The following is a 56,295-nucleotide window of genomic DNA, read 5'->3' as shown; positions in this document are numbered from 1 at the left end:
CCGCCTGCTCAAGCTGCGTTTCGCCCGCCAGGTTGCGGCAGTAATGTCGCGCTTCCGCAGGCAGCGCCGCGATAATCTCGTCACCGCAGGCCCGGTCTTTTGCCGAACCGAACAGTACCACCTGCTTGCCTTCGGCAATCAGCTGCTGCGCCAGCGCGGCGTAGTGATAGTGCGGCCAGCGCTTCGCCGGGCCAAATTCTGCTCCGGGACAAAAACCGATCAGCGGCCGCTCCGCCGACAGCTCAAACTGGGCGGCGGTCTCGATTTTTTCCTGATCCTCTACCTGAAGCCGCGGCCAGAGCAGCGGTTGCGGCAACTGCTGCGCCGAGGTGACCGGCGTGTCGCAGGCTAACGCAATATAACGCTCCACCATCAGAGGAAACGCCGCTTTGTCCAGCACGCGTACATCGTTCAGCAGGCCGTAGCGCATCTCGCCGCGCCAGCCGATACGGCGTTTAATTCCGGCGAAGAAAGGCACCAGCGCAGATTTGAAGGAGTTAGGCAGCACATAGGCGCGATCGTAGCCGCTGGCGCGCAGCCTTTTGCCAATGCGGCGCCGCTCGCCGAGCGCCAGCGCGCCGTGCCCCAGCGGCATCGCCAGCGCCTGGTTGACTTCCGGCATGCGCGACAACAGCGGACGGCACCATGCAGGTGCCATCACATCAATCACGGCGTCCGGATGTTGAGCCTTGAGGGTGCGATAGAGGCTTTGCGACATCATCATATCGCCGACCCACGACGGGCCAATAACCAGAATTTTCATCGCCGGTACGCGTTCCTTATGCGTTGCGGTTCAGCCAGGCCATATATTCGGCCACGCCCTGCGCCACGGTTTTGAACGGCTTGTCATATCCGGCCGCACGCAGGTGGGTGAGATCCGCCTGAGTATAGGCCTGATAATGGCCTTTCAGCTTATCCGGGAAGGGAATGTATTCGATTTGCCCTTTCTGGTGGAATTTCAGCACCGCGTCCGCCACTTCCTGGAACGATTCGGCGCGGCCGGTACCGCAGTTGTAGATGCCGGAAATGTTATTTTCCCAGCACCACAGATTGACCGCGACCACATCATCAACGTGGATAAAGTCGCGTCTGAAGTTATCGCTGCCTTCAAACAGCTTGGGATTTTCGCCGCTGGCGATTTGCGTATTGAGGTGGAACGCCACGCTCGCCATGCTGCCTTTGTGGCCTTCGCGCGGGCCGTAAACGTTGAAATAGCGGAAGCCGCATACCGGCGATTCCGCTTCCGGCAGGATCTGACGCACGTAGTGGTCGAACAGCATTTTCGAATAGCCATAAACGTTCAGCGGCTGCTCATATTCGCGCTTCTCGATAAAATTGTCGTTACGGCCGCCGTAGGTCGCGGCAGAAGAGGCGTAGAGGAAAGGAATTTCACGCTCCAGGCAGTAGTGCAGCAGATCTTTGGAGTACTGATAGTTATTGTCCATCATGTACTTGCCGTCCCACTCCGTCGTCGCAGAACAGGCGCCTTCATGAAAAACGGCCTCAATCGGACCCAGATCCTCGCCCGCGGCGATATAGGTCAGAAATTCCTCTTTATCCATGTAATCGCTGATATCCAGATCGGCCAGATTGACAAATTTGGTGCCGTCTTTGAGGTTGTCGACGACCAGAATATCGCGAATACCACGATCGTTGAGCGCCTTGACGATATTGCTGCCAATCATTCCCGCGCCGCCAGTGACGATAATCATGTGCTCTACCTTAAAAGTTGGGGGCATGAAACAGGCGGTTTCACGCGCTAATGTCTCATATCATAACATTTCATCACGGAGCAGACAGCCAGATGACTCCGACACGCTGTCGCCGCTCCGCCCTCTGACGTGAACTATGCTGCAAAATTAACATTCTCTTGGTCGATTTATCGTTAGCATCCTTCTTATTCAGTAAGATGTGCCGAATTTATGCCATCTGAGGAGAACAATGATGCCAGCGCAATTTTATCAGCAGATCCGCCAGCAGCTGGATGTGGCGCACCGGGAAGGATTGTTTAAGCAGGAGCGCATCATTACCTCCGCTCAGCAAACCGATATTGAAGTCGGCGACGATCAGGTTATTAACTTTTGCGCCAACAATTACTTAGGACTGGCTAATCATCCAGCGTTAATTCAGGCGGCAAAAGAGGGCATGGAATCGCATGGCTTTGGTATGGCCTCGGTACGCTTTATCTGCGGCACGCAGGATACCCATAAGCAGCTGGAGAAAAAGCTGGCGGCGTTTCTCGGCATGGACGATGCCATCCTTTATTCATCCTGTTTTGATGCCAACGGCGGGTTGTTTGAAACCCTGCTGGACGCGGAAGACGCGATCATCTCCGACGCGCTAAACCATGCCTCGATTATCGACGGCGTGCGGCTCTGCAAGGCGCAGCGCTATCGCTACGCCAACAACGATATGCAGGCGCTGCGGGCCTGTCTGGTTGAAGCGCGGGAAAAAGGCGCACGCCATATCCTTATCGCTACCGATGGCGTCTTCTCTATGGACGGCGTGATCGCTAACCTGCGCGCCATCTGCGATCTCGCTGACGAGTTTGATGCGCTGGTGATGGTGGATGACTCCCATGCGGTAGGCTTTGTCGGCGCGGCCGGCCGCGGCACGCATGAATATTGCGACGTTATGGGACGCATCGACATCATTACCGGCACGCTGGGCAAAGCGCTGGGCGGCGCCTCCGGCGGCTATACCGCCGCCCGCGCAGACGTGGTTGAATGGCTGCGACAGCGCTCGCGCCCCTACCTGTTCTCCAATTCGCTGGCGCCTGCGATCGTTGCCGCCTCAATTCGCGTACTCGACCTGCTGAGCGAAGGCGATGGCCTGCGACAGCGTTTGTGGGACAACGCGCGCTTCTTCCGCGAGAAGATGACGGCAGCCGGTTTTACCCTGGCGGGCGCCGATCACGCCATTATTCCCGTGATGCTGGGCGAAGCCAGCGTGGCGCAGGAGTTCGCCCGCCTGCTTCAGCAGGAGGGGATTTACGTTACCGGCTTTTTCTTTCCTGTGGTGCCGCGCGGTCAGGCGCGCATCCGCACGCAGATTTCGGCGGCGCATACCCAGCAGCAGCTGGAGCGCGCAGTAGACGCCTTTACCCGTATTGGACAACAGCTTGGCGTGATCGCCTGAGGAGCTCTGAATGAAAGCGGTAGCCAAACTTCATGCGCAGGAAGGTATCTGGATGGTTACCGATGCGCCGATACCGGAGCCGGGCCATAACGATTTGCTGATCAAGATCCGTAAAACCGCTATCTGCGGCACCGATATCCATATCTATAACTGGGATGACTGGTCGCGGAAAACGATCCCTGTGCCGATGATCGTCGGGCATGAATATGTTGGCGAAGTGGTGGCAATCGGCCAGGAGGTACGCGGCTTCAGCATCGGCGATCGCGTCTCTGGCGAAGGGCATATTACCTGTGGACACTGCCGCAACTGTCGTGCCGGACGCACCCATTTGTGTCGCAATACCATCGGCGTGGGCGTAAACCGTCAGGGCTGTTTTGCCGAGTATCTGGTGATCCCGGCTTTCAACGCCTTCCGCATCCCTGACAATATTTCCGACGAGCTCGCCGCGATTTTCGACCCCTTCGGCAATGCGGTGCACACCGCGCTGTCGTTCGATCTGGTAGGCGAAGATGTGCTTATTTCCGGTGCTGGCCCTATCGGCATTATGGCGGCGGCGGTCTGTAAACATGTCGGCGCGCGCAACGTAGTGATCACCGATATCAACGACTATCGCCTTGAACTGGCGCGTAAGATGGGCGTGACGCGCGCGGTTAACGTGGCGCATGAGGATCTGCGCGTCGTGATGCGCGAGCTGGGGATGACGGAAGGTTTCGACGTCGGGCTGGAGATGTCCGGCGCGCCGCCTGCGTTCCGTACGCTGCTGGAGGTGATGAATCACGGCGGACGCATTGCGCTGCTCGGCATCCCGCCGGGAGAAATGGCTATCGACTGGAATCAGGTAATATTCAAAGGACTGTTTATTAAAGGCATTTATGGCCGTGAAATGTTCGAGACCTGGTATAAGATGGCAGCGCTGATTCAGTCTGGGCTCGATCTCACGCCGGTGATCACCCACCGCTACTCTATCGACGACTTTCAGCAAGGCTTCGACGAAATGCGTTCCGGGCGTTCAGGAAAAGTGGTGCTGAGCTGGGATTAAAAAGCCGCGCAGGCGGCTTTATGGCTATTGCTGTTGCTTCTCCGCATCCGTCAGGTAGCGCACTTTTCGGGTGTAATCCTGACCCTTAAAGGTCAGCGGCTGGCGGGGATCATCCAGATATTTCTGCCATTCAGAAAGGGGAAAGCCGCCGTGTGCGCCCACCACTTCAGGCGGTATAAGCCCCGGCTTGCCGCCGATGCGTTTAGAGACCGGCCAGTTCGCCCATTCGCCCAGATTAACGGTGCGGAGGTCCAGCAGATCCAGCAGGCACGCCAGCGGCAGCTGATCGGTTGGCGGCTGGCTATCGTTCATTAATTTCCATGTGTCATCAAATAATGTCAGCCAGAGCGGGCAGATGCGTTGCCAGGTCTGGCGCGTAGCCGCCAGATAAGCACCGTTAACATGGTCCACAAGGTAAGGACGAACGCTGAGTTTATAATAAGCGGGGATGGTTTCCTGCGCCGCGCCAGCCAGTTTGGCAATCATCTTTCCCTGACGGAAGCTGGAATAAAAATGCCCGGTTTTCATGCTGATTTCAGGCATTTTGAGCAAATTGAGATCGGAATCGATCATCAGGATCCCTTCGCCCTGCGCGTGTAATGGCGCCTGTATTTTAATCAGCCGGCTGCGATAAATTTGCTTGTAGGGATAGGGCTCTTCGCGCTGCGGCACTTCCAGCGTGACAATCCGCGTTTTGCCCGGCAGCGTGCCAAATGCAGCGGCAGGCTGGTCGCTAACGATAACGATCTCCTGGGCTGCAGTTGCAAAACGTTCAGCAAACAGCGCGCTGAGCTTCGCTTCTTCAATATAATCTTCCCCGGTACAAGGGATAACGATCGATGTAACGGGAGTCTCGCCCTGCACGTCAGATTGAGAATAGGGCAAGTTATGGCGTGCGCGCACGTGACGAAAGCGCGGGTTAAGAAAATTAAGCATGCTTCTTCCTTGTGACGCTTTTCAGGATGGCTTCTACGCCTTTAACGTAGTTTTCGATAGCGTATTGGGCCCGAACGCGCGTCGATGCGGCATGGGTTAATCGTTGACGCAAGGCCTGATCCTGCCAGAGCGTGATGAGATGTTGTGTTAACTGTGCGACATCGCCATATTCAAACAGCAGGCCAGTGTCGTTATGGCTGATTAATTCTTCAGTGCCAACCACGCGGGAACCTGCCACGGCGGTGTTTACCAGCATCGCCTCCAGCACGACGCGCGGCAGACCTTCGCTACGGGACGCCAGGATAAAGACGTCAAAAGCGGCGAGGTAATCCAGCGCGTTATTCTGAAAACCGGTAAAGATTACCCGGTCGAGAATATTTTCTCTCTCGGCCTGCTGGCGTAGCGGGCCTGCTTCCGGTCCATCGCCAACCACAATGATTTTCCAGTTCGCATCGGGACAGGCCTGTTTGAAATGGCTTAACGCTTGCAGAACATGATGGTTCGATTTGCGCAGGATCAGCGAGCCGATAGTCCCGAAAATAAAGGCCTCTGCCGGCAGGTTTAAGCGCTGGCGCACCGTCGCGCGGTCGGGTAAAGGCTGGTGGATATCAATCGCGTTGGAGACGGTAAAACAGCGTGAGGCATCAACTCCGCTGGCGCGTAATGTCTGGTTTACGCCATGCGAAACGGCAATCACCGCATCGCACCCATCGTTAACCATTTTTACCAGACGGCTGTTCATCAGCGGTTCAATGCGGCAGTGCTGAACAACGGAAATATCAAGATCGCGTGCAGCGACGTAGCCTTCAACATTCGTGCTGGGCTGATTATTCATATAGAGCGTATCGTAGCGCCCCTGTTGCAAAAGCGCGCGAAGCTTGCTGGCGTTGGGCAGCACGCGCCAGCGTGCGTCAATAGCGTCGACCGCCTCTTTTTTCAGACGACGACTGAAGAAAAGCAGGGCGCGTGCAGCTTCCTTAGCGAGTTTCGCCCAGACCGGCTGCTTTCTCTGCGGAATAAAGATCACCGGTATATTGATGGCGTTCAGAACCGATTCGATCGTTTCGCCATTGCCGCGCGTGTAATTGTGATAAAAGCAGCAGGTGATATCAAAAGCGTCACGGTCGATGCGTTTAAGCAGCTCCAGCATGCTGTTCGTGCCGCCGCCCCATTCTCTGCCGTTATCCAGCAGCATAATTCTTTGTTTCGCCGTCCCCATCCTGACAGAAATCCTTATAACCGGTCTGCGTAGCTCGCTCCGGATTATAGTGATTTCTGTTCAGAAAAGAATGTTAAGGCTACGTGGCCGAATGAAATCGCTTTTTAGAAAAGCGATTTTAGCCTTTGTGCGATAACGCTCTGGCTAACGCTCTCCCACACAACACCAAGCGCTTTTGTTGCCGGAACCGGCTGCGGCTGCACCTGACATACGCCAGGCGGCTGGAAGCCCGGTTTCTGCGGACGCGGTCGCGGCTGCGGCTTAGCCGGGGACGACCCGCCGTGCAGCGGCTCATTCAGCAGCTGGCTCGGACGCACCAGCGTGATATCCGCAGGCAGCGTCGGCAGCATCTGCTGCAGCACACGCACGGTATTAGGATGGGGATGGCCAATAGCGATAGCGTAGCCGTCGCGCTGCGCCAGCTTTACCGCTCGCGCAAACTGCTGGCGAATCGCGTCAATATCCTGGCTGTCGTCCAGAAAGACGCGGCGCTTCAGCACCCTCACACGCGTGCCTTGCGCGGCGGGCACCGACTGGCTGTTGCCGATAGTCATGCTGTCGAGGAAGTAAAAATTGTACTGATTAAGGGCCTGCATCATCTTCACCATGCCGGGCAGGCTGGATGTCATTTTGCTGCCCATATGGTTATTCAGCCCAACGGCGTAAGGCACGTTATTGACCGCATTGCGCAGGATACGCGCGATCTCTTCGCTGCTCATCTCCGGCGTCAACGTATCTTTTTCCAGCGGCTGCTTGCTGAGCGGCGCCATGGGAAGATGGATTAATACTTCATGTCCGCCCTGATGGGCCTTAATCGCCATCGAACGCGCGCCGGGCGCGTCAGGCAGCACCGCGACGGAGATCGCGGCGGGCATCTGCAGCACTTTATTCTCTTCAGAAGGCCGATAGCCGAAATCGTCGATAACAATGGCGAGCTTGCCCGCATGGGCGGCGCAGCTCAGTAACAGTCCGCCGATAACGGCGGCGAGATGGGGACGTTGAAAAAACACTTACCTTCCTAACCACGGGAGTGGATTGACGGCCTGTCCCTGACGTCGGATTTCAAAATAGAGCGATGGCGTACCGCGTCCGCCGCTGGTGCCCACCAGGGCGATAGGCTGTCCGGCCTTCACCTGGGCTCCAACGCTCACCAGCGCGCTCTGGTTATAGCCGTAGAGGCTCATATCGCCTTTGCCGTGCTCCAGCACGACCACCAGTCCGTAACCCTGCAACCAGTCAGCCATCAGCACGCGGCCATCGGCTATCGCTTTGACTTCGGAACCTTCCGGCGCATCGATCACCAGTCCCTTCCAGCGCAGCTCGCCCTGCAGCTGCTCGCCGAAGCGGTGTTCGATACGTCCGCGCACCGGCCACATCGCCTGTCCGCCTGCGCGGCCAAGGCCCCCGGTACGCGCCACCAGTTCGCGTTCGCTCTGTGTCGGCTGATAGGTGGAGCCTTTGGCTTTCGCCTGCGCCTGACGCTGCCGCACTTTTTCCGCCTCACGCGCTTCTCGTGCAGCACGCTCGCGCGCCTCGCGTTCGGCACGGGCGATTTTGTCCTGCAGGCGGCTTTCGTTCTGCCGCATCTCCACCAGATCGGCCTGATCTTTTTCCAGCGCATTTTCCAGCGCGCTCAGCGTCTTCTTACGGGCCGCGCTCGCCTGTTGCAGCTTCTCCTGCTGGCCTTGCTGCTGGGCCAGCAGCGTTTTTTGCTGCTGCTGTTTCTGCTCCAGCGACGTTTTTTGCTCGCCCAGCGTCTGGCGGGTTTTTTGCAGCGCGTCGATGCTCTGCTGACGCGCGTCGTTGAGATAGCCAAAATAGGCCAGAATACGTTCGCTGCGCTGGCTCTCTTCGCCGCCAAGCAATAGCTGTACGCCGTTATGCTTGCCCTGACGGAACGCCGCATCGAGCTGCTGAGCCAGCAGGCTTTCCTGATGCGACTGCTGCTTTTCCAGCCGCGCTATCGAGGCGGTGAGCTGGCTGATTTCGCTGTTAAGCGCGTTCAGGCTGTTGCGGGTTTCACGCAGCTGGCGGCTCGCCTGCGCAATCACCTTTTCCTCGCTTTGCAGCTGATCGAGCAGCTTGCTGCGCGCAATTTTTTGCGCCTTAACGCTTTTCTCTTTTTCGGCGATATTTTGCTGGATGGATTTTAGCTGCGATTTGCTGTCGTCGGCGCTATGCGCAGCCGCAGGCAATAACAGTACGCCCGCGCAAAGCAGGCTGAAGGAGAGAGTGGACAGGTGTGCAGGCAACGGGCGTTTCTTTCCGCTGTGACGAGTCCTTGTGGCTAAAACAGTCGCTTTTCCCTTCATAGGCCAGTGATTATTCCACGATGAACAGCCGCTTACCAGCGTAACGCCACTGGATTTCCTTTTCCAAAGATGTCGGTATTTCTCCCGATCTCGCATAAGGGTTACGTCATTTTTGCTATACGGCAATTTTTTTTAGAAAATGACGCACAAATCGTAACTCTGGCTGCTTAGCGTCTGTACATGAGAAGTGGCGCAGGTATACTCAGAACCCTTGTTTTTAGCTTAATTAGCCCGGTCTGGAGTCTTTACCCCTCATGCAAGATATTATGCAGTTTGCAAGCAATCACACCATCCTCAGTCTGGCATGGGTCGTTTTACTGGTTCTGGTGATTGTGACCACCTTTAAAGGTATGTTTTCAAAGGTGAAAGTTATCAGCCGCGGCGAAGCGACCCGCCTGATTAACAAAGAAGAGGCGGTAGTAGTAGACGTGCGGTCGCGTGACGATTACCGCAAAGGACATATTTCGGGCGCGCTGAACGTGGCGGCGGCAGATATCAAAAAAGGCAGCTTCGGCGAACTGGAAAAGCATAAAGCCCAGCCCATAATTGTGGTGTGCGCGACTGGCCAGAGCGCGAGCGAACCGGCTGAAAAACTGAGCGCTGCCGGCTTTAGCCAGGTGACCGTACTGAAAGACGGCATCAGCGGCTGGAGCGGAGACAACCTTCCGCTGGTACGCGGAAAATAACATCTACTGAGGTACGCAACATGGCGAATGTCGAGATTTACACCAAAGCGACCTGTCCTTTCTGCCACCGGGCGAAGGCGCTGTTGAGTCAAAAAGGTGTGTCGTTTCAAGAGATCCCTATCGACGGGAACGCCGCGAAACGCGAAGAGATGATTAAACGCAGCGGCCGCACCACCGTGCCTCAGATTTTCATTGATGCGCAGCACATTGGCGGCTGCGACGACCTTTACGCGCTGGACAGTCGTGAAGGATTAGATCCGCTACTGCAGGCGTAAGCGGCGCAGGATTTTTCAACTCACAGGACTTAGTCAGATGTCAGAACAAAACACCAACGAAATGCAATTCCAGATTCAACGCGTTTACACCAAAGACGTTTCTTTCGAAGCGCCGAACGCGCCGCAGGTTTTCCAGAAAGAGTGGGAACCGGAAGTGAAGCTGGATCTGGATACTGCGTCATCACAGCTGGCTGACGAAGTTTATGAAGTGGTGCTGCGCGTGACTGTGACCGCCAGCGTTGGCGAAGAAACCGCATTCCTGTGTGAAGTTCAGCAGGCAGGTATTTTCACCATCAGCGGCATCGAAGGCACGCAGATGGCGCACTGCCTGGGCGCTTATTGCCCGAACATCCTGTTCCCGTACGCGCGCGAATGCATCACCAGCCTGGTGTCTCGCGGCACCTTCCCGCAGCTTAACCTGGCGCCGGTCAACTTTGATGCGCTGTTCATGAACTATCTGCAGCAGCAAGGCGAAGGTGCCGAACCACATCAGGATGCCTGATGACTACACACGCTTCGATTAGCGTCATCGGTGCCGGCTCGTACGGCACCGCTCTGGCCATTACTTTAGCCCGCAACGGCCATCCCGTGCTGCTGTGGGGACATAATCCCGCGCATCTGGCGCAGCTGCAGGCCGAACGCTGCAACAGCGCTTTTCTCCCCGACGTGCCTTTTCCCGATAATCTCGAGCTTGAGCCCGATTTAGCCAGTGCCATTGCGGCCAGCCGCGATCTGCTGGTCGTCGTGCCAAGCCATGTATTTGGTGACGTGCTGAGGCAGATTAAACCGCATCTGCGCCCCGAATCGCGCATCGTCTGGGCGACCAAAGGGCTGGAAAGAGAGACCGGAAGACTGCTGCAGGATGTGGCGCGTGAGATCCTGGGCGATGATACGCCGCTTGCGGTGATCTCGGGGCCGACCTTCGCCAAAGAGCTGGCTGCAGGGCTGCCGACCGCGATTGCGCTGGCGGCGACCGATGTCACCTTTGCCGAGGATCTGCAGCAAAAGCTGCACTGCGGCAAGAGTTTCCGCGTCTATAACAATCCTGATTTTATCGGCGTACAGCTTGGCGGTGCAGTCAAAAACGTTATCGCCATCGGCGCAGGCATCTCTGACGGCATCGGTTTCGGCGCGAATGCGCGTACCGCCCTGATCACGCGCGGCCTGGCGGAAATGAGCCGACTCGGCGCCGCGCTGGGTGCCGATCCCACCACCTTTATGGGCATGGCTGGCTTAGGCGATCTGGTGCTGACCTGTACCGATAATCAGTCGCGTAACCGCCGTTTCGGCCTGATGCTGGGACAGGGCGAAGAGGTCGAGAACGCGCAGCGCATTATCGGACAAGTTGTAGAAGGTTTTAAAAACACCAAAGAAGTCAGAGCCTTGGCTGCACGTGTCGGCGTTGAAATGCCGATTACCGAGCAAATCTACCAGGTGCTCTATTGCGGAAAACCGGCGCGAGAGGCAGCATTAAGCCTGTTAGGCCGTACAAGGAAGGACGAAAACAGTACAAGCTGACGCAGGATGCGCAGCATTGTTACCTGTAGCGCCATTCAGGCGCTTTTTTTATCGGGAGAAAACCGCAATGTCGTCTGATGAATTAGAACTGGTCTGGAACAACATCAAAGCGGAAGCGCGCGCGCTGGCCGATTGCGAGCCGATGCTGGCCAGCTTTTTTCATGCGACCTTGTTGAAGCACGAGAACCTCGGCAGCGCCCTGAGCTATATGCTGGCGAACAAGCTCTCCAATCCCATCATGCCCGCTATCGCCATTCGCGAAATCGTTGAGGAGGCCTATCGTCAGGATCCCTCGATGATCGCCTCAGCCGCGCACGATATCCAGGCGGTACGCCAGCGCGACCCGGCGGTAGATAAATACTCTACGCCGCTGCTCTATCTCAAAGGCTTCCATGCGTTGCAGGCGTATCGTATCGGCCACTGGCTCTGGAACGAAGGGCGTCGTGCGTTAGCGGTCTACCTGCAAAACCAAATCTCCGTCTCCTTTGCCGTAGATATCCATCCGGCGGCGCACATTGGTCATGGCATTATGCTTGACCATGCGACCGGCATCGTTATCGGCGAAACGGCGGTGGTGGAGAACGACGTTTCTATTCTCCAGTCGGTCACGCTTGGCGGTACCGGTAAAACCAGCGGCGATCGCCATCCGAAAATCCGCGAAGGCGTGATGATTGGCGCAGGCGCGAAAATCCTCGGCAATATCGAAGTAGGGCGCGGCGCAAAGATCGGCGCGGGCTCAGTGGTATTGCAGCCGGTGCCTCCGCATACTACCGCGGCAGGCGTACCGGCGCGCATTGTCGGCAAACCGGCGAGCGATAAACCTTCGATGGATATGGATCAACACTTCAACGGCACCGTGCCGGGCTTTGAGTTTGGCGACGGGATCTAACTGAGCCGCGCGCCTGCGTAATCAAGCTGGCGCCAGGCTTCATACACCACTACCGATACCGCGTTCGACAGATTCATGCTGCGACTCTCTGCGCGCATAGGGATGCGGATTTTATGCTCTGTCGGCAGCGCGTTAAGGATCTCGGCTGGCAAGCCGCGACTTTCCGGGCCAAACAGCAGATAGTCGCCCGCCTGATAGCTAACCGCGCTGTGCGCTGGCGTACCCTTGGTAGTCAGCGCAAACAGCCGCTCCGGCTGTTCTACGCGCAGAAACGTGTCGTAGTTCTCATGCTTCTTAATCGCGGTAAATTCGTGATAGTCGAGACCGGCGCGGCGCAGTCGTTTGTCATCCCAGGCGAAACCGAGCGGCTCAATCAGATGCAGCTGAAAGCCGGTATTCGCGCAGAGGCGGATAATATTGCCGGTATTAGGTGGGATTTCTGGTTCAAATAAGACGATGTTAAGCATAAGGCCCCCGATAACGAGGGCCGAAGCATAGCAAATTATTATCGGCTGGAGGAGTAGAGCGGCAGCCAGAGCGTCAGGCGCAGGCCGCCAAGCGGGCTGTCGTCAGCCTTTACCCAGCCGCGATGCTGTTGAATCGCGGTCTCGACAATCGCCAGGCCGAGCCCCGTTCCGCCTGACTCGCGATCCCGCGCCTCATCGGTACGGTAGAACGGACGGAATATCTGTTCGCGATCCTCAGGGCTGACGCCCGGACCGTCATCGTCAACGTGTACCGTCAGGCCGCTGATATCCACCGAGAAGCTGACGCTGATATGCGAATGCGAATAGCGCAGCGCGTTTCGCACGATGTTTTCCAGCGCGCTTTCCAGCGCATGCGGGTTGCCGTAAAGCGGCCAGGGACCTGGCGGGTAGGGCACGTCGAGCTGTTTACCCATCTGCTCGGCTTCGAATTTCGCGTCTTCCAGTACGTCGTTCCAGAGCTGATTCGCTTTTATCGCCTCGCTGACCAGCGCGTTCTTGTGCTGGGTACGCGACAGCACCAGCAGATCGTTAATCATGCCGTCCAGACGCTGCGCTTCTACCTCGATGCGCTCCAGTTCTTTGCCTTCGCCGTGACGGCGGCGCAGCAGCGCTGTGGCGAGCTGCAGACGCGTCAGCGGCGTGCGCAGTTCATGGCTGATATCTGACAGCAGGCGCTGTTGCGACGTCATCATACGTTCGAGCGCGCTCACCATCTGGTTAAAGCTGGAGCCGGCGGCGAGGAATTCCTGCGGGCCCGATTCCAGTTCCGGATGCTGGCGCAAATTGCCGCTGGCGACTTCATCCGCCGCATATTTAAGCTTGCGCGCCGGACGCGCCAGGCTCCACGCCAGCCACAGCAGCAGCGGCGAGCTGATCAGCATGGTGACAATCAGCAGCAGCAACGGGCGGTCAAACAGCAGATTAATAAAATCGAGCTGCGAGCTGGTCGCCGGTCGAATCAGGTAAAGCTGATAGTTATCTTCGCCGTCGCGCACGGCAAAAGGGCCGACCATTTCGATACGGCCATATTTCTTTTTCTGAGGATGATCGGCGTTGTCGGACTGCCCGATAAAGTTGCGGATCACCTGCATTTCATTATGCTGCGCGCCAATCACGCGGCCTTCGCTGGTAACCAGCAGCAGACGCTGTCCCGGCGGCGCCCATTTATCGATGGCGCGCGAGAGTCGCCGCCACCACATCAAATCGTTGGGCGGATCCTGCGCCAGCTCTACTTCCACATGCTGCTCAATCATTGTGCCCTGTCGCTGCTCGCTATCGAGCAGCGAAGCCATCTGACGGGAATCCAGCTTGGGCACCATCAACACCAGCATCAACACCAGCGCCAGGGTTAACCAGAAAATGGCGAAGATGCGGGTGGTAAGACTGCCAATCATGAAGCCGAAACCATCAGATAGCCGCGTCCGCGCAGGGTTTTAAACCAGGGGTGGCCGTCACGGCGCTCGGGCAGTTTACGGCGCAGGTTGGAAATATGCATATCAATGGCGCGATCGAACGGCGTCAGACGCTTGCCAAGCACTTCCTGACTCAGGTGTTCGCGCGAGACGACCTGGCCGAGATGCTGCGCCAGCAGATAGAGCAAGGTGAACTCCGTGCCGGTAAGATCCAGCGTCTGGCTGTCGAAGCTGGCTTCCTGACGGCCCGGATTAAGGCGCAGGCAGTCCACTTCCAGCGTCGGCGAGCTGCTGTCGTGCTGCTGTTGCTGCTCGCTCCAGTTAGAACGGCGCAGGATGGCGCGGATACGCGCCACCAGCTCGCGATCGTTAAAGGGCTTAGGAAGATAGTCATCCGCACCCAGTTCAAGCCCCAGCACGCGATCCAGCTCGCTACCGCGCGCGGTTAACATAATGACGGGCGTCTGATGTTGCTGGCGTAGCTCTTTCAGCGTGTCGATGCCGTTCTTTTTCGGCATCATCACATCGAGCAAAAGCAGATCGATGGAGTTGTCCAGCAGGCTCAACGCCTGTTCGCCGTCGCTGGCGACTACCACTTCAAACCCTTCCATTTCTAACAATTCTTTAAGCAGCGAAGTCAATTCGCGATCATCGTCAACCAACAGGATTTTATTCATTTTTTATTGCCCTCCGCAGGCAAAATACCGTGTTCCTGACTCGTCAATCCAACGCTTTACGTAGTTTTACACCCCCTGACGGATGTTTGCAGCTGTCGCCGTACACTGGTTCTCGTTGAATCGTAAAACGGAACGAACTGGAGTAAACGATGCGCACAGTAACCGCCGTCGTCATTGCCTCAGCGATGGTTCTCAATCACGCCAGCGCAGGAGCAGCAGACACGACGACGATTGACGAAATGCATCACGGCGGATTGACGACAGGCAGTATGACGCAAAATCCGCAAAGCCACATGTTCGACGGCATTGATCTGACAGAAGAACAACGTCAGCAGATGCGAGACCTGATGCAGCAGGCGCGGTACGAACGTTCCCCTGTCAGCATTGGCGATATCGAAAACATGCATGGCCTGATTACGGCAGACAATTTTAACGAAGCGGCTATCCGCGCTCAGGCTGAGAAAATCGCTCAGGCGCAGGTCGAACAGCATGTCGAGATGGCGCGCATTCGTAACCAGATGTACCACTTGCTAACGCCGGCGCAGCAGGCCGTATTGCAGAAGAATTACGAGCGGCGCCTCACCGAGTTACGCAAGCTCTCGAATTTGCAGTCAGCTTCATCGCTGCAAGCAGTGAGTAGTACCAGCAGTAACCAGTAACATAGTATCCCTGTTTTCCTTGCCATAGACACCATCCCTGTCTTCCCCGCCATGATGGCGGGGTTTTTTTTGCCTTTTTGCGCGTTTCTGGCCGCTGTGTCAACCTGCGGTGAATGTTGCTATACAGCTATTAACACTCTATTTAAGAAAGGGACTAACCCCTTAAATATTCAGCTAATTATCAGAATAATATTTCCCCGCGTCTCGTTTGTTTTTTAGAGTGAGTGAGTTATGCCGGGTAAATATATGGATAAGCGAGACGCATTAAATAAATAAAGCGAGGCGGTGAAGTATTTAAATATATGATAATAAGCAAATAAGTTTTGCGTATATATAAGGAATGCCATTTAGATCAGTAGTTTATCATTTTTTGCCGTTTCTTGAATTATCTCAGGTTACCTCTACACTTAATCCTGTCGCAGCAAGGAAAGCGCACATCCCGGGAATTTAAATGGAGTGCATTAACCACATTACGTAAATCAATCTGAATATATTAACGGAGTAAGTTATGGCAGAACATCGTGGTGGTTCAGGCAATTTCGCAGATAACCCGCAGAAAGCCTCTGAAGCTGGTAAAAAAGGCGGACAAAACAGCGGCGGTAACTTCAAAAATGACCGTGAAAAAGCCTCTGAAGCGGGCAAAAAAGGCGGTCAGAACAGCCACGGCGGCGGCCGCAGCTCTTCCTGATTTTTAACGAGCTCAGCTGTACTCGTGCATTTCCCGAGCGGGAAATGATGCCCCGTCCTCCCTGAGGACGGGGTTTGTTTTTTTATGGCGCTTTGACAGCTTTCCTCTTTGTGGTGACAGAGGATTTATGCGCAGCGACAGTCTGGATGTTAGACTTTAGCCATTCCTTTGTTTCGGGTGCATGCCTGTAATGGCTCAGGGAGCAAACTATGCAACCCACCTATGCCCGTCTGGTAAAACGCGCAGCGCTGGCGGCGACTATTCTGGCGTCCTGCCTGCTTATCGTAAAAATTTTCGCCTGGTGGTATACCGGTTCCGTCAGTCTGCTGGCCGGCCTGGTGGATTCGCTGGTGGATATCGCCGCCTCGCTGACAAACCTTCTGGTAGTGCGCTATGCGCTGCAGCCTGCTGACGCCGACCATACCTTTGGTCATGGCAAAGCGGAGTCGCTGGCGGCGCTGGCGCAGAGCATGTTTATCTCCGGCTCGGCTCTGTTCCTGTTTTTAACCGGTCTTCAGCATCTGGCTTCGCCAGGTACGCTGCGCGCGCCGCTGGTCGGGGTAGTCGTCACCGTTGTGGCGCTCTGTTCAACCCTGCTGCTGGTGGCGTTTCAACGCTGGGTAGTCCGCCACACGCTCAGTCAGGCGATCCGTGCCGATATGCTGCATTACCAGTCCGACGTCATCATGAACGGCGCTATCCTGATCGCCCTTGCCCTGAGCAGCTATGGCTTTACGCGCGCGGATGCGCTATTTGCGCTGGGCATCGGCATTTTTATCCTGTACAGCGCGCTGCGTATGGGCTACGACGCCGTACAGGCGCTGCTGGACCGCGCGCTTCCTGAAGAAGAGCACAACATCATTCTGAATCTCGCACTGAACTGGCCTGGCGTAGAGGGGGTGCACGATGTGCGCACGCGCCAGTCAGGACCGACTAAATTTATACAGCTGCATCTGGAACTGGATGACAATTTGCCGCTGGTTCAGGCGCATCGCGTAGCGGATCAGGTTGAAAAGGCGCTGCGTAAAAGATTCCCCGGATCGGACGTGATTATTCACCAGGATCCCTGTTCGGTAGTCGCGATCGAACAGCAAGATTCACCCGGCTTTTAACCTGATTAAATCAGTTTCAATTATTTAAAATGACGAAGCGCTAACATATATGCAAAAAATTTAGTGAAAACTTGTCTGACCTGAATCAATTCAGCAGCAAGCCTTTGATATACTATCTGCCATCACGGGTCGCGCATAACGATATGCCGCTTAGCGGCGCACGACAGGCAGGATTAACTTTTCGTTTTAACAATCCAGAGGTTGTCATGATCAAAAAAATTGGTGTATTGACCAGCGGCGGCGACGCCCCCGGCATGAACGCAGCCATTCGCGGCGTTGTGCGATCAGCGCTGAGCGAAGGACTGGAAGTTTTTGGTATCTATGACGGCTATCTGGGATTGTATGAAGACCGTATGATTAATCTCGACCGCTATAGCGTGTCTGACATGATTAACCGTGGCGGCACCTTTCTGGGATCGGCGCGCTTTCCGGAATTCCGTAACGACGAAGTCCGCCAGGTCGCGATTGAGAATATGAAAAAGCGCGGCATCGATGCGCTGGTCGTCATCGGCGGCGACGGTTCCTATATGGGCGCGAAGCGCCTGACTGAAATGGGCTTCCCCTGTATCGGCCTGCCTGGCACCATTGATAACGATGTAGCGGGTACTGACTACACCATCGGCTACTTCACCGCGCTGGAAACCGTGGTCGAGGCGATCGACCGCCTGCGTGACACCTCTTCTTCGCATCAGCGTATCTCTATTGTCGAAGTGATGGGACGCTACTGTGGCGACCTGACGCTGGCTGCGGCAATTGCGGGCGGCTGCGAATTTATCGTGCTGCCGGAAATTCCTTACACCCGCGAAGAGCTGGTGATGGAGATTAAAGCGGGCATCGCGAAAGGCAAAAAACATGCGATCGTGGCGATCACAGAGCATATCTGCGATATCGACGATCTGGCGAAGTACATCGAAGCGGAAACCAAACGCGAAACGCGCGCTACCGTGCTCGGCCATATTCAGCGCGGCGGCGCGCCTTGCGCTTACGACCGTATCCTGGCATCGCGTATGGGCGCCTATGCGATTGAACTGCTGCTGCAGGGCTACGGCGGCCGCTGCGTCGGTATCCAGAACGAGAAGATGGTCCATCACGACATTATCGACGCTATCGAAAATATGAAGCGTCCGTTTAAGCGCGACTGGCTCGAGACGGCGAAGAAGCTTTACTGATTTACAGCCAGGTTCAGGCGTGCGTTACAGGCACGCCTTTATTTTAGCTGTCTATATTCCAGCCGGTTATAACTGCTTATTTTTAATTCTTTTAGCTCTAAAATGGTTTATGTCACGCTACCGGCCAGATGACATCGGGAGCGTGCATAATGAAAAAGTGGAGTATTGGAATTACCCTTCTGCTGGCCTCTGCCAGCGTTCTGGCAAAGGATTACCAGCTGCTAAACGTCTCTTACGATCCGACGCGCGAGCTGTACGAGCAGTACAATAAAGCCTTCGCCGCGCACTATAAGCAAGAAACCGGCGATAACGTCGTGATCCGCCAGTCCCACGGTGGCTCAGGCAAACAGGCGACTTCCGTAATTAACGGCATTCGCGCTGATGTCGTTACGCTGGCGCTGCAGTCCGACGTCGATGCCATCGCCGAACGCGGCCGTATCGATAAGAACTGGATCAAACGTCTGCCAGACAACTCCGCACCTTACACCTCCACCATTGTCTTCCTGGTGCGTAAAGGCAATCCGAAAGGCATCCATGACTGGCCGGATTTGATCAAACCAGGCGTTTCAGTCATCACACCGAACCCGAAAACCTCAGGCGGCGCGCGCTGGAACTATCTGGCTGCATGGGGCTGGGCGCTGGATCAAAACAACGGCGATCAGGCGAAAGCGCTGGCTTACGTAAAAGCGCTGTTTAAAAACGTCGAGGTTCAGGACTCCGGTGCGCGCGGCGCGACTAACACCTTCGTGGAACGCGGCATCGGCGACGTGCTGATCGCCTGGGAAAACGAAGCTTACCTGGCGGTCGATAAGCTGGGTAAAGACAAATTTGAAATCGTCACGCCGAGCGAATCTATTCTGGCCGAGCCGACCGTTTCCGTAGTCGATAAGGTGGTAGACGGGCAGGGCACGCGCAAAGTTGCAGAGGCCTACCTGAAGTATCTCTACTCGCCGGAAGGCCAGACCATTGCGGCGCAGAACTTCTATCGTCCGCGCGATGCGGAAGTCGCGAAAAAATTCGCCAGCACCTTCGCGCCGGTGAAGCTGTTCACCATCGACAATAAGTTCGGCGGCTGGACGCAGGCGCAGAAAACGCACTTCGCCGATGGCGGCACCTACGATCAGGTGATGAAGCCTTAATCGTACAAATGCAGGGAAAAGGGCCAGCCAGCAAGCTGGCCCTTTTTATTTGTGCGTGACATTCGGCGGCGGCCAGGCGAGGATTCGGGCAAAAGCTGAAAGAGGAACCTTGCTATGCGGGAACGTCGCCGTGCGCTGGGCCTGATTGCACTGCTGCTGTTGATCCTTATAAGCGGTTTAGCGATCGCCGCTCTCCACCTGCATAAAAACAGCGATGCGCTGTGGCAGATCGTCAGCGAAAAATGCGAGCCGAATCAGCGCGCAACGGGCAGCCCCGCGCCCTGCCAGCGCGTCGCGCTCGATCAGGGCTATGCGCTGCTAAAAGATCTGAACGGCCCGCTGCAGTATCTGCTGATCCCGCTGGCGAAAATCACCGGCATGGAGAGCCCGGCGCTGCTGGATCCCGCCACGCCCAACTTTTTCGCTTTCGCCTGGCAGTCGCGCGCGCAGCTGGCGGCGCGGCGCGGCGCGCCCATCCCGGACAGCGCGCTGTCGCTGGCGATTAACGCTCAGTATGGCCGCACCCAGAATCAGCTGCATATTCATATTTCCTGCCTGCGTCCCGATGTGCGCCGCACGCTGAACAGCCTTGCGCCCGTGCTATCCAGTCGCTGGCAAACGGAAAGGCTGCTCCAGCATGATTACCGGATACGCGCGCTAACGCTGCCGGAGCTGACGCAGCAGAGCCTGTTTATCCGCGTGGCGAATGAAATCTCTGACGCGCGCAGCGAAATGGGAAAATATGGTCTGGCGCTGGCGGCGCTGCCTGACGGGCGTCTGGCGCTGATGGCGCTTGAGCGCAACTGGCTGTTGCTAAACCGGGGATCGGCGGAGGAGTTGCAGGACCATAGCTGCGAGATTTTACGGCAATAAAAAAGCGGCCTGCAGGCCGCCTTTTTTACTTAGCTGACATTACGCTTTTTTCGCTTCTGCCGCAGCTTTAACGATAACAGCGAAGGCATCAGCCTTCAGCGAGGCGCCGCCTACCAGCGCGCCGTCGATATCCGGCTGGGTAAAGAGTTCAGCCGCGTTCTTGTCGTTAACGGAACCGCCGTACTGAATGATAACCTGCTCGGCGACCGCAGCGTCTTTCTTCGCGATGTGCTGGCGGATAAATTTGTGTACTGCCTGCGCCTGCGCCGGGGTGGCTGATTTGCCTGTGCCGATAGCCCAGACCGGCTCGTAGGCGATGACAACGCCGTTAAAGGCTTCAGCGCCCTGCGTTTCCAGTACCGCGTCGATCTGACGTGCGCACACTTCTTCAGTCTGGCCCGCTTCGTTTTCCGCTTCGGTTTCACCAATGCACAGCACCGGCACCAGGCCAGCCGCCTTCAGCACGGCGAATTTCTTCGCGATGAACTCGTCGCTCTCTTTGTGGTAAGTACGACGCTCAGAGTGACCGATAATGATATATTTCGCGCCGATGTCTTTCAGCATTTCCGCGGAGGTTTCGCCGGTAAAAGCGCCGGACAGGTTCACGTCGACGTTCTGCGCGCCCAGGGCAATATGGCTGCCGGAGATGGCATGTTTCGCCTGGTCGAGATAGATAGCCGGCGGTGCGATCGCGACGCCGCAGCCGTCAACGCCGGAAAGCGCTTTGCGCAGGCCTTCGATCAGCTCGCCCGTCATCTGCTTGCTGCCATTCAGTTTCCAGTTACCCATAACCAATGGATGTCGCATTCTATCCTCCGCGTTACGCGATTCATTAAATTGCACTGCCGTCAGGCAGCGTAGACTGCCAGACAGTATAGAGATCTCTCAGGTCAATGGCTTTGCTTTTCGTCATTTTTGCCGCCCTGATCGGCAGGCGGCAGCGTGAGTTTTATCGGCTCAATGGCGAAGGTCAGCCCCTTGTCGCCATTGTCCGCTACGACGAAACGCAGCGCGCCTTCGGTGCGGGAAAAATAGCGTGCGCCTTTGCCCTCGCTCAGTAGCGCGTTCAGCTTTTGTCGCGCCTCATCGGGTGACAGACCGGAAACAAAAAAGCGCAGCAACGCGGTCATATAAGCCATCGCTTTCTCCTGCGAGGCTTTCTGATCCGGTCCTGGCACCGGCAGCCAGGTCAGCTGGAGCGTTTTCACTTTCCCGGTACCCTGTTCCAGCGCAGTGGAGGCGTAAAGCGTTTCGCTGATTTTACTCGCCGCGCGCGTCAGATGGCTGCTGTCGTTTTTATTGTCGATGGCGCGATACTCCATCAGCGGCAGATCGGCGTTGGCGGCGTTATACCTTTCGCGGAACTGGCCGATGGTCATATCAAAGGTAGGCGCGCCCGCCAGCAAATAGGGTGCGGCAGGCACGGATTCGCTACGCTCGCGCAGCGGGAGATCGGCAGCGAATGCCGAGGCCGTAAGCGCAAGACTCAGCAACAATGCGCCAGGCAAATTCTTCATTTCATAGGCTCTACCAGTAAACTTAGTGCCAAATTAGAACGGTTTTTAGCTGCGAAAGTCAAAAGCACGACGGGCAAAATTTGCCCTGAGATAAGATTTACCGCATCGCAGCACAGCTTACCAGTAGTGCTCACTGGTGATATGACCCGGTTTACGCTTCAGATGCTTGCGCATGTCGCGCGTCTCTTTCAGCAACTGCTGGGTATCGCGCACCATCTGTGGGTTGCCGCACAGCATAATATGACCCGATTCCGGCTCTATCGTCAGACCCACCGCGCGCTCCAGTTCGCCGCTCTCTATCAGCGCCGGCACGCGGCCGGTCAGCGAGCCGGTGGCGTTTTCACGGCTTACCACCGTCTGAATACGCAGCTTGCCGTTATAGATCTGCTGCAGCGACTGCATCAGCGGCAGGTAGCTGAGATCTGCGGCGTAGCGCACCGCGTGCACCAGCACGATATGGTCGAAGCGATCCAGACCTTCGCCCTGTTGCAGTATAGAGAGATAGGGGCCAATCGCCGTACCGGTAGCCAGCATCCATAAGGTTTTGCACGGCGGGATCTCATCCAGTACAAAAAAGCCGGCGGCCTCCTTTGTCACCATCACATTGTCGCCTGGCTTAAGCGCCTGCAGACGCGGGCTCAGTTTGCCCTCCGGCACGGTAACCAGATAGAACTCCAGCAGCGGATCGCTGGGCGCGTTAACGTAAGAGTAAGCGCGCTGCACGCGTTCGCCGTCTATCTCCAGCGCCAGCTTAGCGAACTGTCCGGCGGTGAAAGTATCGATCGGTGCATGCACCCGCAGACTGAACAGCGCATCTGTCCAGTTTTTCACTTCCTTTACTTGCGCATTGACCCATTCGGCCATCATTACTCTCCTGGTCGTTGATTTTTCAGGCACAGTGATATCATCGCGGCTGCACGGCGGATTTTCCACCCGCGCGCCGGTTTTTAGGCTCTAATCGACAAATGCACCGCACGCCTCAACACGCCGTTGCCCCGGGTTGACAGGGTGGTACGAAAACTTGACGCACCTTCTTCGGCCGCTTTATGCCCGCCTCTCGATTTGTCACGTAATCCTGATATTTTGCCCGTCATTATCTCAATGCAGCGCGTTTTGCTGCTGAATTAACCTTATTTCCCAGACCGAGATGTCGATGAAGAAGATGGAAAATCGGCCGCTGCTGCTGATGTTGATTTTAATGCTGGCGGTTGGGCAGATGGCGCAAACTATCTATGTACCGGCGATGGCTGACATGGCGGACGCGCTTAACGTGCATAACGGCACAATGCAGCGCGTCATGGCGGCCTATCTGATGACCTATGGCGGATCGCAGCTGATCTATGGCCCGCTTTCCGACAGCATCGGGCGCCGTCCGGTGATCCTCGCTGGAATGACGATCTTTATGATCGGTGCCGTGACATCTATGCTGGCGCCGTCGCTGAACGTGCTGGTACTGGGCAGCGCCATCCAGGGACTGGGCACCGGCGTGGCGGGCGTTATGGCGCGCACCATGCCGCGCGACCTCTATGCGGGCGTTGCGCTGCGTCAGGCTAACAGCCTGCTCAATATGGGGCTGCTGGTCAGCCCGCTGCTCGCGCCGGTCATCGGCGCGCTGCTGACGAAGCTGTTCGGCTGGCACGCCTGTTTCGCCTTTTTACTGCTGCTCTGCGTCACGGTAACGGGCGCGATGGCGCGCTGGCTGCCGGAAACGCGGCCGCAAGGCGGCGACGTAACGCCCTTTTTCCGCCGCTACCAGCGTCTGCTGAGCGACGCCAGCTTCGTGCGCTTTATTCTGCTGCTCATCGGCGCGCTGGCGGGGATTGCGGTATTCGAAGCGAGCTGTGGCGTGCTGCTGGGCGGGGTGCTTGGACTGGATGCGTTCACCGTCAGTATTCTGTTTATTCTGCCTATTCCCGCCGCCTTTTTCGGCGCGTGGTTTGCCGGACGCGAGGCGCGCTCATGGCACAGCCTGATGTGGATCGGCGTCAACAGCTGTCTGCTGGCCGGAGCGCTGATGTGGATCCCGGCGTGGTTCGGCGTAATGAATATCTGGACGCTGCTGGTGCCCGCTGCGCTCTTCTTCTTCGGCGCGGGCATGCTGTTTCCGCTGGCGACCTCAGGCGCGATGGAGCCCTACGCATGGCTGGCTGGCAGCGCTGGCGCGCTGATTGGCGGTTTGCAGAATCTGGGCTCGGGCGTGGTGGCGTGGGCGTCCGCGCTGCTGCCGCAGCGCGACCAGTTCAGCCTGGGTATGCTGATGTTCGCTACCGCGCTGGTGATGCTGCTCTGCTGGCTGCCGCTGTCGCGGCAGCCGGAGAGTCAAAGCGGCACGGTTACAGGATAAAAGGGTGCAGCGCCGCGTCTTTGCGATCCAGATAGTGGATCGACTGGATGCGGCGGATAGTACGCGATTTACCGCGAATCAGCAGCGTTTCGCTGGTGGCGATATTGCCCTGACGCGTAATACCTTTCAGCAGGTCGCCGCTGGTAATGCCAGTGGCGGCGAAGATAACGTTATCGTTGCGCGCCATACGCGCCAGCGGTAACACCTCGCCCGCCTTAATTCCCATCTCGTCGCAGCGCGCCAGCTCCTGCTCGCCGATGCGGCGATTCTCTTCGCTCTCGCCTTTGACCTGATGACGTGGCAGCAGGCGGCCCTGCATATCGCCATCCAGCGCGCGTATCACCGCCGCTGATACCACGCCCTCCGGCGCGCCGCCGATGCCGTAGAGCACGTCGACTTCGCTGTCAGGCATACAGGTGAGAATAGAGGCCGCCACGTCGCCGTCCGGGAACGCAAACACGCGTACGCCAAGCTGTTGTAGCTGCGCGATGATCGCGTCGTGGCGCGGTTTCGCCAGAATAGAAACCGTCAGCTGCGCCAGCGGTTTATCCAGCGCCGTCGCGATATTACGCAGATTGGTCTCCAGCGGCAGGTTGAGATCGATATGACCACGCGCCGCCGGGCCGACAATCAGCTTTTCCATATACATATCCGGCGCGTGCAGAAAACTGCCCTTGTCGCCGACCGCCAGCACCGCCAGTGCGTTGGCCTGGCCCATGGCAGTCATTCGCGTGCCTTCGATCGGGTCTACTGCGATATCTACCGCGTCGCCGCGACCGCTGCCGACCTTTTCGCCGATATAGAGCATCGGCGCTTCATCGATTTCACCTTCGCCGATCACAATCTGCCCGTCGATATCGATGGTGTTCAGGACGTGTCGCATAGCATGGACAGCGGCGCCGTCGGCGCTGTTTTTGTCGCCGCGACCCAGCCAGCGATAGCCAGCTAAGGCTGCCGCTTCGGTCACGCGGGAAAATTCTATGGCAAGTTCTCGTTTCATGGCCTGCACCTGATGAAAAAGGGCAGTGTAGCATAGCGGGGAAGGGCAAAAAAAAGCCCGCGACAGGGTCGCGGGCGCAGATCGCTCAGTGAGCGGGTCGGCGAAAGGCCGTGGTCAGCGAGTAAAACATCCCGCGTAAGGACGCGGGACGGTGCATTACTCGTCGTGCTCTTCCCACGCCTGCGCGCGAGCCACAGCTTTTCTCCAGCCGGCGTAACGGAAGTTGCGCTCGGTGGTCTCGATGCTTGGGCGGAATTCGCGTTCGATCACGGCTTTGGCGCGGACCTCTTCCAGGTCGCCCCAGAAGCCTACTGCCAGACCCGCCAGATAGGCGGCGCCCAGCGCGGTGACTTCGCGCACTTCCGGACGCTCAACGCGCGTGCCGAGAATGTCGGACTGGAACTGCATCAGGAAGTTGTTCGCTACTGCACCGCCATCCACGCGCAGCGACTGCAGACGTGTATTGGCGTCGTTCTGCATCGCTTCCAGCACGTCGCGCGTCTGATAGGCGATAGACTCCAGCGTGGCGCGAATAATGTGGTTAGCATTCGCGCCGCGCGTCAGACCGAAAATCGCGCCGCGTGCATAGGGATCCCAGTAAGGCGCGCCCAGACCGGTAAAGGCGGGAACCATATAGACGCCGTTGGTATCTTTAACCTTAAGAGCGAAGTATTCAGAATCGGTGGAGTCGCTGATCAGTTTCATCTCGTCACGCAGCCACTGAATAGAGGCGCCGCCGATAAACACGGCGCCTTCCAGCGCATAGTTCACTTCGCCGCGGGGGCCGCAGGCGATGGTGGTCAGCAGACCGTGCGATGACGTTACCGCTTCGGTGCCGGTGTTCATCAGCATAAAGCAGCCGGTGCCGTAGGTGTTTTTCGCCATGCCCGGTTGAACGCAGAGCTGGCCGTAGAGCGCAGCCTGCTGGTCGCCTGCGATACCAGCGATAGGAATACGCGTACCGCCTTTACCGCCGATGTTGGTCTGGCCGTAAACTTCTGAAGAGCCTTTCACTTCCGGCAGCATTTCACGCGGAATGTCGAGGATCTCCAGCATACGCTGATCCCATTCCAGCTTGTGAATGTTGTACATCATGGTACGTGAGGCGTTGGTGTGATCGGTAATATGCACGCGGCCCTGGGTCATTTTCCACACCAGCCAGGTATCCACGGTGCCGAACAGCAGCTCGCCGCGCTTCGCGCGTTCACGCGCGCCTTCTACATGGTCGAGGATCCATTTAACCTTGGTGCCGGAGAAGTAAGGGTTAATCACCAGACCCGTGGTGTGCTGGATATACTCTTCCAGGCCCTCTTTTTTCAGCTTATTGCAGTAGTCCGCGGTGCGCGGATCCTGCCACACGATAGCGTTATAGATCGGCTTGCCGGTCTCTTTGTCCCAGACGATGGCGGTTTCGCGCTGGTTGGTGATGCCGATTGCGGCGATCTCATCAGAACGGATGTCGGCATGCGCCAGCACCTCTACCAGCGTCGAGCTCTGCGATGCCCAGATATCCATCGGGTCATGTTCAACCCAGCCGGCTTTAGGATAGATCTGGGTAAATTCACGCTGCGATACCGCAACGATATTGGCGTCATGATCCAGCACGACGGCGCGTGAGCTGGTGGTGCCCTGGTCGAGCGCAACAATATATTTTTTATCAGTAGTCGTCGTCATAATGCATTCCCGATGAAAAGGTGAAACTTACGCTTTACGCTGCTCAGCGCGTGCGACCGGTTTTTCTGTTTTGCTGCTGGCCACTACTGCGCCCGGCAGATGGCGACCAATCAGTGCGCGATAGGCGAAGGCGCCCAGACAGGCTCCCACTAACGGGCCAAAGATCGGTACCAGGAAGTAGGGGATATCTTTACCGCCCGTGAAGGCAACGTTACCCCAACCTGCGAAGAAGGCGAACAGCTTGGGTCCGAAATCACGCGCCGGGTTAAGGGCGAAGCCGGTCAGCGGGCCCATGGAACCGCCGATAACGGCTACCAGCAGACCGATTAACAGTGGCGCCAGCGGACCGCGAGGTACGCCGTTGCCATCGTCTGTCAGCGCCATGATGACTGCCATTAATACCGCCGTAATCACCATTTCAACCAGGAACGCCTGTCCCACGCTGATATGCGGGTTAGGGTAGGTTGAGAAGATACCGGCGAGATCCAGGCTCTGAACCGTGCCGCGCACCATCTGGTGGCTTTGCTCGTAATCGAAAAACAGATTGTAATAAAGGCCGTAAACCAGCGCGGCTGCGCAGAATGCACCTGCAACCTGCGCCAGAATATAGGGCACCACCTTACGTCCTTCAAAGTTGGCGAACAGACAAAGCGCCACCGTGACGGCAGGGTTAAGATGGGCGCCAGATACGCCGGCGGTAAGATAGACGGCCATGGAGACGGCGAGTCCCCAGACAATGCAGATTTCCCATTGTCCGAAAGCGGCACCAGCAACTTTCAACGCGGCCACGCAGCCTGCGCCAAAAAAGATAATTAAGCCGGTACCGATAAATTCGGCGATGCACTGCCCTTTCAGTGTGTTCGTTGTCTGACTCATAATGGTATTCCTGAAGCGAGGTTAAATTTTATCAGTTTTTGTTCTCAATCCATGAGCCACCCAGCTCTCTTGTAGGGCTGATGTGAATTTATCGTTAACGAGCATAAACGAGAAATAGCGAAATCTAAATCTGTGTGCTGAGTCAAAAAAATGCGCGTTTTCGCGCCTTTTGACTTTCATGAAACATCATTTCATCTGTTTAACCGCTTCGTTTTTCGCCAGGCTCGCGTCTGGAGGTCAGGCTCCAGGCATAAGCCGAAAAATGTTACAGACTGCGCTCGCAACGCCCACGTCGCTGGACTTGCGCTGGCAGGCTACATACAATCGGAAACATTGTTGCTGGCCTGGCTGATACAGGGCGTCACGCGCTAAGGCTGGCATCATCAACGCCCTGCGAGAATTTAGGAGAGGTCAGAAAGATGTCATTTGAAGTATTCGAGAAACTGGAAGCGAAAGTACAGCAGGCGATTGATACCATCACCCTGCTGCAGATGGAAATCGAAGAGCTGAAAGAGCAGAACAACGCGCTGAGAAACGAAGCGCAACAGGCCGCGGGTAATCAGGACTCGCTGGTGCGTGAAAATCAGCAGCTAAAGGAAGAGCAGCATCTGTGGCAGGATCGCCTGCGTGCACTGCTGGGAAAAATGGAAGAGGTGTAAGCGCCTCAGTAGAATGAAAAACGGGAGCGACGCGCTCCCGTTTTCGTTTTCGACGCTACTCGATATCGAGCGGATCTTCAGAAAGGATAATGCCGGTATTGTCGGCATAGAGATGGTCACCGGAGAAGAAGGTGACGCCGCCGAAGTTAACGCGCACATCGCTTTCCCCGATGCCTTCACCCGCCGCACCCGCCGGAACAGCGGCAATCGCCTGAATGCCGATCTCCAGCTCCTCCAGGTCGTCTACCTGACGCACGGAGCCGTAAACCACCAGCCCTTCCCATTCATTTTCAACCGCCAGGCGAGCCAGCTGCGCATCGACCAGCGCGCGTCGCACCGAACCGCCGCCGTCAATCACCAGCACGCGGCCCCGACCGTTCTCTTCCAGCAAGTCGTAGAGCAGGCCGTTGTCTTCAAAACATTTCACTGTGGTTATCTGACCACCAAATGAGGTGCGGCCACCAAAGTTTGAAAAAAGTGGTTCAACAACGTTCACTTCTTCATGATAGATGTCGCAGAGTTCAGAGGTATCGTATTTCATGATGGGTTCATCTGTTTGCCACAGGAGCGGTAAGTATACCGCCAGTTGCGGATTGTTGGCAAAATCATCAGCGGAAAAAAAGGCGCTGCATCAGCAGCATGCAGAAAATAAAAGCCCGGCGCAGTGGCCGGGCTTTGCGCAAGCGCATTGAAAAACGGAATTACAGGATAAAGCGGCTGAGATCTTCGTCCGCTACCAGCTCATCCAGGTGCTTGCTGACATACTCTGCATCGATGGTGATGGAGTCGCCATGGCGATCGCTGGCGTCATAGGAGATATCTTCCATCAGACGCTCCAGCACGGTATGCAGACGACGCGCGCCGATATTTTCGGTCGTTTCGTTTACCTGCCATGCCGCTTCGGCGATGCGACGAATGCCGTCATCGGTGAACTCGACGTTAACGCCTTCGGTACCCATCAGCGCTTTGTACTGCACGGTCACAGAGGCGTTCGGCTCGGTAAGGATGCGCTCGAAGTCGTTCACGGTCAGCGCCTGCAGCTCAACGCGGATCGGCAGACGGCCCTGCAGTTCCGGGATCAGATCCGACGGGCTGGCGACCTGAAACGCGCCTGATGCGATAAACAGAATGTGATCGGTTTTCACCATGCCGTGTTTGGTTGAAACGGTGCAACCCTCCACCAGCGGCAGCAGATCGCGCTGTACACCTTCGCGAGACACGTCCGGGCCGGATGACTGGCCGCGCTTACAGATTTTGTCGATCTCGTCGATAAAGACGATACCGTGCTGCTCTACCGCCTCGATCGCGTCCTGCTTCAGCTCTTCCGGATTAACCAGCTTGGCCGCTTCCTCTTCGATAAGCAGCTTCATCGCGTCTTTGATTTTCAGCTTACGCGGCTTCTGCTTCTGGCCGCCCAGATTCTGGAACATCGACTGAAGCTGGTTGGTCATCTCTTCCATGCCAGGAGGCGCCATGATCTCGACGCCGGCCGGAGCGGCCGCAAGGTCAATCTCAATCTCTTTGTCGTCCAGCTGGCCTTCGCGCAGCTTTTTGCGGAACGACTGGCGCGCAGCTGAAGGCTCGCTGCTCTGCTCCGGCTGGCCCCAGTTGTTCTTGGCCGGCGGGATCAGCACGTCAAGAATGCGCTCTTCTGCCATCTCTTCGGCACGGTATTTGTTCTTTTCAATCGCCTGACTGCGCACCATTTTTACCGCGGCGTCGGTCAGGTCGCGAATAATGGAGTCCACCTCTTTACCGACGTAGCCGACTTCGGTGAATTTCGTGGCTTCTACTTTAATGAAAGGCGCGTTGGCGAGTTTAGCCAGGCGACGGGCAATTTCGGTTTTACCGACGCCGGTCGGGCCGATCATCAGGATATTTTTCGGCGTCACTTCATGGCGCAGCTCTTCGTCGAGCTGCATACGACGCCAGCGGCTGCGCAGCGCGATAGCAACTGCGCGTTTTGCGCCGTCCTGGCCGATAATAAAGCGATTCAGTTCGCTGACGATTTCGCGGGGAGTCATCTCAGACATGTTTAATCCTTACGCCCTGGCCGGCAGTTCTTCGAAGTTAACATTGTGGTTGGTGTAGATGCAGATGTCGCCCGCGATATCTAACGATTTCGCGACGATATCATGCGCGCTCAGCTCGGTATTCTCCAGCAGCGCACGCGCTGCCGCCTGAGCGAAGGGGCCACCGGAACCAATGGCGATCAGATCATTTTCTGGCTGGATAACGTCGCCGTTGCCGCTGATGATCAGCGAGGCGTTTTCATCGGCAACCGCCAGCAGCGCTTCAAGGCGACGCAGCATACGATCGGTACGCCAGTCTTTCGCCAGCTCAACGGCAGCTTTCACCAGGTGACCCTGATGCATTTCCAGTTTACGTTCGAAGAGTTCAAAGAGCGTGAAGGCATCTGCAGTGCCGCCAGCGAAACCGGCAATTACTTTATCGTTGTAAAGACGACGCACTTTTTTAACGTTGCCTTTCATAACGGTATTGCCGAGAGTTGCCTGGCCATCACCGCCGATCACGACTCGTCCGTTGCGTCGTACGCTTACTATTGTTGTCACGGGCAGACCCCTTGTTGCAGTAGAAAAAAAGCGCCGCGCGGCAAGGCGCGGCGCATCATGCAACCAGATATGGGGCGGGTTTGGCGGGTTTCAACCCCCGACCGCGAGCGGAATACAGTTTGAATGGCCGTTGCCGCGCAGCCGCTTCAGCGTGCTGTCGGCGCTGCTGCGATCTTTAAAGGGACCTATCACCACGCGGTTCCAGCCGCCGCCGGTAGTGATGCGGCTTTCGAACCCTTCAAACGCCAGACCGGCGCGAACCGATTCCGCCTGATCGGTGCCTTTGAACGAGCCGCACTGCACCATCCAGCGCTGCGAAGAGGCGGGTTTTTCCGCCGCTTTCTTCGCCGTCTCCTGCGCAGGCTCGCGCGTGACGGGAGCGGGCTGCTGCGTCTGCGTCTGACGCGGTTGCGGCGTTGGGCGCGCGCTCGGCTGCTGTGTCTGATGCGTGGTCTGCGGCTGATGCGCCGGCTGGCTCTGCTGCGTGGTTTGTGGCTGACGCGGCGGGGCGCTTTGCGGCGCCTGCTGCTGGCGCGACTGCATCTGAAGCTGCTGCTGGCGTTGCAGCGTCTGCTGCCGCTGCGCCGGGGTCTGTTCATTCCACGGCACTTCATTCAGCTGCGTCGGCGACTGACGCATATCCGCCTGCATCTGCTCCAGCAGCTGGCGCTGCTCGTCGGTAAGCTGCGTGTGCGACTGGATCTCGCCGCCTGCCGACGGCTCAGTCGGCGTCGGCACCGTGACCTGACGATTCTCCAGCTCTTTAATATATTTCCAGCGCTCTTCAGGCTTCGGCGGCAGACCGTTGCCGTTGGCTTTATGATCCGGGATCACTGGCACATCTTCTTTTTTATGATGCGCAAGGAACCATAAACCACCGGCAAAGGTCACCAGCACCGCGACGGCCAGCCCCACCATGAGTTTGGAAACACCTGAACCGCCTTTGCTTTTCTTTCCACGGCTGGTGTTGCTTTTTTTGCGACGCGTCCCTGTTGAACGCCCGCGGCTTACGTAATCTCTCTGTGCCACTCTCGTTCTGATACCCTTCAAAAAATCGTGCCAACGGGGCGAAAACGCCTTGAAAGACCGCCCGGCAAGGAGTCCGCCATGTTACTCAAGGGTTGGAACTTTGACCAGCAGTGTTCGCCTTAAGAATCTACTGAAAATAACTGAAAAGTGCGGCTATTTCTCGCGCTTCTTCTCAGGTGCCGTGCTGCCGCGCACGGTGAGTTCGGCGTCCAGCAGACGCGAACCGTTATTCACGCGCTTGCCCTGCAGCTCATCCAGCAGCAGCAGCATCGCCTCGCGCCCAATCTGATAGCGCGGCTGCGTCACGGTGGTCAGCGGCGGCTCGCAGTAGCGCGAAAGCTCAATATCATCGAAACCGACGATCGACAGATCCTGCGGCACGCGCAGTCCAAGGCGCTTCGCCTGATTCATCGCGCCGAGCGCCATCATATCGCTGTGGCAGAACAGCGCGCGTGGCGGTTGCGGGAGGGACATCAGCTGTTTCAGCGCCTGCGCGCCCGCTTCAAAGCTGAAGTCGCCGCGGACAATATAAGTGGGGTCGACGGTCAGGTTGCTGCGGCGCAGCGCCTGAATATAGCCCTGGGTGCGGTACTGGCACAGCGGCATCTCTTCCGGCCCGGCGATGCAGGCAATCTGGCGATGGCCCAGCTGCAGCAGATGATTGACCGCCTCAAAAGCGGCCGTCAGGTTGTCGATATGCACGGTGGGTAGCGCCATCTCCGGGGCGAACTCGTTTGCCATTACCATCGGCGGCAGATTGCGCTGCTCCTCGTTAACGGGATCGAACGGGATCCGCGAGCCGAGCAGCACCATACCGTCGATCTGGCGCGTCAGCAGCAGATCCAGAAAGGTCTTCTCCTGCTGGTTCTGGTGCGCGCAGTCGCCAATCAGCACCAGATAACCCTCCTGCGCCGCCGTCACTTCGACGCCGCGAATGATTTCGCTAAAGAAGGGATCGCAGATGTCGGGCACAATCACCAGAATCGTCTGCGTCTCGCCGCGGCGAGCGTTGCGCGCCAGCCCGTGCGACGCATAACCGACGGCTATCACCGCCTGTTCGACTTTTTGTCGCGTCGCCGCCGAGACTTTTTCAGGATTCATCAGCGCGCGCGAGACGGTTGCGGTTGAAACGCCCGCCTTCTCGGCCACATCTTTCATGGTGGCGGCGGACGCTTGAGGATTCTGCTCCAACACTCTACTCCTGACGCATTTAAAGGATAGTTGTGGCCGAAAAAAGCCACGCCGCGCACATTGTTAACGATTGCGCGGCTGGGTTGTTACTTAATTTGCATAAAAATTGTGACTTGTGCGACTTTTTTCGATCTGGCTCGCAGGCTTAGCTCTCGGTGGGATCGATATCGAGTGTCCATTTGACTTTACGTGCGGCGGGCAGCGTCGCGATCAGCGGCAGCGAGCCGTCGAGCAGCTGTTGCAGGCGCTTACGCGAGGCATGCTGCACCAGCAACTGCCAGCGCCAGCGTCCTCCGCGCTTTGGCTGCAAAGCGGGCACCGGGCCCATCAGCCACATGGCGTTATCCTTCAACGGGCTGGCATCCAGCAGATTGCGCAACTGCTGCAGAAATTCGGCGGCCTGCTGGTTATCGTGATCCTCGGCGCGAAACAGCGCATGGCTGGTCCAGGGCGGCAGCATCACCGACTGGCGTTCCAGCAGCGCCTGCTGGGCAAAAGCGAAATAGCCCTGATGCAAGAGCGACTGCAGCAGCGGATGTTCAGGATGGTGGGTTTGTAACAACACTTCGCCCTGTTTGCCGGCGCGACCGGCGCGGCCAGCGACCTGTGTATAGAGCTGCGCGAAGCGTTCTGCGGCGCGGAAATCGGCGGAAAAAAGCGCGCCATCCACGTCCAGCAGCGAGACCAGCGTTACGTCCGGGAAATGGTGGCCTTTCGCCAGCATTTGCGTGCCCACCAGAATGCGCGCGCCGCCGCGATGGACATCGGCCAGATGTTGCTCCAGCGCGCCCTTGCGGCTGGTGGTGTCGCGGTCGATGCGCGATACCGGTACGCCGGGAAACAGCGTGCCGAGCTGCTGCTCCAGCTGCTCCGTGCCGACGCCGACCGGCAGCAGATGCGTCGAACCGCACTGCGGACACTGATTGGGCAGCGGGCGCTGGCTGTCGCAGTGGTGGCAGCGCAGCTGGCGCTGCTGCTGATGCAGAGTATAGTAACGCTCGCAGCGCTGGCACTCCGCAATCCAGCCACAGTCATGGCAGAGCAGCGCGGGGGAATAGCCGCGGCGGTTAAGAAACAGCAATACCTGATTGCCCGCCTGCAGATGCTGGCGCATTTTGCCAATCAGCGCGGGCGCCAGGCCGCCGATAAGCTGCTGGCCTTTGAGATCCACCAGCTGCTGCAGCGCCGGTTTCGCGTTTCCGGCGCGTTTCGTAAGGTCGAGCTGACGGTATTTGCCGCTGCGCACGTTGTGCAGCGTCTCCAGCGCAGGCGTCGCCGAACCCATCACAATCGGGATATTCTCTTCGCGCGCGCGGAACACCGCCAGGTCGCGCGCCTGATAGCGCCAGCCTTCCTGCTGTTTATAGGAGCTGTCATGCTCCTCATCAATAATGATCACGCCCGGACGCGCCAGCGGGGTAAAGAGCGCCGACCGCGTACCGATGATAATGGCGTTTTCGCCCTGGCGCGCGCGCAGCCAGACGGCGAGTCGCTCGCTGTCGTTCAGGGCGGAGTGCAGCACGTCGACGGGAGCGTCGAAGCGTTCGCGGAAGCGGGCGATAGTCTGCGGCGTCAGGCCGATCTCCGGCACCAGCACCAGCGCCTGCTTGCCGCGCGCCAGCACATTCTCCAGCACGCTGAGATAGACTTCGGTTTTACCGGAGCCGGTGATCCCGGCCAGCAGCCAGGCGGCATAGTGCTCATCTTCGCTGCGGATCGCGCCGACCGCCATCGCCTGATCGGTATTGAGGCGCAGACGCTCGCCTTTCACCGCATAGCGCTCGCGCCAGTCCAGCCGCTGCGGCTGGTGTTCGCGCAGATCGCACAATCCTTTAGCGCGCAGCGCCTGGAAGGCCGTTTCGGTGAGATCCTGTTCGGCGACCTGATGACGATAAAGCGGCTGATTGCGCAGCGCCGCCAGTGCCTGCTGCTGTTTCGGCGCGCGCTTCAGGCTTTCCGGCGCGGTCGCCTGGCCCTGTTCAGTGATAACCCATTGCCACAGCGGCGCCTCCTGTGCGGGTTTTCCCTGGCGCAGCAGCACCGGCAGCGCATGGCTCAGCACCTCGCCGACGGGCGAGTGATAGTAGCCCGCCGACCAGTTAAGCAGACGCCATAGCGAAGGGGGATAGAGCGATTCGCTGTCCAGCACCTCGGCGACGCGTTTGAGCTGCGCTTCCGGCAGGTCGCTCTGTTCGCGAAAGCCCACCACAATGCCGACCATTTTACGGTTGCCGAACGGCACGCTGACGCGCCCGCCCATCACCGGCTGCATGCCGTGCGGCGGCAGATAGTCAAACAGACGAGGTAGCGGAACGGGCAGGGCAACCTGAACGACGGGCATAGCGATCTCTTTCCGGTTCAACGATTCATAGCGGGATGCCTAGTGTACACGCTGGCGCGACCAGCGGGTATCTTGCAGAAGATTTGCTAAAAGCGGTTATTTTCTGTATAGTATGCCGCCTTTGGTGAGAAAGCTCTCGCCAGAGCCTAAACATTAATGTTCAACCGCGTGTGGTGCTGTGCAGGTTTTAGCCTGGCACGGAGAGCGACACGGCCTTTTATGAGGTTCTCCCATGAAACAAGGTATTCACCCGAAATACGAAGCTGTGACCATCACCTGCACCTGCGGTAACGTGATTCACACTCGCTCTACTATGGCTCACGACATGAACCTGGACGTATGTGGTAAATGCCACCCGTTCTACACCGGTAAGCAGCGTGAAGTTGCAACTGGTGGCCGTGTTGACCGCTTTAACAAGCGTTTCAGCGTGCCAGGCGCGAAAAAATAAGATTAAACGGCATTCGAACCTTTCGGGTTCGACGGCAAGAAAAAACCCAGCCTTGGCTGGGTTTTTTTATATCTGGCGAATCAGTATTCCCAGGTATCGGGATCAATGCCCATCTCGCGCATGATCTTTTTCGCTTCTTCCGGGATCTCATCGCTGCGCTCTTTGCGCAAATCAACGTCGTCCGGCAACGGTTGTCCGGTAAAGGCGTGTAAAAAGGCTTCGCACAGCAGTTCGCTGTTTGTGGCGTGACGCAGATTATTTACCTGACGACGGGTACGCTCATCCGTTAAAATTTTCAGCACGCTCAACGGGATAGAAACTGTGATCTTCTTGACCTGCTCACTCTTCTTACCGTGTTCAGCGTAAGGGCTGATATATTCGCCGTTCCATTCAGCCATGGGTTACCTTAATCAATAAAAGTTAAAAGTGGGGAAATCCGTGGATTATGCCCGATTTTACCGTGCCTGACCTCTTGAACTGCGGGGTTTCTTCATCCTGGCCGCAAAAACGGACGCAAAACGCAGGCAATGAGGGGTAATTTTAGCGGTTTATAGCATTCTGCTCAATCTATACGCAAAGACATTTAGATGTCCAGATGTATTGACGTCCAATTGTGGAATGTTATCCTGATGCCTCTCTATTACTCTTTTCAGGAACAAAAGCACCATGACGCGTAAACAGGCAACCATCGCAGTCCGCAGCGGTTTGAATGATGACGAGCAATATGGCTGCGTTGTCCCGCCGATTCATCTCTCCAGCACCTATAACTTCCTTGATTTCAACGAGCCGCGCGCGCATGACTACTCGCGTCGCGGCAACCCAACGCGCGATGTGGTGCAGCGCGCGCTGGCGGAGCTGGAGGGCGGAGCGGGCGCGGTGCTGACCAATACCGGCATGTCGGCGATTCATCTGGTGACGACGGTGTTCCTGAAGCCTGGCGATCTGCTGATCGCTCCGCACGACTGCTATGGTGGCAGCTATCGCCTGTTCGACAGCCTGGCGAAGCGCGGTGCCTATCGCGTGAAGTTCGTCGATCAGGGCAACCGCGCGGCGCTGGATGCAGCGCTGGCGGAAAAACCAAAGCTGGTGCTGGTGGAGAGCCCGAGCAATCCGCTGCTGCGCGTGGTGGATATCGCCGCTATCTGCGAGGCGGCGCGCGCTGCGGGAGCCGTCAGCGTGGTCGACAATACTTTCCTGAGTCCGGCGCTGCAAAATCCGCTGGCGCTGGGCGCGGACCTGGTGATCCACTCCTGTACCAAATACCTGAATGGCCACTCCGACGTGGTGGCGGGCGCGGTGATAGCCAAAAATCCAGCGCTGGTGACCGAGCTGGCCTGGTGGGCGAACAATATCGGCGTTACCGGCGCGGCCTTCGACAGCTATCTGCTGCTGCGCGGTCTGCGCACGCTGGCGCCGCGTATGGCGGCGGCGCAACGCAACGCGCTGGCAATTGTGAGCTATCTGCAACAGCAGCCGCTGGTGAAAAAGCTGTATCATCCTTCTCTGCCGGAAAACGCCGGACACGAATACGCGGCGCGTCAACAGCGCGGCTTCGGCGCGATGCTGAGTTTTGAACTGGACGGTGACGAAGCGCTGCTGCGTCGCTTCCTGAAGGCGCTGCAGCTGTTTACGCTGGCGGAATCGCTGGGCGGTGTAGAAAGCCTGATTTCCCACACCGCGACCATGACGCACGCCGGCATGTCGGCGGAAGCGCGCGCGGCGGCAGGCATTTCCGAAACTTTGCTGCGCGTCTCTGTGGGCATTGAGGATCATGAAGATTTAATCGCCGATCTGGATAATGCATTCCGGACGGCATCCGAGGGTTAAAAATGACGATTTCAGCCGGCGCGGCAACGCCGAGTATTAAGCAGCTGCACAAGTTTGGCGGCAGCAGCCTGGCCGATGCGCGCTGTTACCAGCGCGTCGCCAGCATCATGGCGGATTACAGCCAGCCAGGCGATTTAATGGTGGTCTCAGCGGCGGGCTCGACGACCAACCAGCTGATTAGCTGGCTGAAGCTCAGCCAGAGCGATCGCCTTGCCGCGCATCAGGTGCAACAGGCTTTACGGCGTTATCACAGCGAGCTGATCGCCGGACTGTTGCCTGCTGAATATGCTGAACCGTTGGTTGCGAGCTTTATCCGCGATCTGGAAAAACTCGCCGCGCTGCTGGACGGCGTGATGACGGATGCGGTCTATGCTGAAGTGGTTGGACACGGCGAAGTGTGGTCGGCGCGTCTGATGGCGGCCGTGCTGAGCCAGCGCGATATCGACGCCTGCTGGCTGGACGCGCGCGACTTCCTGCGTGCGGAGCGCGCCGCGCAGCCGCAGGTGGATGAAGGCAAATCCTGGCCGCTGCTGCAAACGCTGCTGGCGCAACATCCGCACCAGCGTATCGTGGTAACCGGCTTTATCAGCCGCAACGACGCGGGCGAAACCGTCCTGCTGGGGCGTAACGGTTCCGACTACTCCGCCACGCAGATCGGCGCGCTGGCGGGCGTCAGCCGCGTCACGATCTGGAGCGATGTCGCCGGGGTTTACAGCGCCGATCCGCGCAAAGTCTCCGACGCCTGTCTGCTGCCGCTGCTGCGCCTCGACGAAGCCAGCGAGCTGGCGCGTCTCGCCGCGCCGGTGCTGCATACGCGTACGCTGCAGCCGGTCTCCGGCAGCGATATCGATCTTCAGCTGCGCTGCAGCTACCAGCCGGAGCAGGGCTCGACGCGTATCGAGCGCGTGCTGGCTTCCGGCACCGGCGCGCGTATTGTCACCAGCCATGACGATGTCTGCCTGATTGATGTTCAGGTGCCGGATCAACACGATTTCGCGGCGCTGCACAAAGAGGTAGAGCTACACCTCAAGCGCGCGCAGCTGCGTCCGCTGGCGACCGGGGTACATCCGGATCGTCAGCTGCTGCAGCTTTGCTATACCGCCGAAGTGGTTAACAGCGTGTTTCAACTGCTGCAGGATGCGGGACTGCCTGCGCATCTGCAGCTACGCGAAGGGCTGGCGCTGGTGGCGCTGGTCGGCGCGGGCGTTACGCGCAATCCGCTGCACAGCCACCGCTTCTGGCAGGAGATTCAGGATCAACCGGTCGAGTTCGTCTGGCAGTCAGAAGATCACATCAGCCTGGTGGCGGTGCTGCGCGTCGGCCCGACGCAGTCGCTGATTCAGGGACTGCATCAGTCGCTGTTCCGCGCGGAAAAGCGTATCGGCCTGATGCTGTTCGGCAAAGGCAATATCGGCTCACGCTGGCTGGAGCTGTTTGCGCGCGAGCAGGAAGCGCTCTCGGCGCGCACCGGCTTTGAGTATGTGCTGGCGGGCGTGGCGGACAGCCAGCGCAGCCTGCTGAGCTATGAAGGGCTTGACGCCAGCCGCGCGCTCGCTTTCTTCGATGACGAAGCGGAAGCGCGCGACGAAGAGTCGCTGTTCCTGTGGATGCGCGCGCATCCGTTCGACGATCTGGTGGTGCTCGACGTCACCGCCAGCACGCCGCTGGCGCAGCAGTATCTCGACTTCGCCAGCCATGGCTTCCACGTTATCAGCGCGAATAAGGTTGCAGGCGCGTCCGACAGCCAGACCTGGCGGCAGATCCGTGACGCCTTTACCAAAACCGGTCGGCACTGGCTCTATAACGCCACGGTCGGCGCAGGGTTGCCTGTTAACTACACGGTGCGCGATCTGCGCGACAGCGGCGACACTATTTTAGCTATCAGCGGCATCTTCTCCGGCACGCTCTCCTGGCTGTTCCTGCAGTTCGACGGCACGGTGCCCTTTACCGAACTGGTGGACCAGGCGTGGCAGCAGGGGTTAACCGAACCCGATCCGCGCGTGGACCTGTCGGGTCAGGACGTGAAGCGCAAACTGGTGATCCTGGCGCGCGAGGCGGGCTACAACATCGAGCCGGATCAGGTGCGCGTCGAGTCGCTGGTGCCGGCGGGCTGTGAAGCGGGATCGATCGACGACTTCTTCGAGCATGGCGAAGCGCTTAACGAGCAGATGCTACAGCGTCTGGAGGCTGCGCAGGAGATGGGTCTGGTGCTGCGCTACGTGGCGCGTTTCGATGCCAGCGGCAAAGCGCGCGTCGGCGTTGAAGCGGTGCGCCCGGAACATCCGCTGGCGGCGCTGTTGCCGTGCGATAACGTCTTCGCGATTGAAAGCCGCTGGTATCGCGACAATCCGCTGGTGATCCGCGGCCCTGGCGCAGGGCGGGACGTTACGGCTGGCGCCATTCAGTCCGATCTTCACCGACTCGCTCAGCTGCTGTAACGGCTTCAGAATGCCTTGCGTCGTCTGAGAGCAGGTGGCGATTGTAACAACGCGTCTCGCGTAAAGGAATGCGCGAGACGCGTCGCGTTAAATAACCTGCTGTAACGTCGCGGTCAGACCCCGCTGCCTGTGATAAGGCGCTGACTGTCAAAGACTCTTCTCTTTTCTGTATGAATTTCCCTCACCTTGTTTGAATATTTGTCACACCTCGTTAGCACTTTTTTGTTGACGCCTTCATGAGATTCGTTCATTTTGTGCATCTGGACGTCTAAACGTATGGATGTTCGCAGGCAGCAAATTAACCCGACGTTTTTGATGAGGTAAGCAGGATGAGTTTCTTTCATGCCAACCAGCGCGAAGCGCTGAATCAGAGCCTGGCAGAGCTGAACGGGCAAATTAATGTCTCATTCGAGTTTTTTCCGCCCCGTACCAGCGAAATGGAAGAAACCCTGTGGCACTCCATCGATCGTTTAAGCAGCCTGAAGCCGAAATTTGTCTCCGTCACCTACGGCGCGAACTCCGGCGAACGCGACCGCACCCACAGCATTATTAAAGGCATTAAAGATCGCACCGGACTGGAAGCTGCGCCGCATCTGACCTGTATCGACGCCACGCGCGCAGAGCTGCGCGCCATTGCGGAAGATTACTGGAACAGCGGCATTCGCCATATCGTGGCGCTGCGCGGCGATTTGCCTGCAGGCGGCGGTAAACCGGATATGTATGCCTGCGATCTGGTTTCCCTGCTGAAAGAGGTTGGCGACTTTGATATTTCTGTGGCCGCCTACCCGGAAGTGCATCCTGAAGCGAAAAGCGCGCAGGCCGATCTCATCAACCTGAAACGTAAAATCGATGCGGGTGCTAACCGCGCGATTACGCAGTTCTTTTTTGACGTAGAGAGCTACCTGCGCTTCCGCGACCGCTGCGTCGCCACCGGCATTGACGTAGAGATCGTGCCGGGCATTTTGCCGGTTTCGAACTTCAAACAGCTGACGCGCTTCGCCACGATGACCAACGTGCGCGTCCCAGGCTGGATGAACGCGATGTTCGACGGGCTGGATGATGATGCGGAGACGCGCAAAATGGTCGGCGCGAATATCGCCATGGACATGGTGAAAATCCTGTCGCGCGAAGGGGTGAAGGACTTCCACTTCTATACCCTGAACCGCGCGGAGATGAGCTACGCCATTTGCCATACGCTGGGCGTACGACCGGTTATCGCTGCGTAATTTCTCTTATCTTGCGGGGCGGCCGCGCGCTGCCCCGTTAACGCTTAAAATACCACCGCCTGACCATCCTTTCTGCTCTCCGTCGCCGCGATATAGAACCCCTGCGGGTCGCGCACAATCGCCTGCGCGCCGCCGAAATTGTACCCTTGCAGCGGATCCTCCAGCGTCACCTGATGGCCCAGCCGCCGCAGCGCCGCCAGCGTATTGCGCTCGAGCGAGGATTCAAACACGACGTGACGACCCTGCACCACACGCCAGCGCGGCGCGTCGATTGCCGCCTGCGGGTTCTGTTTATGCAGCATAATGCGCAGCGCCAGCTGCAGGTGGCCCTGCGCCTGCATCGGACCGCCCATAACGCCAAACGACATCAGCGGCGCGTCCTGCGCGTCGAGTGCGAAAGCCGGGATAATAGTATGGAAAGGGCGCTTGCCGCCCGCCACGACGTTGGGATGCGCAGGATCAAGCGAAAAGCCCGCTCCGCGATTCTGCAGACTGATGCCGGTTTCAGGCACGACTACGCCAGACCCAAAGCCCATAAAGTTCGACTGAATAAAAGAGACCATCATGCCGCTGGCGTCGGCCGTGCTGAGGTAAACGGTGCCGCTCTGCTGCGGCGCGCCGAAGGTGAAGTCGCCTGCGCGTTCAGGATCAATCAGTGCCGCGCGCTGGCGCAAATAGCCCTCGCTGAGCAGCCGCTGCGCTGGAAACTCCAGATGATCTTCGTCGCTGACGTAACGCTCCAGATCCACCAGCGCCAGCTTCATCGCCTCAATAGAAAGATGCAGCCAGGGAACGGAGTCGGGCGGGTAGCGGCCGATATCAAGCTGCTCAAGAATGCCCAGCGCAATCAGCGTGGCGATCCCCTGGCCATTAGGCGGCAGCTCCTGCACCGAGCCGCCGGCAAACGGCTGCGACAGCACATTTACCCAGGTGGCGCGATGCCTGTCGAGATCCTCCAGCGTCAGCGCAGCGTTGTGCTGACGAGCGAAGGCAGCGATTTTTTCCGCCAGCTCACCGCGATAAAAGCTCTCTCCATTGCTTTCAGCGATCTTTTGCAGCGTATCGGCCAGCGCCGGGTTGCGGAACAGTTCGCCGACGCCCGGCGGGCGGCCGCCAGGGGCAAAGCAGGCGCTGAAGCCGGGCTGATGCTGAAGCTTATCGAAGCCGCGCTGCCACAGCTCGGCAATGAGCGGCGAGACGGGAAAGCCATTCCGCGCGTAGTCGATAGCGGGCTGCGCCAGCGTGGTCAGCGGCAGCGTGCCGAAACGCTCCGCCAGCGCGACCCATGCCGACACCGCGCCCGGCACGGTCACGGCTTCCCAGCCGATTTCAGGCATGCGGTCGCGGCCGACAAAACGTTCAGGATGCCAGGCTGCCGGGGCGCGTCCCGAGGCGTTCAGACCATGCAGCTGGCTGCCGTCCCAGACGATAGCGAAGGCGTCGCTTCCTGCGCCGTTGCCGGTCGGTTCCAGCACCGTCAACGCCATGGCGGTGGCAATCGCCGCGTCTACCGCGTTTCCTCCCTGCAGCAACATACGCAGACCAGCCTGTGACGCCAGCGGCTGAGACGTGGCGACGGCATTGCGGCCCATAACAGGAACGCGATGCGACGCGTAGCTGGCGTGAAAATCGAACTCAGAATGCATGTCTCATTCCTTAGCAGAGTGCAGCTGCGCCATAACGATGCGCTGAGGTGGTGCAACATCTAACCTGTCGCAAGCGGGTGAAGAGGTGAAATAAGAAAAAATCACAGGCTTTGCATTCTGGCGCGAATTTTGCCTGCTTTTTAGACAGAATAGGGTACAGTAGCAGTGTAAACGTTGTGCACTTTTTGCATTTTTTGCGCTTTTTTTAAGCGAGGCGAGACAGGTTTGCCTTTTGTGATCAAGGGCTTGTTTTGCTTATAGCAAAAAGAACAGGTTTGGCTAAAAAAATAATCAATATTCACGCAGCAAATCGTCAGGTCTCTATCCATACTTAGAATCCCGGCGAGATGATGCATTGCTCTGACATGTTTCTCAGGCGGTGCGAATCAGGCTGTGTCCCGTAAGGGTTTCACTAACAATAACCATAAACTCTTGCGGGATACAGCCTGCGAAGATCGGTGTGTAAACCATTTGGTTTTTACCTCTACTTTCACGTGATTCATAGTGAGTTTTAAGGAGTTCTCTATGGAAGTAAAAGATCCCGTTTTTGAATTGCTCAGCAGCCTTGAGCAGATTGTACTGACACGTGATGCAACACCTGCCACAACTGAAATTCAGCTTCAGCCCGCTATGCCAGAGCCGCAACGCCTGCGTGAATTAACCGGTATGAAAGTAGATGAATTTGCCAAAGTGATGGGCGTTAGCGTCTCCTCAGTCAAAAGCTGGGAAGCGCGCCGTACACGCCCCTCCGCGACGGCGCAGAAACTGATGAAATTGCTGCATGCCAATCCCTATCTTGGACGGCAGTTACTGGACTAAAAAGAAGAAAAAAGAGAACCCGCCAGCGGCGGGTTTTTTTTTAGCTCAGGCTGCGGTATTTCGCCGTCTGTTTAACGAACCAGCTCTCCGGCACGCTGTAGGGCGGCTGACCAAGCTGCGCGATTCCCTGTTCGATAATGGCGCTGGCCTGCCGCCATAACTGCGCGTCGCCCTGCTTCAACAGGGCGATCTGAACGCGTTTTTCCACCAGATAAACCCGCGCAAAATGGGGATCGAAACGTACGATAGCGCGCGTAATATCGATAATATCGGCCAGCTTGACGGTTTGCGCCTCGGGCGAGGCGTCGGCGGTATGACGAAAATGCGCCAGCTTGCGCGCGGCGCGGTTTTTCGCCTGCGGCTGAGCGCTGTCGGTAAGCATTTCAACCAGCTGCGCGACGCGCGAACCAAAGTGTGATTCAATATCGGCAAGAGTGGTCTCTGTATCTTCTACCGTATCGTGCAGCCAGGCCGTCGCCAGCAGTTCGTCGTCTGCGCTGACGCTGCGCACCAGTTCCACAACGGCGGCGGGATGAACGATATAGGGTTCGTTGGTATATTTACGCCTTTGACCGGCTGCCGCGTGCGCGCGTGTCGCATAGCGTCGCGCCTGCTCTTCCAGAGATTCCATCATGCACATGCCCTCCTGGTAAAAAGTTGCTTGCAATTATCTAGCACGCTATCTATATTCATTGACATGAACAGTAACCAAAATGACAAAAAAGTGAAGGCGTCGCCACTGTTGGTCAATCAACAGCTCTGCTTCGCGCTCTATTCCGCCAACCTGGCGATGAATAAAGTCTATCGACAACTGCTGTCGCAGCTCGACATTACCTATCCGCAATATCTGGTAATGATGGTGCTTTGGGCGCAGGACGATCTCACCGTGTCTGAAATCGGCGAGCAGCTGTTTCTTGACTCCGCCACGCTGACGCCTTTGCTGAAGCGTCTGGAAAGCGCAGGGTTGATTAACCGTCAGCGTTCGCGTCAGGATGAACGTCAGGTAGTGGTCACGCTGACAGAGCAGGGCCGCGCGCTGCAAAGCCAGGCGAGCGCTATTCCAGAGGCGGTCCAGTGCGCGACCGCCTGTGATAACGACACGCTGATGGCGCTGAAAAACGGACTCGATTTGCTGCGCGACAACCTTAACCAGTCGCGCTAAAGATTTACCGGGCGTTCGCGCCCGTCGAAACACCTGCTACACTTTTATTAATCGCGTACGATTAAATCGTTTAATACAGAGAGGAAGTTATGTCTTTAGAGAAAGTTGTTTATACCGCAAAAGCCAAAGCCACCGGCGGCCGTGATGGTCGTGCAACCTCTTCTGACGGCGTGCTGGACGTGAAGCTGGGCGTGCCGAAAGAGATGGGCGGCGCAGGCGGTGAAGTCACTAACCCGGAGCAGCTGTTCGCTGCCGGTTACTCCGCCTGTTTCCTCGGCGCGATGAAGTTCGTGGCAGGCCGCGATAAAATCGCGATGCCGAAAGATGCCTGGATCGAAGGCGAAGTCGGTATCGGTCCGATTCCAGACGGTTTCGGCATCGAAGTAAAACTGAATATCCACCTGCCGGAGATGGACGAGGCGGAAGCGCAGAAGCTGGTTGACGCCGCGCATATCGTTTGTCCGTACTCTAACGCCACGCGCAATAACATCGACGTGACGCTGAATATTATTCGCTGAGTGACAGGGGCCCCTCTGCGGGCCCCTTTTTTGCTTCTCTTCGCATTTTCCCTGCCTGCCTCATCCTCTGTTCTGGCCTGACTGGTTAATTTATGTTCTACTGTGCGGCCTCGTGAAAGAGCCGTCCGATCCCGTTCAGATTCTTCCTGTTCCCCAGGAAATCGTCATGTCTCTGCGCTAAGCAAGCGAACTCTTCCGCGTTCCGGTAGTCACAATAGCGTTCAACATCATGCTCCACTCCAGGGAAAACCCTTTAAGATGAATTACATAAAAACCATAACCCAGCAAAAGCTCTCGTTGCTGCTGGCGTTATACATCGGCATTCTGCTTAATTTGCCGATCTTTTATCGTCGCTTTGACGGCTTTCTGACCAAATCCACCGTAACAAACTGGCTGACGGCTGTGACTGAAGTGATGGCTATCGTCGTGCTCACTTTTTTCCTGATGCGTCTGCTGTCGCTGGGCGGAAAGCGCTTCTATCGCGTACTGGCTACGTTGCTGGTGGTGATTTCCGTTGCCGCCGCCTATTACATGGCCTTTTTTAACGTAATGATTGGCTACGGCATCGTGGCATCGGTCATGACGACCGATGTTGATCTGTCGAAAGAGGTGGTCGGCCTGCACTTTGTGGTATGGATGGTCGCCGTCAGCGCGCTGCCGCTGCTGATGATCTGGCGTAACAATCTCAGCCAGACGCTGATCGAGCAGCTGCGTACGCCGGGACAGCGCCTGAAGCCGATGCTGGTGATGCTATTGTGTGTCGCGCTGGTATGGCTGCCGATCCGTTATTTCGACAAGCTGCAAAAAACTAACGAAGAGATTACCAATATCGATCTGCCGAGCTATGGCGGCGTGGTTGCCCACTCTTATCTGCCGTCGAACTGGCTGGCCGCGTTAGGGCTGTTCGCCTGGACGCATATCGATGAGACGCTGGACAGTCAGGAGCTGCTCGACCCGGCGAAGAAGTTTACTTATGTTGCGCCGCCGGGCATCGACGATACCTATGTGGTGTTCGTCATTGGCGAGACTACGCGCTGGGATCATATGGGTATGCTGGGCTACGATCGCGACACTACGCCGAAGCTTTCCAAAGAGAAGAACCTGGTGGCGTTTCGCGGCGAGTCGTGCGATACCTCCACTAAGCTGTCGCTGCGCTGTATGTTTGTGCGTGAGGGCGGCACGGAGGACAGTCCGGGACGCACGCTTAAAGAAAAGAATATTTTTGCCGTGATGAAGGAGCTGGGCTTTTCGTCCGAGCTGTTCGCCATGCAGAGCGAGGTGTGGTTTTACGATAATGCGGAAGTGGATAATTTCGCCTTCCGCGAGCAGATTGGCTCAGAGCCGCGTAACGCTGGCAAGTCCGTTGACGATATGCTGCTGGTGCCGGAGCTTAAGGCGTCGCTGGATCGTTATCCGCACGGGAAGCATCTGGTAGTATTGCATACCAAAGGCTCGCACTATCTCTATTCGCAGCGCTATCCGCGCAGTTTCGCCCGCTATCAGCCGGAGTGTATGGGCGTCGATGAGACCTGCAGCAAGGCGCAGCTGATTAACGCTTACGATAATTCGATCCTTTACGTGGATAGCATGCTGGACAGCGTGCTTGATCAGCTGCGCGACAAGAAGGCGATTGTCTTTTATGCCGCTGACCACGGCGAGTCGATTAGCGAAAATACGCATCTGCACGGTACGCCGCGTGAGATGGCGCCGCCGGAGCAGTTCCGCGTGCCGATGATGGTGTGGGCCTCGGACAAGTATCTGGCCGATGCCAATAACCGCGCTAATTTCGAGCGTTTGCAGGCGCAGCAGCGCATCGGTAAGACGCATCGTCATGTTGAGCTGTTCGATACTATTCTGGGCTGTCTGGGCTACACCTCTCCGAATGGCGGCATTAAAGCGGCGAACAACTGGTGCCAGGCACCAGCTTCTTCAGGTGCCAGGGCGCTGTAAAGTGTCGGAACTGACTGAGCGGCGAGGGATTTTACTGACAGGTTGCTTTTCAGGCGATCGCGGCTAAATGGTAAAAAAGCGGTTGACGCTTACAAACCGGCGCAGTAACATGCGCCCCCATCGGTGAGTGGCGCAGCCTGGTAGCGCACTTCGTTCGGGACGAAGGGGTCGGAGGTTCGAATCCTCTCTCACCGACCAGATTTAAGAAACCTGCTTGAAAAAGCAGGTTTTTTTTCATCTGTAGAAAAGAGGATGAGAACCTCCGAAGGAGGTTTGCGCCGAGCGTAGCGAGACAACGTTGCGCAGCAACGGCCCGAAGGGCGCTTATCGCAGATAAGCGTTATCCTCTCTCACCGACCAGATTTAAGAAACCTGCTTGAAAAAGCAGGTTTTTTTCGTCTTTATAAAACGGATGCTCTGTTTTGCGTGACAACACTGTGCGTTATTCAAATATGCTCCTGCCGTTTCGTCCCTGAGGCGAGACGCTTTGCTTTTTCATCCCTGTTAACCTTTTAATACGCCGCTCGGCTTATCAAAAATAAGCACAATAAAGCCGTTATTCGCATAAGTTTTTATGAGGCGTTAACAGGTCGCGTAGAAAAATATCGTCGTCGGTTTCCTGACATAATATTGCTTCTGCTGGATTCAGCTGTTTCTCACCGTTTTACTGGAAACCCGCTGAAATAAACCTTTGCCGACATTCAGGCCTGATCAATCTGATTATTCCCGCTTTTAGTAGGGTATCGCCCGCTGCAACAGGCCCAGACGCTTATTTCGCATCACGTTTTTCTTATGACCTTTTTTATTGTCATGCCAATTTCTTATGCCTGCGACCTAGCATTTTCCACTGCCTGGACGCGATAACGCACGCTAAATCGTTCAGTTATTCAACATTTATCGGGTTAGCGCTTATGTTTTTTAGCGGTGAGAATCACTGTCAATTATCGTCCGAATTAGTGGGATATATGGTTATGCAGGTAAAAGCGCTGTGCAATATCCGGCAATTAGCGGCGAAGGCTTTTTTTTACCGTTGCTTGCTATTCCTCACACTCTGTGTAAATAACTCGCGGCTGTATTGACGTTCTTTGCAACTGTTGACAAATTGATGCGTCAATAAAGTTGCAGAAGCGGCGTGATCCGGCAGTTTCTACGGCGTCGGAAAAACACAACAAGAACCGCTCCGCACTTTCGACCACATCAGTGGTCTGCCTGAACCGCATAAAAAAAACAGAGGTCGGGCAATACACACAACAACACATCACAATGGAGTAAAAGCATGATCAACTCCCTGGCCAAATCCAGGATGCTGAAGGTCGGTCTGAGCCTGATTGCTATGACCGTCGCCGCAGGTGTTCAGGCAAAAACCCTCGTTTACTGTTCAGAAGGCTCGCCGGAAGGTTTTAACCCGCAGCTGTTCACTTCAGGTACGACCTACGACGCCAGCTCCGTGCCGATCTATAACCGTCTGGTTGAGTTCAAAACCGGCACCACCGAGCTGCAGCCTGGTCTGGCGGAGAAGTGGGATATCAGCGATGACGGCAAAACCTACACGTTCCACCTGCGCAAAGGCGTAAAGTGGCAGACCACCAAAGAGTTTAAGCCATCGCGTGAGTTCAACGCCGACGATGTAATCTTCTCTTTCGAGCGTCAGCTGGATAAAAACAACGCCTACCATAACGTCTCCGGCGGCAGCTACGAATATTTCGAAGGCATGGATATGCCGAAGCTGATCGGCAAAGTCGAGAAAGTCGACGACTATACCGTTCGCTTTACGCTGACGCGTCCAGAAGCGCCGTTCCTGGCTGACCTCGGCATGGACTTCGCATCGATTCTGTCGAAAGAGTATGCGGACAAAATGCAGAAAGCGGGTACGCCGGAGAAGCTGGACCTGAACCCGGTCGGCACCGGCCCGTTCGTGCTGCAGCAGTACCAGAAAGACTCACGCATTCTGTATAAGGCCAACCCGGATTTCTGGGGCACGAAGCCGAAAATCGATCGTCTGGTCTTCTCTATTACGCCGGACGCTTCCGTACGCTACGCCAAGCTGCAGAAGGGCGAATGCCAGGTGATGCCGTACCCGAACCCGGCCGACATCGCCAGCATGAAGAAAGACACCAAAATCAACCTGATGGAGCAGCCGGGCCTGAACGTTGGCTATCTCTCGTTTAACACCGAGAAGAAGCCGATGGATAACGTCAAGGTGCGCCAGGCGCTGACCATGGCGGTAAACAAACAAGCCATTATCGATGCCGTTTATCAGGGCGCAGGCCAGGCCGCGAAAAACCTGATCCCGCCGACCATGTGGGGCTATAACGACGCGATTCAGGATTACGCTTACGATCCGGCAAAAGCCAAAGCGCTGCTGAAAGAAGCGGGTCTGCCGGATGGCTTCTCTATCGACCTGTGGGCGATGCCGGTTCAGCGTCCTTACAACCCGAACGCGCGCCGTATGGCGGAAATGGTTCAGGCTGACTGGGCGAAGATCGGCGTGAAAGCCAAAATCGTGACCTACGAGTGGGGTGAATACCTGAAGCGCGCGAAAGCGGGCGAACACCAGTCGGTGATGATGGGCTGGACCGGCGACAACGGGGATCCGGACAACTTCTTCGCCACGCTGTTTAGCTGCGCGGCGGCAAAAGATGGCTCCAACTACTCGCGCTGGTGCTATAAGCCGTTTGAAGATCTGATCCAGCCGGCTCGTGCCGAATCGGACCACAATAAACGTATTGAGCTTTATAAGCAGGCGCAGGTTGTGATGCATGACCAGGCGCCGGCGCTGATTATCGCGCACTCTACGGTGTATGAGCCGGTGAGCAAAAAAGTCTCTGGCTACGTGGTCGATCCGTTAGGCAAACACCACTTCGAAAACGTCGATATCCAGGAATAACGCCTGCGGTCCGGGCCGACCTGTTCGGCCCCTGAGCGGGTGCTTGCCCGCTCAGTCGACGCACATTTTCGGCTAACTTCTTCGAATAAAACCCAACATCTTCGCGCTGCAGGAAAGCGGCGAGCCGACCAGTCTCCGACATTTACTCCGGTAAGCGTCGGAAAAGGGTTATCGCGCCTGCACTGCGAGAGATGACGGTTAAACGCACTTTGCGTCGCGTCCGAGGATTTCCTCGAGCGCGAGTTGTGAGCAATAGATCCTGCCGCTTATCGCGGCGGGAAAAGACTGAGAATCCGGCTTATGCTGCAGTTCATACTCCGACGTCTGGGACTTGTCATCCCGACATTTATCGGCATTACCCTGTTGACCTTCGCGTTCGTGCATATGATCCCCGGCGATCCAGTGCTGATCATGGCGGGCGAGCGCGGGATCTCCCCGGAGCGCCACGCGCAGCTGATGGCGGCCTTTGGCCTCGACCAGCCGCTGTGGAAACAGTACGTTCACTACATTTACGGCGTGCTGCATGGCGATCTGGGCATTTCGCTCAAGAGCCGCATCCCGGTGTGGGATGAGTTCGTACCGCGCTTTAAAGCCACGCTGGAACTGGGCATCTGCGCCATGATCTTCGCCGTCGCCGTGGGTATCCCGGTCGGCGTTCTCGCGGCGGTGAAGCGCGGCTCCATCTTTGACCATACCGCGGTCGGCATCTCCCTGACCGGCTACTCCATGCCGATTTTCTGGTGGGGCATCATGCTGATTATGCTGGTATCGGTGCAGCTTAACCTGACGCCGGTTTCCGGACGCGTCAGCGATACCGTGTTCCTGGACGACAGCAATCCGCTCACCGGCTTTATGCTGATCGATACCTTCTTCTGGGGCGAGGCGGGCGATTTCAAGGATGCGGTGATGCATATGATCCTGCCCGCTATCGTGCTCGGCACCATTCCGCTGGCGGTGATTGTACGTATGACGCGTTCGGCGATGCTGGAAGTGCTGGGCGAAGATTATATCCGCACCGCGCGCGCGAAAGGCCTGACGCGGATGCGCGTTATCGTCGTTCATGCGCTGCGTAACGCCATGCTGCCGGTGGTCACGGTGATCGGGCTGCAGGTCGGCACGCTGTTGGCGGGCGCCATCCTGACGGAAACCATCTTCTCGTGGCCGGGCCTCGGCCGCTGGCTGATCGAAGCGCTGCAACGCCGCGACTATCCGGTAGTGCAGGGCGGCGTGCTGCTGACTGCGGTGCTGATTATCCTGGTCAACCTGCTGGTTGATCTGCTGTACGGCGTGGTCAACCCGCGCATACGACATAAAAAATAAGGGGGCGTCATGTCTGTTGTTGATCCCGCAAGCGTAGCCGCTGCACCTAAGCCGATGACCCCCATCCAGGAGTTCTGGCACTATTTTAAACGCAATAAGGGCGCGGTCGTCGGCCTGGTCTATGTGGTCCTGATGCTGCTGATCGCCATTTTCGCCGGCGCGCTGGCGCCGCATGCGCCTGCAGAGCAGTTCCGCGATGCGCTGCTGCATCCGCCGGTCTGGCAGGAAGGCGGTAGCTGGAGCTATATCCTCGGCACCGACGATGTGGGCCGCGATGTGCTGTCGCGTCTGATGTACGGTGCGCGTCTGTCGCTGCTGGTGGGCTGTATGGTGGTGGTGCTGTCGCTGATCCTCGGCGTCGTGTTCGGCCTGCTGGCGGGCTACCTCGGCGGCGTGGTAGACGGCATCATCATGCGCGTGGTGGATATTATGCTGGCGCTGCCGAGTCTGCTGCTGGCGCTGGTGCTGGTGGCGATCTTCGGTCCGTCGATCGTTAACGCCTCCATCGCGCTGACCTTTGTCGCGCTGCCGCACTATATCCGTCTTACCCGCGCCGCGGTGCTGGTTGAGGTGAACCGCGACTACGTTACTGCGTCCAGTGTGGCGGGCGCGGGCATGCTGCGTCAGATGTTCGTCAATATTCTGCCTAACTGTCTGGCACCGCTGATCGTGCAGGCGTCGCTGGGCTTCTCCAACGCCATTCTCGACATGGCGGCGTTGGGCTTTCTCGGTATGGGTGCGCAGCCGCCGACGCCGGAGTGGGGCACCATGCTCTCCGACGTATTGCAGTATGCGCAAAGCGCCTGGTGGGTAGTGACCTTCCCTGGACTGGTTATTCTGCTCACCGTACTGGCCTTTAACCTGATGGGCGATGGCTTACGCGACGCCCTCGACCCGAAACTCAAGCAGTAAGAGGCACCGAGATGGCGTTATTAAATGTAGATAAATTATCGGTGCATTTCGGCGACGATAAGGCACCGTTCCGCGCGGTCGACCGCATCAGCTATCAGGTCGAGCAGGGACAGGTCGTGGGGATCGTCGGCGAGTCCGGCTCCGGCAAATCAGTCAGCTCGCTGGCGATTATGGGCCTGATCGATTTTCCCGGCAAAGTGATGGCGGAGAAGCTGGAGTTTAACCAGCGCGACCTGAAACGCATCTCCGAGAAAGAGCGCCGTCAGCTGGTGGGCGCAGAAGTGGCGATGATTTTCCAGGATCCGATGACCAGCCTTAACCCTTGCTACACCGTCGGCTACCAGATTATGGAAGCGATTAAGGTGCATCAGGGCGGCAACCGGCGTACCCGCCGTCAGCGCGCAATCGATCTGCTGACGCAGGTCGGCATCCCCGATCCGGCATCGCGTCTGGATGTCTATCCGCACCAGCTGTCGGGTGGTATGAGCCAGCGCGTGATGATCGCCATGGCGATCGCCTGTCGGCCTAAGCTGCTGATTGCCGATGAGCCAACCACGGCGCTGGACGTGACCATCCAGGCGCAGATTATCGAACTGCTGCTTGAGCTGCAGCAGCAGGAGAACATGGCGCTGATCCTGATTACGCACGATCTGGCGCTGGTGGCGGAAGCCGCGCATCACATTATCGTGATGTATGCCGGACAGGTTGTAGAGAGCGGCAAGGCGAACGATATTTTCAAGGCGCCGCGCCATCCCTATACCCAGGCGCTGCTGCGCGCGCTGCCGGAATTCGCCGCCGACAAAGCGCGTCTGGCGTCGCTGCCGGGCGTCGTGCCGGGTAAATATGACCGTCCGGTCGGCTGCCTGTTGAATCCGCGCTGTCCGTACGCCACCGATCGCTGCCGTAAAGAAGAACCTGCCTTACGCGACATTCCGGGGCGTCAGTCCAAATGTCACTATCCGCTGGATGATGCCGGGAGACCAACCTATGAGTCTTGATAATACCAGGCAGGAGTACCTGCTACAGGCGATTGACCTGAAAAAACACTACCCGGTGAAGAAAGGCCTGTTTGGCCAGCAGCGCCTGGTGAAAGCGCTGGATGGCGTCTCCTTTAATCTGGAGCGCGGTAAAACGCTGGCGGTCGTTGGCGAATCCGGCTGCGGTAAATCGACGCTCGGCCGCCTGCTGACCATGATCGAAACGCCGACCGAAGGCCAGCTCTACTGGCATGGTCAGGATCTGCTGAAGCACGATCCGCAGGCGCAGGCGCTGCGCCGTCAGAAAATCCAGATTGTGTTCCAGAACCCCTACGGTTCGCTCAATCCGCGCAAAAAAGTCAGCCAGATCCTTGAGGAGCCGCTACTGATTAACACCGCGCTGAGCAAGGCGGAGCGTAAAGAGAAGACGCTGGAGATGATGGCGAAGGTCGGCCTGAAAACCGAGCATTACGATCGCTATCCGCATATGTTCTCTGGCGGCCAGCGTCAGCGTATCGCTATCGCCCGCGGGCTGATGCTCGAACCCGACGTACTGATCGCCGATGAACCGGTCTCGGCGCTCGACGTCTCCGTGCGCGCGCAGGTGCTTAACCTGATGATGGATTTGCAGCAGGAGATGGGCTTGTCCTACGTCTTTATCTCGCACGATCTCTCAGTGGTGGAGCATATCGCGGACGAGGTCATGGTGATGTATCTGGGCCGCTGCGTTGAGAAAGGCAGCAAAGAGGCGATCTTCAACAATCCGCGCCATCCTTATACTCAGGCGCTGCTGTCAGCCACGCCGCGCCTTAACCCGGACGATCGGCGCGAGCGCATCAAGCTGACCGGCGAACTGCCCAGCCCGCTCAGCCCGCCGCCGGGTTGCGCTTTTAATGCGCGCTGCCGCCGCCGTTTCGGTACCTGCGTACAGCTACAGCCGAAACTGAAGCGCTACGGCGATCAGCAGATCGCCTGCTTCGCCGTCGACCAGGATGAAAATCAGCCGGTCGGCGCGGCGGAAGGGATCGTTTAAAACAGAGGCTCCGTAAGGAGCCTTTTTACTGCCAAATCCTTCACTCCATCTGATGCAGCCCCAGCCGCAGCGATAAACGTTTACCGTCGCTGACGTGAGCGGCTGCTTCCATCTTGCGACAAGCGTTTCGATTTCACCATGACGTCGGTCTCGCTGATGATCACACGCATCAACCTGGCTGGTTCGATCTGGTCAGCATGATGATGGAAGGGATGCGCGCAAACGCGGACAGAGCAGAGACAGAGCCATTCCTCTACAGCATGGGCGAATCGCTGGCGGCGCGCTATCCTTTGCCTGACGCGCGTACCGCGCAGGATCGGGAGCGCGACATGAATTTACAGCTGGCCCGCTTTAGCTGGGGTTTCGTTCAGCTACAGCCGCAAGATGCGGCAATTCTGCTGAAGCTTCATGCCCTTTCTGCGGACGGCGGTCGCGGTGACGCAGGATTTTAACGACGGCAATACGCTGCACTATCGGTATTAACGGAGCGACGACATGACAAAGCCAGCCTGGCTGAGATGGGTGATTTTTTTCATGGTGATGATGGTAAGCGCACAGGCTTCGGCTGACGGCTGGAGCACCTTCAAGAGCCGCTTTTTAACCCCGGAAGGACGTATTGTCGACAACGCCAACAATAACGTCAGCCATACAGAAGGGCAGGGCTATGGCATGCTGCTGGCGGTGGCGAATGACGATCGCGCCACGTTCGATAAGCTGTGGAGCTGGACGCGCCAGCATCTGTTGAATACGCAAAACGATCTCTTCTACTGGCGCTATACGCCGAACGTGAGCGATCCGGTAGCGGACAAGAACAACGCTTCCGACGGCGACGTGCTTATTGCCTGGGCGCTGCAGCGCGCAGCCGATAAGTGGTCTTCGCAGACCTATCAGCAGGCGTCGGATCGGATTCAGCACGCCATCGTGAAGCATAACGTGGTGACCTTCGCGGGCCATACGGTGATGCTGCCGGGCGCGCAGGGTTTCAACAAGACCAGCTATGTCGTGCTGAACCCCTCTTATTTTCTTTTCGAGGCCTGGCGCACCTTTGCCGACCACAGCCATCTCAAGGTGTGGAACGCCTTGATTGATAACGGCATGGATCTGCTGGGCGCGATGCATTTCGGCAAAACGGGCCTGCCGCTCGACTGGGTGGCGCTGAATGCTGACGGCTCGGTCGCGCCAGCGGTGGGCTACTCCAGCCGCTTCAGCTACGATGCGATTCGCGTGCCGCTCAACATCTGGTGGTACGACCCGCAAAGCCTGCGTCTGGTGCCGTTTCAAAACGTCTGGCAGCGTTACGGTCGCCTGACGACGCCCGCCTGGTTCGATGTCATGGGCAACAACAACGCGCCTTACCACCTCGACGGCGGCTTGCTGGCTATCCGGGATTTAACGCTGAACGAGACGGGGTATATCAGCGACCGGCTTGCGCCGGACCAGAACTACTTTTCCGCCAGTTTGCAGCTGCTGGTGTGGCAGGCATTGCAGGAGAAGCGCTGAGCGTTTGCCTGCTGCGCAGGGGCTCTGGCTTCGCTGCGCGAGCGGGCGTTGAGCAGAGGGTTTTTGCTGCTGTTAAACCCCGGTGCGGGTTTCGCTCGCTTAACAGTGGGGGGAGCTTTGGTGCAGGTTTCGTTCGCACGACAGACGGGGGGCTTCAGTGCAGGTTTCGTTCGCCCAACAGCCGGGCAGTTTCATCCCG

At 57.4% G+C, this 56,295-nt stretch carries 53 protein-coding genes, 1 tRNA gene, 1 other RNA gene and 1 pseudogene (1 of these 56 only partly in view); 32 read left to right on the top strand and 24 right to left on the bottom strand.

Annotated features, from left to right (window positions below; all coding sequences use genetic code 11):
* Together rfaF and rfaD are read right to left on the bottom strand one after the other, a co-directional pair.
* Positions 1-763, bottom strand: partial view of an ADP-heptose--LPS heptosyltransferase RfaF gene (gene rfaF, locus EKL29_RS16690; protein ID WP_126690247.1) — the 5' portion only. The gene continues 296 nt to the left of window position 1, outside the view; only the first 763 of its 1,059 coding nucleotides appear in the window; it begins with the start codon at positions 761-763; its stop codon lies off the left edge, out of view.
* 16 nt (positions 764-779) lie between these two features.
* Positions 780-1,712, bottom strand: a complete 933-nt coding sequence (gene rfaD, locus EKL29_RS16685; protein ID WP_126690246.1) for an ADP-glyceromanno-heptose 6-epimerase — start codon at positions 1,710-1,712, stop codon at positions 780-782.
* Positions 1,713-1,944: 232 nt separating this feature from the next.
* Between rfaD and EKL29_RS16680 the strand changes: the two genes are divergently transcribed.
* On the top strand, positions 1,945-3,138 hold the full coding sequence (locus EKL29_RS16680) for a glycine C-acetyltransferase (protein WP_126690281.1): 1,194 nt from the start codon (positions 1,945-1,947) through the stop codon (positions 3,136-3,138).
* 10 nt (positions 3,139-3,148) lie between these two features.
* Entirely contained in the window at positions 3,149-4,177 is a 1,029-nt protein-coding gene (gene tdh, locus EKL29_RS16675; protein WP_126690245.1) for an L-threonine 3-dehydrogenase, read from the top strand.
* Between the two features lie 24 nt (positions 4,178-4,201).
* Here tdh and EKL29_RS16670 read toward each other — a convergent pair whose 3' ends face one another.
* From EKL29_RS16670 to envC, 4 genes are all read right to left on the bottom strand, one after another.
* Complete coding sequence (locus tag EKL29_RS16670; RefSeq protein ID WP_126690244.1) at positions 4,202-5,113, bottom strand: hypothetical protein; 912 nt, start codon at positions 5,111-5,113, stop codon at positions 4,202-4,204.
* Positions 5,106-6,332 carry a glycosyltransferase gene (locus tag EKL29_RS16665; RefSeq protein WP_126690243.1) on the bottom strand — a complete coding sequence of 409 codons (1,227 nt, stop codon included), beginning with the start codon at positions 6,330-6,332 and terminating at the stop codon, positions 5,106-5,108. Before EKL29_RS16665 ends, EKL29_RS16670 begins: the two co-directional genes overlap by 8 nt.
* Before the next feature lie 104 nt (positions 6,333-6,436).
* Positions 6,437-7,342, bottom strand: coding sequence for a divergent polysaccharide deacetylase family protein (locus EKL29_RS16660; RefSeq protein WP_126690242.1), 906 nt, complete (start codon positions 7,340-7,342; stop codon positions 6,437-6,439).
* Positions 7,343-8,644 (bottom strand): murein hydrolase activator EnvC, encoded by a 1,302-nt coding sequence (gene envC / locus EKL29_RS16655; protein WP_126690241.1) that lies wholly within the window; start codon positions 8,642-8,644, stop codon positions 7,343-7,345.
* A 254-nt stretch (positions 8,645-8,898) separates the two neighbouring features.
* Between envC and EKL29_RS16650 the strand changes: the two genes are divergently transcribed.
* The 5 genes from EKL29_RS16650 to cysE all read left to right on the top strand — a co-directional run bounded on the left by EKL29_RS16650 (position 8,899) and on the right by cysE (position 12,012).
* Positions 8,899-9,330: a rhodanese-like domain-containing protein gene (locus EKL29_RS16650; protein WP_120458064.1), complete on the top strand. Its 432-nt coding sequence runs from the start codon at positions 8,899-8,901 to the stop codon at positions 9,328-9,330.
* A gap of 20 nt (positions 9,331-9,350) precedes the next feature.
* Positions 9,351-9,605, top strand: a complete 255-nt coding sequence (gene grxC, locus EKL29_RS16645; RefSeq protein ID WP_033754368.1) for a glutaredoxin 3 — start codon at positions 9,351-9,353, stop codon at positions 9,603-9,605.
* A gap of 37 nt (positions 9,606-9,642) precedes the next feature.
* Positions 9,643-10,107, top strand: a complete 465-nt coding sequence (gene secB / locus EKL29_RS16640) for a protein-export chaperone SecB (RefSeq protein ID WP_033754370.1) — start codon at positions 9,643-9,645, stop codon at positions 10,105-10,107.
* A complete protein-coding gene (gene gpsA, locus EKL29_RS16635) occupies positions 10,107-11,123 on the top strand; it encodes an NAD(P)H-dependent glycerol-3-phosphate dehydrogenase (protein WP_376749681.1) in 1,017 nt (338 codons plus the stop codon). Before secB ends, gpsA begins: the two co-directional genes overlap by 1 nt.
* A gap of 67 nt (positions 11,124-11,190) precedes the next feature.
* Entirely contained in the window at positions 11,191-12,012 is an 822-nt protein-coding gene (cysE, locus tag EKL29_RS16630; RefSeq protein ID WP_120458060.1) for a serine O-acetyltransferase, read from the top strand.
* Here the strand turns inward: cysE and trmL are convergent.
* From trmL to cpxR, 3 genes are read right to left on the bottom strand one after another with little or no spacing between them, the layout of a single operon-like run.
* The gene (trmL, locus tag EKL29_RS16625; protein ID WP_126690239.1) at positions 12,009-12,479 is read right to left on the bottom strand and encodes a tRNA (uridine(34)/cytosine(34)/5-carboxymethylaminomethyluridine(34)-2'-O)-methyltransferase TrmL; all 471 of its coding nucleotides are present in this window, start codon (positions 12,477-12,479) and stop codon (positions 12,009-12,011) included. The two genes, cysE and trmL, sit on opposite strands and share 4 nt — an antisense overlap.
* Before the next feature lie 38 nt (positions 12,480-12,517).
* Positions 12,518-13,894 (bottom strand): envelope stress sensor histidine kinase CpxA, encoded by a 1,377-nt coding sequence (gene cpxA / locus EKL29_RS16620; RefSeq protein WP_120458056.1) that lies wholly within the window; start codon positions 13,892-13,894, stop codon positions 12,518-12,520.
* Positions 13,891-14,589, bottom strand: coding sequence for an envelope stress response regulator transcription factor CpxR (gene cpxR / locus EKL29_RS16615; protein WP_120458055.1), 699 nt, complete (start codon positions 14,587-14,589; stop codon positions 13,891-13,893). The genes cpxA and cpxR overlap by 4 nt, the downstream gene beginning before the upstream one ends.
* A gap of 149 nt (positions 14,590-14,738) precedes the next feature.
* Between cpxR and cpxP the strand changes: the two genes are divergently transcribed.
* The 6 genes from cpxP to EKL29_RS16585 all read left to right on the top strand — a co-directional run bounded on the left by cpxP (position 14,739) and on the right by EKL29_RS16585 (position 20,229).
* The gene (gene cpxP / locus EKL29_RS16610; RefSeq protein ID WP_120458053.1) at positions 14,739-15,248 is read left to right on the top strand and encodes a cell-envelope stress modulator CpxP; all 510 of its coding nucleotides are present in this window, start codon (positions 14,739-14,741) and stop codon (positions 15,246-15,248) included.
* Between the two features lie 508 nt (positions 15,249-15,756).
* Positions 15,757-15,936, top strand: a complete 180-nt coding sequence (locus tag EKL29_RS16605) for a general stress protein (RefSeq protein ID WP_081137847.1) — start codon at positions 15,757-15,759, stop codon at positions 15,934-15,936.
* A 209-nt stretch (positions 15,937-16,145) separates the two neighbouring features.
* Positions 16,146-17,048: a CDF family cation-efflux transporter FieF gene (fieF, locus tag EKL29_RS16600; protein WP_126690238.1), complete on the top strand. Its 903-nt coding sequence runs from the start codon at positions 16,146-16,148 to the stop codon at positions 17,046-17,048.
* A gap of 206 nt (positions 17,049-17,254) precedes the next feature.
* Positions 17,255-18,217, top strand: coding sequence for a 6-phosphofructokinase (gene pfkA / locus EKL29_RS16595; protein ID WP_033754393.1), 963 nt, complete (start codon positions 17,255-17,257; stop codon positions 18,215-18,217).
* Between the two features lie 149 nt (positions 18,218-18,366).
* Positions 18,367-19,356: a sulfate ABC transporter substrate-binding protein gene (locus tag EKL29_RS16590; protein ID WP_120458049.1), complete on the top strand. Its 990-nt coding sequence runs from the start codon at positions 18,367-18,369 to the stop codon at positions 19,354-19,356.
* Between the two features lie 114 nt (positions 19,357-19,470).
* On the top strand, positions 19,471-20,229 hold the full coding sequence (locus tag EKL29_RS16585; protein WP_126690237.1) for a CDP-diacylglycerol diphosphatase: 759 nt from the start codon (positions 19,471-19,473) through the stop codon (positions 20,227-20,229).
* Between the two features lie 39 nt (positions 20,230-20,268).
* On the opposite strand, the gene tpiA is transcribed toward EKL29_RS16585, so the two are convergent.
* The 3 genes from tpiA to fpr form a co-directional block, all read right to left on the bottom strand.
* Positions 20,269-21,036 (bottom strand): triose-phosphate isomerase, encoded by a 768-nt coding sequence (gene tpiA / locus EKL29_RS16580; protein WP_120458045.1) that lies wholly within the window; start codon positions 21,034-21,036, stop codon positions 20,269-20,271.
* Positions 21,037-21,119: 83 nt separating this feature from the next.
* Entirely contained in the window at positions 21,120-21,746 is a 627-nt protein-coding gene (locus EKL29_RS16575) for a DUF1454 family protein (protein WP_126690236.1), read from the bottom strand.
* A gap of 117 nt (positions 21,747-21,863) precedes the next feature.
* Entirely contained in the window at positions 21,864-22,610 is a 747-nt protein-coding gene (fpr, locus tag EKL29_RS16570; RefSeq protein ID WP_120458154.1) for a ferredoxin--NADP(+) reductase, read from the bottom strand.
* Positions 22,611-22,899: 289 nt separating this feature from the next.
* On the opposite strand from fpr, the gene emrD reads away from it, so the two are divergent.
* On the top strand, positions 22,900-24,090 hold the full coding sequence (gene emrD, locus EKL29_RS16565) for a multidrug efflux MFS transporter EmrD (protein WP_167456982.1): 1,191 nt from the start codon (positions 22,900-22,902) through the stop codon (positions 24,088-24,090).
* Here the strand turns inward: emrD and glpX are convergent.
* The 3 genes from glpX to EKL29_RS16550 form a co-directional block, all read right to left on the bottom strand.
* A complete protein-coding gene (gene glpX / locus EKL29_RS16560; RefSeq protein ID WP_120458040.1) occupies positions 24,080-25,090 on the bottom strand; it encodes a class II fructose-bisphosphatase in 1,011 nt (336 codons plus the stop codon). The two genes, emrD and glpX, sit on opposite strands and share 11 nt — an antisense overlap.
* A 156-nt stretch (positions 25,091-25,246) precedes the next feature.
* Positions 25,247-26,764 (bottom strand): glycerol kinase GlpK, encoded by a 1,518-nt coding sequence (gene glpK, locus EKL29_RS16555; protein ID WP_126690235.1) that lies wholly within the window; start codon positions 26,762-26,764, stop codon positions 25,247-25,249.
* Positions 26,765-26,791: 27 nt separating this feature from the next.
* Positions 26,792-27,640 (bottom strand): MIP/aquaporin family protein, encoded by an 849-nt coding sequence (locus EKL29_RS16550; RefSeq protein ID WP_120458036.1) that lies wholly within the window; start codon positions 27,638-27,640, stop codon positions 26,792-26,794.
* A 419-nt stretch (positions 27,641-28,059) separates the two neighbouring features.
* On the opposite strand from EKL29_RS16550, the gene zapB reads away from it, so the two are divergent.
* On the top strand, positions 28,060-28,299 hold the full coding sequence (gene zapB / locus EKL29_RS16545; RefSeq protein ID WP_120458034.1) for a cell division protein ZapB: 240 nt from the start codon (positions 28,060-28,062) through the stop codon (positions 28,297-28,299).
* 55 nt (positions 28,300-28,354) lie between these two features.
* Here the strand turns inward: zapB and rraA are convergent, their stop codons facing one another.
* From rraA to priA, 6 genes are all read right to left on the bottom strand, one after another.
* Positions 28,355-28,840, bottom strand: coding sequence for a ribonuclease E activity regulator RraA (gene rraA / locus EKL29_RS16540; protein ID WP_120458032.1), 486 nt, complete (start codon positions 28,838-28,840; stop codon positions 28,355-28,357).
* 160 nt (positions 28,841-29,000) lie between these two features.
* The gene (hslU, locus tag EKL29_RS16535; RefSeq protein WP_126690234.1) at positions 29,001-30,332 is read right to left on the bottom strand and encodes an HslU--HslV peptidase ATPase subunit; all 1,332 of its coding nucleotides are present in this window, start codon (positions 30,330-30,332) and stop codon (positions 29,001-29,003) included.
* A 9-nt stretch (positions 30,333-30,341) separates the two neighbouring features.
* Positions 30,342-30,872 (bottom strand): ATP-dependent protease subunit HslV, encoded by a 531-nt coding sequence (gene hslV, locus EKL29_RS16530; RefSeq protein WP_120458028.1) that lies wholly within the window; start codon positions 30,870-30,872, stop codon positions 30,342-30,344.
* 90 nt (positions 30,873-30,962) lie between these two features.
* Positions 30,963-31,901: a cell division protein FtsN gene (ftsN, locus tag EKL29_RS16525; protein ID WP_126690233.1), complete on the bottom strand. Its 939-nt coding sequence runs from the start codon at positions 31,899-31,901 to the stop codon at positions 30,963-30,965.
* Positions 31,902-32,054: 153 nt separating this feature from the next.
* Positions 32,055-33,092 (bottom strand): DNA-binding transcriptional regulator CytR, encoded by a 1,038-nt coding sequence (gene cytR / locus EKL29_RS16520; RefSeq protein ID WP_126690232.1) that lies wholly within the window; start codon positions 33,090-33,092, stop codon positions 32,055-32,057.
* Positions 33,093-33,237: 145 nt separating this feature from the next.
* Entirely contained in the window at positions 33,238-35,433 is a 2,196-nt protein-coding gene (gene priA / locus EKL29_RS16515) for a primosomal protein N' (protein WP_126690231.1), read from the bottom strand.
* Between the two features lie 232 nt (positions 35,434-35,665).
* On the opposite strand from priA, the gene rpmE reads away from it, so the two are divergent.
* Entirely contained in the window at positions 35,666-35,881 is a 216-nt protein-coding gene (gene rpmE, locus EKL29_RS16510; protein WP_033754439.1) for a 50S ribosomal protein L31, read from the top strand.
* A gap of 80 nt (positions 35,882-35,961) precedes the next feature.
* Here the strand turns inward: rpmE and metJ are convergent, their stop codons facing one another.
* Positions 35,962-36,279 (bottom strand): met regulon transcriptional regulator MetJ, encoded by a 318-nt coding sequence (gene metJ / locus EKL29_RS16505; protein WP_081137884.1) that lies wholly within the window; start codon positions 36,277-36,279, stop codon positions 35,962-35,964.
* 268 nt (positions 36,280-36,547) lie between these two features.
* Between metJ and metB the strand changes: the two genes are divergently transcribed.
* From metB to metF, 3 genes are all read left to right on the top strand, one after another.
* Positions 36,548-37,708, top strand: coding sequence for a cystathionine gamma-synthase (metB, locus tag EKL29_RS16500; RefSeq protein ID WP_126690230.1), 1,161 nt, complete (start codon positions 36,548-36,550; stop codon positions 37,706-37,708).
* Positions 37,709-37,710: 2 nt separating this feature from the next.
* Positions 37,711-40,146, top strand: coding sequence for a bifunctional aspartate kinase/homoserine dehydrogenase II (locus EKL29_RS16495; protein ID WP_120458019.1), 2,436 nt, complete (start codon positions 37,711-37,713; stop codon positions 40,144-40,146).
* 329 nt (positions 40,147-40,475) lie between these two features.
* Positions 40,476-41,372 carry a methylenetetrahydrofolate reductase gene (gene metF, locus EKL29_RS16490; RefSeq protein ID WP_120458017.1) on the top strand — a complete coding sequence of 299 codons (897 nt, stop codon included), beginning with the start codon at positions 40,476-40,478 and terminating at the stop codon, positions 41,370-41,372.
* A gap of 44 nt (positions 41,373-41,416) precedes the next feature.
* Here the strand turns inward: metF and EKL29_RS16485 are convergent, their stop codons facing one another.
* The gene (locus EKL29_RS16485) at positions 41,417-43,018 is read right to left on the bottom strand and encodes a gamma-glutamyltransferase family protein (protein WP_126690229.1); all 1,602 of its coding nucleotides are present in this window, start codon (positions 43,016-43,018) and stop codon (positions 41,417-41,419) included.
* Positions 43,019-43,543: 525 nt separating this feature from the next.
* On the opposite strand from EKL29_RS16485, the gene EKL29_RS16480 reads away from it, so the two are divergent.
* Positions 43,544-43,837, top strand: coding sequence for an HTH-type transcriptional regulator (locus EKL29_RS16480; RefSeq protein WP_033754453.1), 294 nt, complete (start codon positions 43,544-43,546; stop codon positions 43,835-43,837).
* Positions 43,838-43,877: 40 nt separating this feature from the next.
* Here EKL29_RS16480 and EKL29_RS16475 read toward each other — a convergent pair whose 3' ends face one another.
* Positions 43,878-44,471, bottom strand: a complete 594-nt coding sequence (locus tag EKL29_RS16475; RefSeq protein WP_126690228.1) for an HD domain-containing protein — start codon at positions 44,469-44,471, stop codon at positions 43,878-43,880.
* A gap of 63 nt (positions 44,472-44,534) precedes the next feature.
* Here EKL29_RS16475 and EKL29_RS16470 point away from each other — a divergent pair, with 63 nt between their 5' ends.
* The 12 genes and pseudogenes from EKL29_RS16470 (at position 44,535) to EKL29_RS16415 (ending at position 56,096) form a co-directional block, all read left to right on the top strand.
* Entirely contained in the window at positions 44,535-44,999 is a 465-nt protein-coding gene (locus EKL29_RS16470) for a MarR family winged helix-turn-helix transcriptional regulator (RefSeq protein ID WP_126690227.1), read from the top strand.
* Between the two features lie 89 nt (positions 45,000-45,088).
* Positions 45,089-45,517, top strand: coding sequence for an organic hydroperoxide resistance protein (locus EKL29_RS16465; protein ID WP_120458010.1), 429 nt, complete (start codon positions 45,089-45,091; stop codon positions 45,515-45,517).
* 258 nt (positions 45,518-45,775) lie between these two features.
* A complete protein-coding gene (eptB, locus tag EKL29_RS16460; RefSeq protein ID WP_126690226.1) occupies positions 45,776-47,467 on the top strand; it encodes a kdo(2)-lipid A phosphoethanolamine 7''-transferase in 1,692 nt (563 codons plus the stop codon).
* Between the two features lie 121 nt (positions 47,468-47,588).
* Positions 47,589-47,665: transfer RNA gene (locus tag EKL29_RS16455), tRNA-Pro, on the top strand.
* A 33-nt stretch (positions 47,666-47,698) separates the two neighbouring features.
* A non-coding RNA gene (locus tag EKL29_RS16450) (RtT sRNA) lies at positions 47,699-47,827 on the top strand.
* Between the two features lie 916 nt (positions 47,828-48,743).
* Entirely contained in the window at positions 48,744-50,354 is a 1,611-nt protein-coding gene (gene dppA, locus EKL29_RS16445; RefSeq protein WP_120458006.1) for a dipeptide ABC transporter periplasmic-binding protein DppA, read from the top strand.
* Positions 50,355-50,654: 300 nt separating this feature from the next.
* Positions 50,655-51,674, top strand: a complete 1,020-nt coding sequence (gene dppB, locus EKL29_RS16440) for a dipeptide ABC transporter permease DppB (RefSeq protein ID WP_033754467.1) — start codon at positions 50,655-50,657, stop codon at positions 51,672-51,674.
* Between the two features lie 9 nt (positions 51,675-51,683).
* Positions 51,684-52,586: a dipeptide ABC transporter permease DppC gene (dppC, locus tag EKL29_RS16435; protein WP_126690225.1), complete on the top strand. Its 903-nt coding sequence runs from the start codon at positions 51,684-51,686 to the stop codon at positions 52,584-52,586.
* A gap of 11 nt (positions 52,587-52,597) precedes the next feature.
* Positions 52,598-53,584: a dipeptide ABC transporter ATP-binding protein gene (gene dppD / locus EKL29_RS16430; RefSeq protein ID WP_120458003.1), complete on the top strand. Its 987-nt coding sequence runs from the start codon at positions 52,598-52,600 to the stop codon at positions 53,582-53,584.
* A complete protein-coding gene (dppF, locus tag EKL29_RS16425; RefSeq protein ID WP_120458001.1) occupies positions 53,574-54,596 on the top strand; it encodes a dipeptide ABC transporter ATP-binding subunit DppF in 1,023 nt (340 codons plus the stop codon). Before dppD ends, dppF begins: the two co-directional genes overlap by 11 nt.
* 197 nt (positions 54,597-54,793) lie before the next feature.
* Positions 54,794-55,024 (top strand): annotated as a pseudogene (gene bcsD, locus EKL29_RS16420) (cellulose biosynthesis protein BcsD); the annotation flags it as partial.
* A gap of 67 nt (positions 55,025-55,091) precedes the next feature.
* On the top strand, positions 55,092-56,096 hold the full coding sequence (locus tag EKL29_RS16415; RefSeq protein WP_120457999.1) for a glycosyl hydrolase family 8: 1,005 nt from the start codon (positions 55,092-55,094) through the stop codon (positions 56,094-56,096).
* The last annotated feature ends 199 nt before the right edge of the window (positions 56,097-56,295 follow it).

It is taken from the genome of Pantoea sp. YU22, from assembly GCF_003970755.1.
Classification (GTDB): Bacteria; Pseudomonadota; Gammaproteobacteria; order Enterobacterales; family Enterobacteriaceae; genus Pantoea; species Pantoea piersonii.
Note: the sequence above shows the minus strand (reverse complement) of the source record. Positions and strands in the feature narration are given on the sequence as shown.

Bases quoted from the DNA above. Each gene is read 5' to 3' on its own strand.
- cpxR (WP_120458055.1), bottom strand. From the start codon at position 14,589: ATGAATAAAATCCTGTTGGTTGACGATGATCGCGAATTGACTTCGCTG.
- gpsA (WP_376749681.1), top strand. From the start codon at position 10,107: ATGACTACACACGCTTCGATTAGCGTCATCGGTGCCGGCTCGTACGGC.
- EKL29_RS16590 (WP_120458049.1), top strand. From the start codon at position 18,367: ATGAAAAAGTGGAGTATTGGAATTACCCTTCTGCTGGCCTCTGCCAGC.
- EKL29_RS16605 (WP_081137847.1), top strand. From the start codon at position 15,757: ATGGCAGAACATCGTGGTGGTTCAGGCAATTTCGCAGATAACCCGCAG.
- EKL29_RS16650 (WP_120458064.1), top strand. From the start codon at position 8,899: ATGCAAGATATTATGCAGTTTGCAAGCAATCACACCATCCTCAGTCTG.
- glpK (WP_126690235.1), bottom strand. From the start codon at position 26,764: ATGACGACGACTACTGATAAAAAATATATTGTTGCGCTCGACCAGGGC.
- fieF (WP_126690238.1), top strand. From the start codon at position 16,146: ATGCAACCCACCTATGCCCGTCTGGTAAAACGCGCAGCGCTGGCGGCG.
- EKL29_RS16470 (WP_126690227.1), top strand. From the start codon at position 44,535: ATGAACAGTAACCAAAATGACAAAAAAGTGAAGGCGTCGCCACTGTTG.
- envC (WP_126690241.1), bottom strand. From the start codon at position 8,644: ATGAAGGGAAAAGCGACTGTTTTAGCCACAAGGACTCGTCACAGCGGA.
- fpr (WP_120458154.1), bottom strand. From the start codon at position 22,610: ATGGCCGAATGGGTCAATGCGCAAGTAAAGGAAGTGAAAAACTGGACA.
- EKL29_RS16485 (WP_126690229.1), bottom strand. From the start codon at position 43,018: ATGCATTCTGAGTTCGATTTTCACGCCAGCTACGCGTCGCATCGCGTT.
- metF (WP_120458017.1), top strand. From the start codon at position 40,476: ATGAGTTTCTTTCATGCCAACCAGCGCGAAGCGCTGAATCAGAGCCTG.
- dppA (WP_120458006.1), top strand. From the start codon at position 48,744: ATGATCAACTCCCTGGCCAAATCCAGGATGCTGAAGGTCGGTCTGAGC.
- EKL29_RS16665 (WP_126690243.1), bottom strand. From the start codon at position 6,332: ATGGGGACGGCGAAACAAAGAATTATGCTGCTGGATAACGGCAGAGAA.
- EKL29_RS16670 (WP_126690244.1), bottom strand. From the start codon at position 5,113: ATGCTTAATTTTCTTAACCCGCGCTTTCGTCACGTGCGCGCACGCCAT.
- pfkA (WP_033754393.1), top strand. From the start codon at position 17,255: ATGATCAAAAAAATTGGTGTATTGACCAGCGGCGGCGACGCCCCCGGC.
- hslU (WP_126690234.1), bottom strand. From the start codon at position 30,332: ATGTCTGAGATGACTCCCCGCGAAATCGTCAGCGAACTGAATCGCTTT.
- zapB (WP_120458034.1), top strand. From the start codon at position 28,060: ATGTCATTTGAAGTATTCGAGAAACTGGAAGCGAAAGTACAGCAGGCG.
- rfaD (WP_126690246.1), bottom strand. From the start codon at position 1,712: ATGATTATCGTCACTGGCGGCGCGGGAATGATTGGCAGCAATATCGTC.
- rraA (WP_120458032.1), bottom strand. From the start codon at position 28,840: ATGAAATACGATACCTCTGAACTCTGCGACATCTATCATGAAGAAGTG.
- rpmE (WP_033754439.1), top strand. From the start codon at position 35,666: ATGAAACAAGGTATTCACCCGAAATACGAAGCTGTGACCATCACCTGC.
- EKL29_RS16475 (WP_126690228.1), bottom strand. From the start codon at position 44,471: ATGATGGAATCTCTGGAAGAGCAGGCGCGACGCTATGCGACACGCGCG.
- tpiA (WP_120458045.1), bottom strand. From the start codon at position 21,036: ATGCGACATCCATTGGTTATGGGTAACTGGAAACTGAATGGCAGCAAG.
- EKL29_RS16575 (WP_126690236.1), bottom strand. From the start codon at position 21,746: ATGAAGAATTTGCCTGGCGCATTGTTGCTGAGTCTTGCGCTTACGGCC.
- EKL29_RS16415 (WP_120457999.1), top strand. From the start codon at position 55,092: ATGACAAAGCCAGCCTGGCTGAGATGGGTGATTTTTTTCATGGTGATG.
- EKL29_RS16480 (WP_033754453.1), top strand. From the start codon at position 43,544: ATGGAAGTAAAAGATCCCGTTTTTGAATTGCTCAGCAGCCTTGAGCAG.
- dppD (WP_120458003.1), top strand. From the start codon at position 52,598: ATGGCGTTATTAAATGTAGATAAATTATCGGTGCATTTCGGCGACGAT.
- EKL29_RS16465 (WP_120458010.1), top strand. From the start codon at position 45,089: ATGTCTTTAGAGAAAGTTGTTTATACCGCAAAAGCCAAAGCCACCGGC.
- cpxP (WP_120458053.1), top strand. From the start codon at position 14,739: ATGCGCACAGTAACCGCCGTCGTCATTGCCTCAGCGATGGTTCTCAAT.
- dppB (WP_033754467.1), top strand. From the start codon at position 50,655: ATGCTGCAGTTCATACTCCGACGTCTGGGACTTGTCATCCCGACATTT.
- grxC (WP_033754368.1), top strand. From the start codon at position 9,351: ATGGCGAATGTCGAGATTTACACCAAAGCGACCTGTCCTTTCTGCCAC.
- eptB (WP_126690226.1), top strand. From the start codon at position 45,776: ATGAATTACATAAAAACCATAACCCAGCAAAAGCTCTCGTTGCTGCTG.
- EKL29_RS16585 (WP_126690237.1), top strand. From the start codon at position 19,471: ATGCGGGAACGTCGCCGTGCGCTGGGCCTGATTGCACTGCTGCTGTTG.
- metB (WP_126690230.1), top strand. From the start codon at position 36,548: ATGACGCGTAAACAGGCAACCATCGCAGTCCGCAGCGGTTTGAATGAT.
- glpX (WP_120458040.1), bottom strand. From the start codon at position 25,090: ATGAAACGAGAACTTGCCATAGAATTTTCCCGCGTGACCGAAGCGGCA.
- EKL29_RS16495 (WP_120458019.1), top strand. From the start codon at position 37,711: ATGACGATTTCAGCCGGCGCGGCAACGCCGAGTATTAAGCAGCTGCAC.
- cpxA (WP_120458056.1), bottom strand. From the start codon at position 13,894: ATGATTGGCAGTCTTACCACCCGCATCTTCGCCATTTTCTGGTTAACC.
- cysE (WP_120458060.1), top strand. From the start codon at position 11,191: ATGTCGTCTGATGAATTAGAACTGGTCTGGAACAACATCAAAGCGGAA.
- EKL29_RS16680 (WP_126690281.1), top strand. From the start codon at position 1,945: ATGCCAGCGCAATTTTATCAGCAGATCCGCCAGCAGCTGGATGTGGCG.
- tdh (WP_126690245.1), top strand. From the start codon at position 3,149: ATGAAAGCGGTAGCCAAACTTCATGCGCAGGAAGGTATCTGGATGGTT.
- secB (WP_033754370.1), top strand. From the start codon at position 9,643: ATGTCAGAACAAAACACCAACGAAATGCAATTCCAGATTCAACGCGTT.
- trmL (WP_126690239.1), bottom strand. From the start codon at position 12,479: ATGCTTAACATCGTCTTATTTGAACCAGAAATCCCACCTAATACCGGC.
- dppF (WP_120458001.1), top strand. From the start codon at position 53,574: ATGAGTCTTGATAATACCAGGCAGGAGTACCTGCTACAGGCGATTGAC.
- emrD (WP_167456982.1), top strand. From the start codon at position 22,900: ATGAAGAAGATGGAAAATCGGCCGCTGCTGCTGATGTTGATTTTAATG.
- priA (WP_126690231.1), bottom strand. From the start codon at position 35,433: ATGCCCGTCGTTCAGGTTGCCCTGCCCGTTCCGCTACCTCGTCTGTTT.
- dppC (WP_126690225.1), top strand. From the start codon at position 51,684: ATGTCTGTTGTTGATCCCGCAAGCGTAGCCGCTGCACCTAAGCCGATG.
- EKL29_RS16550 (WP_120458036.1), bottom strand. From the start codon at position 27,640: ATGAGTCAGACAACGAACACACTGAAAGGGCAGTGCATCGCCGAATTT.
- metJ (WP_081137884.1), bottom strand. From the start codon at position 36,279: ATGGCTGAATGGAACGGCGAATATATCAGCCCTTACGCTGAACACGGT.